54 protein-coding genes and 2 pseudogenes are annotated in these 54,481 nt (G+C 40.7%); 34 read left to right on the top strand and 22 right to left on the bottom strand.

The features are described 5' to 3' along the window. The 3 genes and pseudogenes from MF4640_RS18995 to MF4640_RS09985 all read right to left on the bottom strand — a co-directional run. A pseudogene (locus MF4640_RS18995) lies at positions 1 to 133 on the bottom strand (IS5/IS1182 family transposase); the annotation flags it as partial. A 65-nt stretch (positions 134 to 198) separates the two neighbouring features. Then, complete coding sequence (locus MF4640_RS09980) at positions 199 to 429, bottom strand: DUF2171 domain-containing protein (RefSeq protein WP_078389470.1); 231 nt, start codon at positions 427 to 429, stop codon at positions 199 to 201. 189 nt (positions 430 to 618) lie between these two features. Then, positions 619 to 1,131 (bottom strand): annotated as a pseudogene (locus MF4640_RS09985) (serine O-acetyltransferase). 524 nt (positions 1,132 to 1,655) lie between these two features. Between MF4640_RS09985 and MF4640_RS09990 the strand changes: the two are divergent. Continuing rightward, positions 1,656 to 1,874 (top strand): hypothetical protein, encoded by a 219-nt coding sequence (locus MF4640_RS09990; protein WP_078389471.1) that lies wholly within the window; start codon positions 1,656 to 1,658, stop codon positions 1,872 to 1,874. A gap of 340 nt (positions 1,875 to 2,214) precedes the next feature. Here the strand turns inward: MF4640_RS09990 and MF4640_RS09995 are convergent, their stop codons facing one another. Both MF4640_RS09995 and MF4640_RS10000 read right to left on the bottom strand, forming a co-directional pair. Beyond that, entirely contained in the window at positions 2,215 to 2,811 is a 597-nt protein-coding gene (locus MF4640_RS09995; RefSeq protein ID WP_078389472.1) for a hypothetical protein, read from the bottom strand. Positions 2,812 to 2,900: 89 nt separating this feature from the next. Then, a complete protein-coding gene (locus MF4640_RS10000) occupies positions 2,901 to 3,599 on the bottom strand; it encodes an exonuclease domain-containing protein (RefSeq protein ID WP_078389473.1) in 699 nt (232 codons plus the stop codon). Positions 3,600 to 4,100: 501 nt separating this feature from the next. Between MF4640_RS10000 and MF4640_RS10005 the strand changes: the two genes are divergently transcribed. The 7 genes from MF4640_RS10005 (at position 4,101) to ahpF (ending at position 12,297) form a co-directional block, all read left to right on the top strand. Beyond that, on the top strand, positions 4,101 to 5,360 hold the full coding sequence (locus MF4640_RS10005) for an alpha/beta hydrolase (protein ID WP_078389474.1): 1,260 nt from the start codon (positions 4,101 to 4,103) through the stop codon (positions 5,358 to 5,360). 156 nt (positions 5,361 to 5,516) lie between these two features. After that, a complete protein-coding gene (glyA, locus tag MF4640_RS10015; protein WP_005400534.1) occupies positions 5,517 to 6,770 on the top strand; it encodes a serine hydroxymethyltransferase in 1,254 nt (417 codons plus the stop codon). Positions 6,771 to 6,940: 170 nt separating this feature from the next. Beyond that, a complete protein-coding gene (gene rnk / locus MF4640_RS10020; protein WP_078389476.1) occupies positions 6,941 to 7,345 on the top strand; it encodes a nucleoside diphosphate kinase regulator in 405 nt (134 codons plus the stop codon). Positions 7,346 to 7,657: 312 nt separating this feature from the next. Then, a complete protein-coding gene (locus MF4640_RS10025; RefSeq protein WP_005400536.1) occupies positions 7,658 to 8,446 on the top strand; it encodes a hypothetical protein in 789 nt (262 codons plus the stop codon). Positions 8,447 to 8,465: 19 nt separating this feature from the next. Next, positions 8,466 to 9,602: a toxic anion resistance protein gene (locus MF4640_RS10030; RefSeq protein ID WP_039890055.1), complete on the top strand. Its 1,137-nt coding sequence runs from the start codon at positions 8,466 to 8,468 to the stop codon at positions 9,600 to 9,602. 33 nt (positions 9,603 to 9,635) lie between these two features. Continuing rightward, positions 9,636 to 10,562, top strand: a complete 927-nt coding sequence (locus MF4640_RS10035) for a hypothetical protein (RefSeq protein WP_078389477.1) — start codon at positions 9,636 to 9,638, stop codon at positions 10,560 to 10,562. A 169-nt stretch (positions 10,563 to 10,731) separates the two neighbouring features. Then, complete coding sequence (gene ahpF, locus MF4640_RS10040; RefSeq protein WP_078389478.1) at positions 10,732 to 12,297, top strand: alkyl hydroperoxide reductase subunit F; 1,566 nt, start codon at positions 10,732 to 10,734, stop codon at positions 12,295 to 12,297. A 284-nt stretch (positions 12,298 to 12,581) separates the two neighbouring features. Here ahpF and MF4640_RS10045 read toward each other — a convergent pair whose 3' ends face one another. The 3 genes from MF4640_RS10045 to MF4640_RS10055 form a co-directional block, all read right to left on the bottom strand. Then, positions 12,582 to 12,836 (bottom strand): YfhL family 4Fe-4S dicluster ferredoxin, encoded by a 255-nt coding sequence (locus MF4640_RS10045; RefSeq protein ID WP_078389479.1) that lies wholly within the window; start codon positions 12,834 to 12,836, stop codon positions 12,582 to 12,584. 14 nt (positions 12,837 to 12,850) lie between these two features. Next, complete coding sequence (gene yegQ / locus MF4640_RS10050; RefSeq protein WP_078389480.1) at positions 12,851 to 14,251, bottom strand: tRNA 5-hydroxyuridine modification protein YegQ; 1,401 nt, start codon at positions 14,249 to 14,251, stop codon at positions 12,851 to 12,853. A gap of 462 nt (positions 14,252 to 14,713) precedes the next feature. Next, complete coding sequence (locus tag MF4640_RS10055) at positions 14,714 to 15,142, bottom strand: Cd(II)/Pb(II)-responsive transcriptional regulator (protein WP_005400541.1); 429 nt, start codon at positions 15,140 to 15,142, stop codon at positions 14,714 to 14,716. A 76-nt stretch (positions 15,143 to 15,218) separates the two neighbouring features. Between MF4640_RS10055 and MF4640_RS10060 the strand changes: the two genes are divergently transcribed. Beyond that, positions 15,219 to 15,857, top strand: coding sequence for a cation transporter (locus MF4640_RS10060; protein ID WP_039890057.1), 639 nt, complete (start codon positions 15,219 to 15,221; stop codon positions 15,855 to 15,857). 142 nt (positions 15,858 to 15,999) lie between these two features. On the opposite strand, the gene MF4640_RS10065 is transcribed toward MF4640_RS10060, so the two are convergent. Beyond that, positions 16,000 to 16,842, bottom strand: coding sequence for a hypothetical protein (locus MF4640_RS10065; RefSeq protein ID WP_005400543.1), 843 nt, complete (start codon positions 16,840 to 16,842; stop codon positions 16,000 to 16,002). 251 nt (positions 16,843 to 17,093) lie between these two features. Between MF4640_RS10065 and MF4640_RS10070 the strand changes: the two genes are divergently transcribed. After that, positions 17,094 to 17,660 (top strand): TetR/AcrR family transcriptional regulator, encoded by a 567-nt coding sequence (locus MF4640_RS10070; RefSeq protein ID WP_005400544.1) that lies wholly within the window; start codon positions 17,094 to 17,096, stop codon positions 17,658 to 17,660. Between the two features lie 386 nt (positions 17,661 to 18,046). Here the strand turns inward: MF4640_RS10070 and MF4640_RS10075 are convergent, their stop codons facing one another. Both MF4640_RS10075 and MF4640_RS10080 read right to left on the bottom strand, forming a co-directional pair. Beyond that, positions 18,047 to 18,847: a DUF2071 domain-containing protein gene (locus MF4640_RS10075; RefSeq protein ID WP_078389481.1), complete on the bottom strand. Its 801-nt coding sequence runs from the start codon at positions 18,845 to 18,847 to the stop codon at positions 18,047 to 18,049. Positions 18,848 to 18,956: 109 nt separating this feature from the next. Next, on the bottom strand, positions 18,957 to 19,736 hold the full coding sequence (locus tag MF4640_RS10080) for a ferredoxin--NADP reductase (protein ID WP_004982408.1): 780 nt from the start codon (positions 19,734 to 19,736) through the stop codon (positions 18,957 to 18,959). 102 nt (positions 19,737 to 19,838) lie between these two features. On the opposite strand from MF4640_RS10080, the gene tsaA reads away from it, so the two are divergent. Continuing rightward, on the top strand, positions 19,839 to 20,546 hold the full coding sequence (tsaA, locus tag MF4640_RS10085; RefSeq protein WP_078389482.1) for a tRNA (N6-threonylcarbamoyladenosine(37)-N6)-methyltransferase TrmO: 708 nt from the start codon (positions 19,839 to 19,841) through the stop codon (positions 20,544 to 20,546). 49 nt (positions 20,547 to 20,595) lie between these two features. Here the strand turns inward: tsaA and MF4640_RS10095 are convergent, their stop codons facing one another. Further along, entirely contained in the window at positions 20,596 to 21,630 is a 1,035-nt protein-coding gene (locus MF4640_RS10095; RefSeq protein WP_227518545.1) for a hypothetical protein, read from the bottom strand. Between the two features lie 109 nt (positions 21,631 to 21,739). Beyond that, complete coding sequence (locus MF4640_RS10100; protein WP_078389483.1) at positions 21,740 to 22,993, bottom strand: MgtC/SapB family protein; 1,254 nt, start codon at positions 22,991 to 22,993, stop codon at positions 21,740 to 21,742. A 208-nt stretch (positions 22,994 to 23,201) separates the two neighbouring features. Here MF4640_RS10100 and MF4640_RS10105 point away from each other — a divergent pair, with 208 nt between their 5' ends. The 4 genes from MF4640_RS10105 to MF4640_RS10120 all read left to right on the top strand — a co-directional run bounded on the left by MF4640_RS10105 (position 23,202) and on the right by MF4640_RS10120 (position 27,565). Continuing rightward, positions 23,202 to 24,959, top strand: coding sequence for a GspE/PulE family protein (locus tag MF4640_RS10105; protein WP_078389484.1), 1,758 nt, complete (start codon positions 23,202 to 23,204; stop codon positions 24,957 to 24,959). A 101-nt stretch (positions 24,960 to 25,060) separates the two neighbouring features. Beyond that, a complete protein-coding gene (locus MF4640_RS10110; protein WP_004696098.1) occupies positions 25,061 to 25,423 on the top strand; it encodes a NirD/YgiW/YdeI family stress tolerance protein in 363 nt (120 codons plus the stop codon). A 145-nt stretch (positions 25,424 to 25,568) separates the two neighbouring features. Further along, positions 25,569 to 26,228: a response regulator transcription factor gene (locus MF4640_RS10115; protein WP_078389485.1), complete on the top strand. Its 660-nt coding sequence runs from the start codon at positions 25,569 to 25,571 to the stop codon at positions 26,226 to 26,228. After that, the gene (locus MF4640_RS10120) at positions 26,228 to 27,565 is read left to right on the top strand and encodes a sensor histidine kinase (protein WP_078389486.1); all 1,338 of its coding nucleotides are present in this window, start codon (positions 26,228 to 26,230) and stop codon (positions 27,563 to 27,565) included. The genes MF4640_RS10115 and MF4640_RS10120 overlap by 1 nt, the downstream gene beginning before the upstream one ends. Positions 27,566 to 27,687: 122 nt before the next feature. On the opposite strand, the gene hemP is transcribed toward MF4640_RS10120, so the two are convergent. Continuing rightward, positions 27,688 to 27,855 carry a hemin uptake protein HemP gene (gene hemP, locus MF4640_RS10125; RefSeq protein ID WP_004982394.1) on the bottom strand — a complete coding sequence of 56 codons (168 nt, stop codon included), beginning with the start codon at positions 27,853 to 27,855 and terminating at the stop codon, positions 27,688 to 27,690. 150 nt (positions 27,856 to 28,005) lie between these two features. On the opposite strand from hemP, the gene MF4640_RS10130 reads away from it, so the two are divergent. After that, positions 28,006 to 28,905, top strand: a complete 900-nt coding sequence (locus tag MF4640_RS10130; protein ID WP_078389487.1) for an NUDIX domain-containing protein — start codon at positions 28,006 to 28,008, stop codon at positions 28,903 to 28,905. Positions 28,906 to 28,917: 12 nt separating this feature from the next. Here MF4640_RS10130 and MF4640_RS10135 read toward each other — a convergent pair whose 3' ends face one another. Together MF4640_RS10135 and mrcB are read right to left on the bottom strand one after the other, a co-directional pair. Beyond that, positions 28,918 to 29,466 carry a tetratricopeptide repeat protein gene (locus MF4640_RS10135; protein ID WP_078389488.1) on the bottom strand — a complete coding sequence of 183 codons (549 nt, stop codon included), beginning with the start codon at positions 29,464 to 29,466 and terminating at the stop codon, positions 28,918 to 28,920. A 21-nt stretch (positions 29,467 to 29,487) separates the two neighbouring features. Beyond that, positions 29,488 to 31,884 (bottom strand): penicillin-binding protein 1B, encoded by a 2,397-nt coding sequence (mrcB, locus tag MF4640_RS10140; protein ID WP_078389489.1) that lies wholly within the window; start codon positions 31,882 to 31,884, stop codon positions 29,488 to 29,490. A 151-nt stretch (positions 31,885 to 32,035) separates the two neighbouring features. Here mrcB and MF4640_RS10145 point away from each other — a divergent pair, with 151 nt between their 5' ends. The 3 genes from MF4640_RS10145 (at position 32,036) to MF4640_RS10155 (ending at position 33,778) form a co-directional block, all read left to right on the top strand. Further along, positions 32,036 to 32,974, top strand: coding sequence for an NAD(+) kinase (locus MF4640_RS10145; RefSeq protein WP_004696112.1), 939 nt, complete (start codon positions 32,036 to 32,038; stop codon positions 32,972 to 32,974). A 3-nt stretch (positions 32,975 to 32,977) separates the two neighbouring features. After that, positions 32,978 to 33,244 (top strand): YeaC family protein, encoded by a 267-nt coding sequence (locus tag MF4640_RS10150; RefSeq protein ID WP_058869973.1) that lies wholly within the window; start codon positions 32,978 to 32,980, stop codon positions 33,242 to 33,244. A 93-nt stretch (positions 33,245 to 33,337) separates the two neighbouring features. Beyond that, positions 33,338 to 33,778 carry a hypothetical protein gene (locus tag MF4640_RS10155; protein ID WP_078389490.1) on the top strand — a complete coding sequence of 147 codons (441 nt, stop codon included), beginning with the start codon at positions 33,338 to 33,340 and terminating at the stop codon, positions 33,776 to 33,778. A 28-nt stretch (positions 33,779 to 33,806) separates the two neighbouring features. On the opposite strand, the gene MF4640_RS10160 is transcribed toward MF4640_RS10155, so the two are convergent. Further along, positions 33,807 to 34,802, bottom strand: coding sequence for a glycosyl transferase family protein (locus MF4640_RS10160; protein ID WP_078389491.1), 996 nt, complete (start codon positions 34,800 to 34,802; stop codon positions 33,807 to 33,809). A gap of 409 nt (positions 34,803 to 35,211) precedes the next feature. Here MF4640_RS10160 and MF4640_RS10165 point away from each other — a divergent pair, with 409 nt between their 5' ends. Both MF4640_RS10165 and MF4640_RS10170 read left to right on the top strand, forming a co-directional pair. Beyond that, complete coding sequence (locus MF4640_RS10165; RefSeq protein ID WP_004696118.1) at positions 35,212 to 36,555, top strand: dicarboxylate/amino acid:cation symporter; 1,344 nt, start codon at positions 35,212 to 35,214, stop codon at positions 36,553 to 36,555. Positions 36,556 to 36,697: 142 nt separating this feature from the next. Beyond that, the gene (locus tag MF4640_RS10170) at positions 36,698 to 37,840 is read left to right on the top strand and encodes an acyl-CoA dehydrogenase family protein (protein ID WP_005400559.1); all 1,143 of its coding nucleotides are present in this window, start codon (positions 36,698 to 36,700) and stop codon (positions 37,838 to 37,840) included. 51 nt (positions 37,841 to 37,891) lie between these two features. Here MF4640_RS10170 and MF4640_RS10175 read toward each other — a convergent pair whose 3' ends face one another. Continuing rightward, positions 37,892 to 38,410 carry a DJ-1/PfpI family protein gene (locus tag MF4640_RS10175; protein ID WP_078389492.1) on the bottom strand — a complete coding sequence of 173 codons (519 nt, stop codon included), beginning with the start codon at positions 38,408 to 38,410 and terminating at the stop codon, positions 37,892 to 37,894. Between the two features lie 456 nt (positions 38,411 to 38,866). On the opposite strand from MF4640_RS10175, the gene pheA reads away from it, so the two are divergent. The 4 genes from pheA to MF4640_RS10195 all read left to right on the top strand — a co-directional run bounded on the left by pheA (position 38,867) and on the right by MF4640_RS10195 (position 43,862). Further along, positions 38,867 to 39,976 (top strand): prephenate dehydratase, encoded by a 1,110-nt coding sequence (gene pheA / locus MF4640_RS10180; RefSeq protein WP_078389501.1) that lies wholly within the window; start codon positions 38,867 to 38,869, stop codon positions 39,974 to 39,976. A gap of 67 nt (positions 39,977 to 40,043) precedes the next feature. Beyond that, entirely contained in the window at positions 40,044 to 41,135 is a 1,092-nt protein-coding gene (hisC, locus tag MF4640_RS10185) for a histidinol-phosphate transaminase (protein ID WP_078389493.1), read from the top strand. A gap of 3 nt (positions 41,136 to 41,138) precedes the next feature. Continuing rightward, positions 41,139 to 43,388, top strand: a complete 2,250-nt coding sequence (locus MF4640_RS10190; protein WP_062033886.1) for a bifunctional prephenate dehydrogenase/3-phosphoshikimate 1-carboxyvinyltransferase — start codon at positions 41,139 to 41,141, stop codon at positions 43,386 to 43,388. A 108-nt stretch (positions 43,389 to 43,496) separates the two neighbouring features. Further along, positions 43,497 to 43,862 carry a hypothetical protein gene (locus tag MF4640_RS10195; protein WP_005400562.1) on the top strand — a complete coding sequence of 122 codons (366 nt, stop codon included), beginning with the start codon at positions 43,497 to 43,499 and terminating at the stop codon, positions 43,860 to 43,862. Between the two features lie 113 nt (positions 43,863 to 43,975). On the opposite strand, the gene MF4640_RS10200 is transcribed toward MF4640_RS10195, so the two are convergent. Both MF4640_RS10200 and MF4640_RS10205 read right to left on the bottom strand, forming a co-directional pair. Then, positions 43,976 to 44,416, bottom strand: coding sequence for a DUF2147 domain-containing protein (locus tag MF4640_RS10200; protein ID WP_010327146.1), 441 nt, complete (start codon positions 44,414 to 44,416; stop codon positions 43,976 to 43,978). Between the two features lie 371 nt (positions 44,417 to 44,787). Then, complete coding sequence (locus MF4640_RS10205; protein WP_010327145.1) at positions 44,788 to 45,417, bottom strand: alpha/beta hydrolase; 630 nt, start codon at positions 45,415 to 45,417, stop codon at positions 44,788 to 44,790. Between the two features lie 126 nt (positions 45,418 to 45,543). Here MF4640_RS10205 and yaaA point away from each other — a divergent pair, with 126 nt between their 5' ends. Further along, entirely contained in the window at positions 45,544 to 46,323 is a 780-nt protein-coding gene (gene yaaA, locus MF4640_RS10210) for a peroxide stress protein YaaA (protein WP_004696136.1), read from the top strand. A gap of 15 nt (positions 46,324 to 46,338) precedes the next feature. Further along, complete coding sequence (locus tag MF4640_RS10215; protein WP_004696137.1) at positions 46,339 to 46,965, top strand: hypothetical protein; 627 nt, start codon at positions 46,339 to 46,341, stop codon at positions 46,963 to 46,965. Here the strand turns inward: MF4640_RS10215 and MF4640_RS10220 are convergent. Beyond that, positions 46,962 to 48,389 (bottom strand): cryptochrome/photolyase family protein, encoded by a 1,428-nt coding sequence (locus tag MF4640_RS10220; protein ID WP_078389494.1) that lies wholly within the window; start codon positions 48,387 to 48,389, stop codon positions 46,962 to 46,964. The two genes, MF4640_RS10215 and MF4640_RS10220, sit on opposite strands and share 4 nt — an antisense overlap. A gap of 228 nt (positions 48,390 to 48,617) precedes the next feature. Between MF4640_RS10220 and MF4640_RS10225 the strand changes: the two genes are divergently transcribed. From MF4640_RS10225 to MF4640_RS10240, 4 genes are all read left to right on the top strand, one after another. Beyond that, positions 48,618 to 48,815 (top strand): hypothetical protein, encoded by a 198-nt coding sequence (locus tag MF4640_RS10225; protein ID WP_224216868.1) that lies wholly within the window; start codon positions 48,618 to 48,620, stop codon positions 48,813 to 48,815. A gap of 412 nt (positions 48,816 to 49,227) precedes the next feature. Next, complete coding sequence (locus tag MF4640_RS10230) at positions 49,228 to 50,550, top strand: NCS2 family permease (protein WP_004696144.1); 1,323 nt, start codon at positions 49,228 to 49,230, stop codon at positions 50,548 to 50,550. Positions 50,551 to 50,617: 67 nt separating this feature from the next. Continuing rightward, positions 50,618 to 51,619: an adenosine deaminase gene (locus MF4640_RS10235; protein ID WP_078389495.1), complete on the top strand. Its 1,002-nt coding sequence runs from the start codon at positions 50,618 to 50,620 to the stop codon at positions 51,617 to 51,619. 54 nt (positions 51,620 to 51,673) lie between these two features. Continuing rightward, on the top strand, positions 51,674 to 52,036 hold the full coding sequence (locus MF4640_RS10240) for a hypothetical protein (RefSeq protein WP_078389496.1): 363 nt from the start codon (positions 51,674 to 51,676) through the stop codon (positions 52,034 to 52,036). Positions 52,037 to 52,062: 26 nt separating this feature from the next. On the opposite strand, the gene MF4640_RS10245 is transcribed toward MF4640_RS10240, so the two are convergent. Then, positions 52,063 to 52,617 (bottom strand): cytochrome b, encoded by a 555-nt coding sequence (locus MF4640_RS10245; protein WP_078389497.1) that lies wholly within the window; start codon positions 52,615 to 52,617, stop codon positions 52,063 to 52,065. 236 nt (positions 52,618 to 52,853) lie between these two features. Between MF4640_RS10245 and MF4640_RS10250 the strand changes: the two genes are divergently transcribed. The 3 genes from MF4640_RS10250 (at position 52,854) to rnhB (ending at position 54,396) form a co-directional block, all read left to right on the top strand. After that, positions 52,854 to 53,231 (top strand): hypothetical protein, encoded by a 378-nt coding sequence (locus MF4640_RS10250; protein WP_078389498.1) that lies wholly within the window; start codon positions 52,854 to 52,856, stop codon positions 53,229 to 53,231. Between the two features lie 137 nt (positions 53,232 to 53,368). Next, entirely contained in the window at positions 53,369 to 53,731 is a 363-nt protein-coding gene (locus tag MF4640_RS10255) for a hypothetical protein (RefSeq protein WP_078389499.1), read from the top strand. Between the two features lie 62 nt (positions 53,732 to 53,793). Continuing rightward, positions 53,794 to 54,396, top strand: a complete 603-nt coding sequence (gene rnhB / locus MF4640_RS10260) for a ribonuclease HII (RefSeq protein WP_078389500.1) — start codon at positions 53,794 to 53,796, stop codon at positions 54,394 to 54,396. The last annotated feature ends 85 nt before the right edge of the window (positions 54,397 to 54,481 follow it).

The following is a 54,481-nucleotide window of genomic DNA, read 5'->3' on the forward strand; positions in this document are numbered from 1 at the left end:
GTTTGCCTTTTGATGGCGCATACCATTGCGTAGCAGGATCAAACCAAATGGCAATATTTCCGCGACTCATGAGTGCTCGGTTATATGCGGGCCAATTGGTTGTGCGGTAGATTTTGTGTGTAGGCTTATTCATTTGAAAATTATATCGCTAAAAAAGCCTTTACAGATAGGTTTGTGCAACAAAGCCGTTTTTTGAGTCTATGCTTCAATCCAATTATCTTTAATTTCTTGGGCATCTTTGCTTAACATGACCTGATCCTCTCGAATTTCTCTTACCCATGCACTTGAGATAATATGGTGTTTCCCATCGCCATGTTTGGTGAGTTTGATCTCGTTACCTTCTATGTGGTCAACATCTCCAATCTTCGTTCCACATACGGCAATTACACTAGAATGTTCTTTAATGTCTGAAATATTAATCGTGGTCATGATATACCTCTATCTTATTCATCGAACAAAAACGAAGATTTACCCTAACCTAATTTATCCTATTCATGAGCTTTTGAAATACAACACTAACATATTATGTCTTAAAATTTACGAAGTATAAAAATTGTCAGTCTGTGTTTTATTCATAGAGTGCTAAGTTGATTAAATTATGCTGGTGTTATTTTTTTTTCAATTCAGCCAGCATCTATTTACTGAATTTCCAGCATTATTATAGTGAATGACTTTTGCATAATTACCTACGGCTATTGCATTATCAGGAATATCTTTGGTGACCACACTACCTGCACCGATGGTGGCATTATTGCCAATTTTAACATGGTCGATAATACAGACATTTGGGCCAATATATACATTGTCGCCAATTACAGCAGTCTGACGACCGCCATTGGCATCAATCGTTGTAAATTGTTATAGGTTGACATTGTTTCCAATCACAGTCGTTGGGTTGACAATCAAAGGTCCCCCATGACCGATGAACAAGCCATAGTCAACTTTTGTGGTGCAGTGGATATCGATCCCGTATTTTTTCTTCTTATAATAAAAAATAGGGTAGGCCAGTTTGCCGATCCATGATTTTGAAGTCGAAAGACGTAACCAAACGCTAAAGTTAAAACCACGATTAAACAAATAAGTTTTGAGGAATGAACTTAGTTTTGTATTTATAAATGACTCAAAATCAATTGAACTAACATGGAAAAGAACTCATAGGTTGAATGCGCGATTTTACTTGATTTGACGCTGAGATGTTATCTCGATTTTGCCTTTCAGTAGGGTCTCTTATTTTTAAAAAATATCAATTGGCTTTTATTTGTACAGTTGTTTCGAAATGTCATAGACCCTTGTTGATAGTGAAAAATGCTTTTATATTGTACTTACAGTAGGTCGATAACTAAGACGCTACGATGTAGTTGGACGGATCAATGACAGCTCGTTGAGTTTGAAACGAAATGTTCAAACAATAAATCAGCACTAGCCTTCCAACATAGAAAAGCTCGCAGAAATGCGAGCTTTTTTATGTGAAAAAATATGACTATGTATCTCAGTTGTTAAGCATATTTGATTTAAGTTTATGATTTATAGTCATGATTTTGAAAATATTTATATAAATTAACATTGCGATAAATTCTAACAACTCTAAGGGCAGTGTTGGAAAAAACTTGTGCTATAAGATTAAGCAGAGCTAAAAAAAGAAAAGGAAAATGACCATGACTCAGCTTGTAGATGTAAAGGTAAAGGACCAGTACAGTCAAACGTATAATGTAAAGGCCCAGTTAAGACAAGTACCTGAAAACTCCGAAGCAGAACGTTTGGATTTGTTTAAACGAATTGAACATATCGTTGTTGATGGTGAAGTGATTCTGCCTAGTATTGAACTGTTATTTGAAAGTCGACAAACGGAAAATATATACCGAGTTATTGATTAACCCTATTGAAAAAAGCCCATGTTTACATGGGCTTTTTTATGGGCGATCTACGTCGAGTTGCGTTATCCCATTGCAGTATATAAGAGATAAATTTTTTTGAGCGATTATCTTGAAGGTCATAAAATAAAATCAGCATTTCACTTCACACATAGTTATTATTTATCAAGCTGTTTGATGAATGGTTCGAGTAACCATTGTGCCAAAGTATTATAAAGTCGATGAAAAACATTAAGATTTATTGCCTGAATGATAAAACAATAGATTGCTAATCAAACTCGTAGTCTTTAAATCTTAACTAAGGCCGAAAAAGACTCAATTATTATCCTTTGAATCTATTTATTTAGGCTGCCTGCAAACGCAACAGTGAGTGATTGATCTGTTGTAAGTGTTGGTTGAGTACTATGGGTTCTATTCGACTTTCCTGTAACGTCGTAATCCATTGCATTTGGCAGCGTTTGAGACTGTGTAAGTCTGTCGCCGATTGAATTTGAAGAATGAGTTGTTTTGCCATTAAGCCACAATAACGTTGTAATAAGCTCATCATCAAATCGCGTGTTTCTTCAAAGCTATAAGCTTTAAGCGGTGGGGCTGGGCTTTGTGTAGGGGTGGGTGGTGAAGGAGTCTGCGCTGTGCTGTCTAAATCTATTGGATTGACGTTATTCTGACTATTTTCGAGTACAGACGTCGATGATTGAGCCTCCGATGACGGCTGTATTGGGCTAGAGACGCGAGATGTTTGTATGGAATGAATTAAACCTAATTCAATTAATTGTCCGAGGATTTCAGGCGTTGCGATGCGTTGTTTGAACTGGTCAGCCAATTGTTCAAAATCTTCTGTACCAATTAAAACCAATAGTCGTCTTTGACGCGCATTGAGTGGGATATGACGTTGTTGTAAAGCATCTAAACCTAATGCTGTTTTTTGATAATGATTCATACCTTAATTTACTCCCCCGAAAAAATAAATTAAGGCTGAACATACAGGCTGAAAATTACAACAATATTAAGAATTTATGACAAGACATTTTAGAGCGTTTTAATGCTCGTATTTTCTAACGCTTTACGTAAGTACGGATCGAGCTCATCTTGGCGCATTAGCCACTGAATATAGTCAGCAGGAAGTTCGGCAATCGCTTTTCCGCGATGCTTGCCAAAATTAATGACACGCGGAATACGAGCATCCTCAGAGACAGCAAATAATTGCTCCATGCTGTTTATTTTTAATTGGTGAACCACATGCATTAAAATATTGGCCGTTAAAATAATATCCATATCGGCACGATGAGCCTTTTTAATCATTTCACGGGCTTTTTCACTGCCTTTTGAAATCATATAAATGAGTGCCGAAATATTGTGGGCTTCAGCATCAGGCCAGACCAAACGTGCAAGTGCGAGTGTACAAATCGCTTTAATACGAGAAGTATCGACACCACATTTTTCGATAGCACGAATATCATAATCAATATTATGACCAATGATGTACTGCGTTTCGGTAGGTAGTTTGAAGGTCGTATAGTGAGGCTTCCCAACGAGGTCTGACTCTAAAATATGATGCACAGCCATCGCTGCGAATGAGATTGGTTCATCGACGGTATAGAGCTGATCAAATACTTGGCTTTTATCTAGGCTTAATTTGCCATTTGCAATTTCAATCGGTGCATATGCAATCTCAATGGGCTGACCATTTAGGGTATGGGTTTCTGTGTCGAGAATAATGGCTTGCATGTGCATATCCGAAAATTAAAAGCTGAATAAATTTATCATTTCCAAGACTATCAAGACAGCCTATGACTGCTAGATTTGTGGTTTATTCGCTGATTTTGTGCGGTGATGTTGTTTAAATCATCTGGTGAACCTAGGTGATTAGAGATCAGAATTTATTAAGCAAGGGAAAAATTGGAAGCTACTTGACAATTTATTTAGGCAGATTACAAGGAAAATTTTTGCTTAAAATTAAAATAATTCTTTGGGATTCAGCTCAAACAACGACTAGGAGAGTGTTCCGCATCTGAATTCAGTTGAATTCAGTTGTAGGGGCAGGATTTATTTTGAACTCCAAATTACCAGTTTTTATAACAATGGTGAGTGTGCATTTGCAGACAATGTTCACTTTGTATCATTCTCGTAACTGGTCTTGCCATGTGTCATTTTGAGGCGTAAATCATTAATGTATTCAAGTGATTTGAATCGTTACAACAAGAAAAAATGTCATTAAGGAATTTTAAGATGAAAAAACATATATTGGCCGTGTTCGTCAGTAGTTCTGTGCTTGTTTTAACAGCCTGTGGAGGAGGGGATGGCGATTCAACTTCTGTTATCGTAGATGATGGGGTGCCTAAAAATAATATTGTTAATCCAGTGGTTAGAGTCGAGGCTTATACAGATGTAGATATTAATGCTAATGTTGTGTTGGATAGTGTTAGTAGTTCTAAAACATTGATGACCTATTTAATGCGTGGGGTCAATGGAAGTGAAACGCAAGCAACAGCTTTAGTCTTTAAACCAAAAGGGCCAATGCCAGCAGGCGGTTGGCCGATCGTTGCATGGGCACATGGAACTACAGGTGTTGCTGATCAATGTGCCCCGAGTCAGCAAGGTTTAGGTGGAAACGAATTCTTAATTGCAAAGTTACTTGTAGCAGGTTATGCCGTGGTTGCTCCAGATTATGAAGGCTTAGGTGAACCTGGAGGTCGTGAGTTACATCCATTTTTAAATCTGAAAAGTGAGGCTTATTCGATCACAGATGCAGTTGTTGCCGCGAGTAAAAATTTGGGGAATACAACGGAGAAGCGCTGGACTGTTATTGGCCATTCTCAAGGGGGACATGCCGCATTAGGTGCTGCTGAGAATGCATCAAGAGCACAGCTCGATTACAAAGGCGCTATTGCCATTGCACCAGCATCCAACCTGAGTTTAATCCTCGCAGGTGGTGAGCAGCAAGCTGCTACGGAAACGGATCTAACGAAAAAAATTAATATTCTTGCGCCATTAGATACTTTTACTGCTTTAATTACAGCAGGATTAAGAAATCCTTACCCAGCATTACGCTATAGTGAAGTCTTTGAAATTCCAACAGATGATATTGCGAGACAAGCTGAGTCTCTATGTTATACGCTATTAGGAGGTACTTTTCGTGCCCCAATGGTCGATTACGCAGACATTTTTGGAACAATAGAGGGATATCCACGTACCCAAACTGGGTTTATGACCAATATTCCGGAAGTGAAAGATTTTCTAGCAAATGGTTCTCAGCCTTTGAAAAAGAAGATAAGTACTCCAATCATTATTTATCAAGGATCATTTGATGAGACTGTGCCTAGAAAGGTTACGGATTTTTTAGTGAATACTGCACCAGCAGGGACAGTCATTACTTACAAAAATGATGGATTACTTGCTCCAGTTGATAAATGGAATCATACGACTGTTTATACTCGTAATTTGGATAATTTTGTGACCGATGTAAAAACTCTCATGCCAATTCAGTAATTTGCTTTGACTCAAATCGCTCAAGGAGTTCTGCTTCATGAGCGATTTTTTATTTAAAACTGCGTAAAGTTCGTTCTCGAAATTTATAAACTTCATGCTACAATACGCGCCAATCTTAGCACGGCTTAAAAGCCCTAATTTCATAGGACCTCGCTAATGTTTGCCAATATCTCAATTGCTGAATTTGATCCAGAAATCGCGCAAGCAATCACAAATGAAGATGCTCGCCAAGAAGCGCACATCGAACTGATTGCTTCTGAAAACTATTGCTCTCCAGCAGTAATGGAAGCACAAGGTTCAAAACTTACAAACAAATATGCTGAAGGCTACCCAGGCAAACGCTACTACGGCGGTTGTGAATATGTAGACGTGATTGAACAATTAGCGATTGACCGTGCTAAAGAACTTTTCGGTGCAGATTACGCAAACGTTCAACCACATGCAGGTTCACAAGCAAACTCTGCTGTTTACTTAGCGCTTCTTAACCCGGGCGACACTGTTTTGGGTATGAGTTTGGCTCACGGTGGTCACTTGACTCACGGTGCTAAAGTAAGTTTTTCTGGTAAAACATATAACGCAATTCAGTACGGTTTAAACCCTGAAACTGGCGAAATTGATTACGAAGAAGTTGAACGTTTAGCAATTGAGCACAAGCCACGTATGATCGTAGCTGGTTTCTCTGCTTATAGCCAAATTGTAGATTGGCAGCGTTTCCGTGACATCGCGGATAAAGTTGGCGCTTACCTATTTGTAGATATGGCTCACGTTGCTGGTCTAGTTGCTGCTGGTGTTTACCCAAGCCCAGTTCAGATTGCTGACGTAACAACAACCACTACACACAAAACACTTCGTGGCCCACGTTCAGGTTTAATCCTTGCAAAAGCAAACGAAGAAATTGAGAAAAAATTACAATCAGCTGTATTCCCTGGTAACCAAGGCGGTCCATTGGTTCATGCGGTAGCGGCTAAAGCAATTTGCTTTAAAGAAGCAATGGCTCCTGAATACAAAGTTTACCAACAACAAGTAGTGAAGAACGCTCAAGCAATGGCTGAAGTTCTCATTGCTCGTGGTTATGACATCGTTTCTGGCGGTACAGAAAACCACTTGTTCTTGTTATCTCTTATTAAGCAAGATGTAACAGGTAAAGAAGCAGATGCATGGTTAGGTGCAGCTCACATTACTGTGAACAAAAATGCAGTACCAAATGACCCACGCTCACCATTTGTGACTTCTGGTATCCGTATTGGTACACCAGCTGTGACGACTCGTGGTTTCGGCGAAGCTGAAGTGCGTGAACTTGCTGGCTGGATCGCTGATATCCTAGACAGCAAAGGTGACGAAGCTGTGATTAACGCTGTTAAAGCGAAAGTTGAAGCTGTTTGTGCGAAATTTCCTGTTTACGCAAACTAAGTTCTGACTTGAGAAAGCCCCCTCAAGGGGGCTTTTTTTATAGCATTAAAAAATCAAAATCAGTTGAAATATAATTTAGACTGCATTTCTGATATAACAGAAGTTATAGGCTAATAAATTATTTTTAATAAGAATTTTATTCATACCGTATTCAAATAGGAATGCAGCACATGGCAAACCCAGCAATTATCATTTCTGAGCAGGATCTTCATCGTTTAGAAACGATGTTAGAACATCAGCCTAAACTTACACCGACCATGCAGTTGCTTGAAGAAGAATTGGCACGCGCCGATGTTGTTGCTCCACAAGATATGCCTGCCAATGTGGTAACGATGAATGCAAAATTTTTACTGACTATTGCACCATCTACAGAAGCATCTGAAATTACCTTGGTTTATCCGCATGATTTTAAAGGCGAGAAGGGACAGGTCAATGTTGTAGCCCCTATTGGTGCAGCAATTCTTGGCTTAGCTGAAGGTCAAGAAATTGAATGGCCACAGCCAGACGGGCAAATGATGAAAGTCAAAATTGAAAAAGTGGTTTATCAACCTGAGCGTGAAGGCGATTATTTATAATATCGAAACACCCCATTTTAAAGCCATGTTGATCATGGCTTTTTTATGATTTCAAATATGCGTTTTGTTTCATAAAGGATTGTAACTCCATAGAAGATAAAAACAGAGTATGTATTGATTGGATCTTTTACTTCTACTCAATAGGTTTGGGTCTAGTATGAATAGAGTACTGAATAACTGATATAACCTTCATGATAATTTTTACGGCACAAAAGATGTCACAGCATTTTTGCAAAAATCTACATGTTATGTGACATAAAAGCTGTACTATAAAAATGATTTTATTCAATTTCTTTATTGGGTTAAAGCGCTATGGCACAAATTGACGTTCTTGTTCCTTTAAGGGATATACCTGTCAATTCAGATGAACTTTTAAGTATCCAGCGTAATGATTTGGTTCCATTGCTGAACGATCAATATCGTCTCAATCATTATGCAGATAGTGTCATTCAAGCGCAGTCTGTGCTGTTAAATGGAGTAGACCCGCAGCTCACTTTACAGTTGAGTCAAACCATTGAGCAACTGATCCAGTCACTGGCTGACTCAAAAAAATACCTGAAGAAGCGCAAATTTAATGGGCTGCAAAAGTGGCTCGGGATTGATATTGAATATGGTTCAACCCAAGTTGAATACTATAAGAAACTGGATCAACTGTTGGATCGGACCAATCATCTTAGTCAAAAATTACAAATTGAAATTCAAAAGTCGCAAGCACGTTATCAGCAGCTCACTGGTTTACGTGAGCAAATGGCCAAATATGTATCTGCGGCTGAAGCATTTTTAATGGAATATCCTAAATTTGTGAAGAATGCACATCCTTTAGATAATTTTGCAGAACGTTTATCGAAGAAAATAAACAGCTTGCAGACTTTGCAAAGCAGTAATGATATTGCGATCACTCAAATACAATTGTCTCAGCAGCTTTCATTGAGTTTGTTAGACCGATATAAAGAGGCACAGCAGGTTTTGATCCCAGCATGGCAATATCATGTCAAACAATCGCAGCAATCTAGCTCGACAATTGAACTGGAAAAGCTCGATAATAGCCGTGAAAAATTGATTCATACATTAAAAAAATCACTACAGAAACCAACACTTTAAGAAATAGATTAGGTGAATTATGACCAACTCAGAACAAAACAGTCTTGTGGTAGAGCCAACCACTGAAGTGATTGAACATAAGTTTCAACAGTTAAATTTGCAAGAAATTGGCTTGCAACAAGATGACTTCAATGCAGTCTTGGCAGCGCGGAAAGAGTTGGCAGAAATCAACCATAACGCCGTGGCGGAGTATGGTAAAAATATTGCGACACAAACTTCAGGATATACCGATGAATTGTTAAATTTAGTGCAAAACAAGGACCTTGATGAAACAGGGCAAAAGCTGAATCAGGTGGTACAAGTCGCACAACAACTGAATACCTCAAGTATCTTAAATAAAAAGAAAAATTCAGGTTTCTTCGGTGGCTTGATGGGCAAAATTAAAGGCGCAAAGAATAATATTGATATGCACTTTAATACCACCAAAGAACAGATAGATACTTTGGTGAAAGAAATTGAAAAATCGCAGTCTGGTTTAAAAGCACGTGTCGATACACTCGATCGGATGTTTAATGGTGTGCAAAGTGAATATAAACAGCTCGGTGTGTATATCGCAGCAGGTAAGTTGAAACAGGATGAAATTCAGCAGGAAATCTCAACACTGACTGCACAGGCACAAGATCAAACCACGACGCAGAGAGTTTACGACCTCAATCATTTAGCCAATAATTTGGAAAAACGCGTGAGTGATTTGCAGGTTTTACAACAATCAGCCATGCAAACATTACCGATGATTCGTATTATCCAGTCTAATAATTTGATGTTGGTCGATAAGTTTTATGCGATTAAAAACATCACATTGCCTGCATGGAAAAACCAAATTAGTTTGGCGATTTCTTTAAATGAGCAGAAGAATAGTGTGCAGTTGGCCAATACCATTGACGATGCGACCAATGACTTATTGAAGCGCAATGCTGATTTGTTACATCAAAACTCAGTAGATACGGCAAAAGCCAATCAACGTTCAGTGATTGATATTGAGACGCTTGAACATGTACAAAACACCCTCATTAAAACAGTAAATGATGTGATTCAAATACAAAAAGAAGGGATGCAGAAACGTGCGGAAGCAACCACTCGTTTGCGTAGTTTGCAGGACAATTTGAATCAATTGGTTTTAGAATCGAGTTCTACTAATCGTACGACACCATCTTAATGCCGAGTTGGGTGGTCGATAGAGGAGAAGCATTTGCCTTCCTTAGATGAGTATGTTGTTCAGCCTCAGCACATTGAACAAGGCGTGGTTGCACTTAAACAACGTCAACGTAAACTGAGTTTATGGTGTATGTTGAGTGCTGCCTTGTTTATTGCCTCCAGCATTAGCTATTTTCTACAACCAGATTTTGTCTATAGCTTTTTTGGACTGAGCACTGAAATACAGCAACTGCATATGCCCATGAGTGTCGATGAAAATCTCGCATCACTTGGACATCAGCCAGATTATTTTCTGAATTTGCTGTCATGGTTTGGTTGGCTTGTGCTCAAGATCATGGTGTCTTTTATTGGGGCATTTGTACTGGTGTACTATGCACGGAAAATTCATTTTTTCTATGTACGTTTTCAGTCTTTTATACTGAAGTTTGTGGCATGGCTGATTGCCTTTATTCTGCTTTGGTCTGGGCTGACTTATGTGCAATATGATTTAAAAGATGATGAAAGCGAGGCTTTTCAGCAAATCGTACACTACGATAAAAACATTCAGCAAAGTGAAATAGCACAGTATTTGCAGCAGTCACAAATACAAATGCCTGTAAAACATTATTTGCTTGCGCAAACGGCATTGTTACACCAACCTGTCGATAAAAATGCAGCAATTCCGCATGTGCTTGCTCTGGTCCAAGCAGAAAAAACCGATTCACATTTTATTGAATATGGGTTTAAGCCTGAACAGTTATGGACGATGCAGCATCAACTCTATGGCAAAACACTCATGCCGATGGCTGCAAGTGTAGAAAAACAAGTTCAGCAAGCAGCACAGTTCACTACGGTCATGCAATTCTTCTCGCTTATCTTGATGCTACTAATGGCAGTGCTGAGTCTTGTGTTGTTTGGTCTGACACGTCAGTTAAAAGCCAGAACTTTAAGAATTGAACAGCGGATGCAGAGTGAATCCTAAGCTTTGACTTCATTTAAAGTCCTGCGTTTAGTGGGACTTTTTATGATGAATATCTTTAAATCTACAAAACCGATTACAAGAATAAAAACAAACTGTTTTATCTATTTTCAGATTTACTCTATGATTCTTCTATCAAATAATTTTATAGACTGCTTTGGAGAGCTTAACCATGTTAGATCAAAATACTTCAGCTCAATTAAAAACACTTCTTGAACGCCTAGAAGGTCCGATTGAATTGGTTGCGACTTTGAACGGTTCTGAGAAATCAGACAAAATCAAAGAATTGGTTGAAGAAGTTGCAGCACTGTCTCCACTGGTGACTGCACGTTTTGATGGTCAAAACTCACGTGCACCCAGCTTCGGTGTGGCAAAAGCTGGTGAAGAGCCACGTGTCTTCTTTGCGGGTTTACCGATGGGGCATGAGTTTACCTCTTTGATCTTGGCATTGTTACAGACCTCAGGTTATGCACCCAAAGTATCGGATGAAGTTTTAGCTTCAATCAAAGGTTTAGGCATCCAGTCTGACTTTGACGTCTTTGTCTCTTTAAGCTGTCATAACTGTCCAGACGTGGTACAAGCGTTGAACCTGATTGCTATTTACAATCCAGGCACGACAGCCACCATGATTGATGGTGCATTCTTCCAAGACGAAGTTGAAGAACGCAAAATCATGGCTGTACCGATGGTGTTCCAAGACAACAACCATATCGGTCAAGGCCGTATGACCTTGGAAGAGATTGTTGCCAAACTGGATACCAATTCTGCGGCCAAAGAAGCTGAAAAACTCAATGCCAAAGAGGCTTTTGATGTTTTAGTGGTTGGTGGTGGTCCTGCGGGAAATACCTCTGCCATTTATGCCGCACGTAAAGGCATTAAAACCGGGATTGTGGCTGAACGTATGGGTGGTCAAGTCATGGATACCATGGACATTGAAAACTATACCTCGATTCAAAAGACCCAAGGGCCGAAGTTTGCTGCTGAAATGGAAGCACATGTACGTGAGTACGGTGTGGACATCATGAACTTACAACGTGTCTCTAACATCAAAGGTGCGGATGAGACAGCGAATGGCTTGGTTGAAGTCACTTTAGAAAATGGTGCAAAACTTGAATCTAAAACGGTGATTCTTTCAACAGGCGCACGTTGGAGAGAGATGAATGTGCCGGGTGAAGCAGAATATCGTACTCGTGGTGTTGCCTACTGCCCACACTGTGATGGTCCATTGTTTAAAGGCAAACGTGTTGCAGTGATTGGTGGAGGGAACTCAGGTGTCGAAGCTGCGATTGATCTTGCTGGGATTGTAGAACATGTGACTTTGGTTGAGTTTGATACCAAACTACGTGCCGATCAAGTGTTGCAAGATAAATTGCATAGCTTGCCTAATACCACAGTAATCCTGAATGCACTCTCAACTGAAGTAGTCGGTGATGGTAAGCAAGTGACAGCATTGAAATATAAAGATCGCGCAACTGATGTAGAACATTCGGTTGAGCTTGCAGGAATCTTTGTGCAAATTGGTTTATTGCCAAACACTGATTTCTTAAAAGAGACTGCTGTTGAGCTTTCAAACCGTGGTGAGATTGTGATTAATGATCGCAATGAAACCAATGTCAAAGGTGTATTTGCCGCAGGTGACTGTACGACTGTGCCATACAAGCAAATCATCATTGCCACAGGTGAAGGCGCGAAAGCAGCTCTGTCTGCTTTTGATTATATTATTCGTTCTGGGCTGTAAGTGTGAAATGAAAAAGCCAACGCTCTCCCAAAATATACGTTGGCTTTTTCCCTTTATGTTGCATCGTTGATCTTTGGTTTTACCCTTGATAGGAACTGGGTCGCTAACAGCTCAGTTCCTTTTTTTGTTTAAAGCAAATATCTTGTACAAAGAAAAAGCCAAAGTGCTCCCCAGTCACTTTGGCTTTTTCATTTAGTTTTTGTTTATTGTTATTCTTTGCCCAGTTTTTGTTTTGAAACTCTGAGTGTGGTCAGTACTCGGTTTCTTTTCTACTTTCCCCAAGGTTAGACGCTAAATAAGTTCAATCCTTTAAATTTTTCTAACAGTTGTTGTTGTGTTTCAACGTATTCTGGATGTGGCTCGATACAGGCAATTGGGCAAACATCGACACAGGTTTGGGTATCATAAAAACCAACACACTCGGTGCAGCGGTTGACGTCTATTTCATAAATTTTATCACCTTCAAAAATAGCGGTATTGGGACATTCAGGAAGACACATATCACAGTTAATACAAGCATCCGTTATTTGTAGTGCCATAGCATTATCCCCAGTCAGCTTGTAACATAAGCCAATGCAGGCGCTGAAATGTCAGTGCTTGAATGCGGTAAGTTACGAATGAGCAGGGCATAGCGCATGTCTACATCAGCAGGAACGGGTATTTCAACCACATGTCCTGAGCCTTTCGCTTCAAGTATTGGATTGCCTTTTTTATCGAGGATTTCTGTTAGTTTAAATATGATGTTGCCTGAAGTGGTCATGAGTTCGAGCACATCGCCCACTACAAAACGGTTTTTGACATCGACTTTCAAATAATCGCCATTGCGTTCCAAAATTTCACCGCAGTATTGTTGATGGTCAAAACTGGATGAACCATTTTCATAATTTTGATATTCGCTATGCACGTGGCGACGTAAAAAACCTTCGGTATAACCACGGTTGGCCAGACCTTCGAGTTGTGTCATGAGTGAGGAATCGAAAGGTTTACCTGCGAGCGCATCATCTATGGCTTTGCGATAAATTTGTGCTGTACGGGCACAGTAAAAATAAGACTTGGTGCGTCCTTCAATTTTTAAAGAATGAATCCCCATTTGGGTTAAGCGCTCAACATGTTGCACCGCGCGTAAGTCTTTTGAGTTCATAAAGTAAGTACCATGTTCGTCTTCTTCAGCAGCAAACATGTCTTCATCATGACGTTGTAGTAATACGGGTTCATCAAACTGATGCTGTGCTTGCATATGCAGTTCATCAGCATTAGAGCTTGAACAGCAGTTGGAGCCTGTATTCAGATTTTGGACTGGGATCACATCGCCATTTTCATCTTGCTGAGTCTCGTGTACTTTGTATTCCCAACGGCATGCATTGGTACATGCCCCCTGATTGGCATCACGTTTATTCATATAGCCGGAAAGCATACAACGTCCAGAGTACGCCATGCATAGCGCACCATGCACAAAAACTTCAATTTCCATGTCTGGTACTTGTTGCTTAATTTCTTCAATTTCATCAATAGATAATTCACGGGACAAAATGACCCGAGTCAGTCCCATGTTCTTCCAAAACTTCACAGTAGCCCAGTTAATGGCATTGGCTTGAACCGAAAGATGCACATCCATGTCTGGAAAATGTTCGCGTACCATCATAATCAGGCCTGGATCCGACATGATCAGGGCATCGGGTTGCATTGCAACCACAGGTGTGAGGTCACGAATAAAGTTTTTGAGTTTTGAGTTATGTGGTTGAATGTTGACGACCACATAAAACTTTTTACCTAAGTCATGCGCTTCTTGAATGCCGATAGCCAGATTGTCATGGTCAAATTCATTATTGCGCACACGTAAACTGTAACGAGGTTGTCCGGCATAGACTGCATCTGCACCATAGGCAAATGCATAACGCATATTTTTAAGCGAACCTGCAGGAGAAAGAAGTTCAGTAACGTGATGAATGCTCATGATTAAACTAAGGCATAGAAAAAATATGGGTTTATTGTAGGGCTTTAAAAAATAGATTCAACCTAGTAAACAACTCGGAATTTAAACGGTTATAGACGCGAAAATTACATGTTCAAATGCTGGATGTGAGTGCTCCATTATAAATGTTTGAATATATGGTTTTATGTGGCTAAGGATAAAAATGAATTTAAATCCCCTTGTTTTATAAAGTAAAAGATCTGTTATATAAAACTTATTCGAGGTTCTAATCATCAAAAAATTGGAGTTCTTTGCGGCCTTTTATCCGAAATAATTAGGGATCATTTTTATTAGATTTGAGGTTAGGCTAGATTTTTTATTTCTGAAATTATTAAAAAATTAAAGAAAATAAGGATAAAAATCCTGCATTGCCCACGAATGGTTTGAGTAAATAGGTAGCAAAACTGAGTAATACCCATATTCTAAATTCTGCGTTGATGTGTTTTATACATCTAGCCCTGCTTCAAGATGTCTTAAAATTTGACAATCATCAATGGTTGATTGAGTTGAGCAAGACTGCCGAAGCTGTTGTAGCTGTATCTGAAATTTTTGCAATTCAATGATTTTTTGTTCGACTTGTTTTAAATGCTCATCGATCAGTTGATTGACAGCACTACAGTCTTGTTGAGGTTTTTGTTCCAGTTCAATCAGGTATTCAATTTCTTTGAGTGAGATATCCAGCGCGCGGCAACGTTTAATAAAGATGAGTCGTTTAAGTGCATTATCTTGATAATAGCGATAATTATTGTCCCCGCGAAAAGAAGGTTCTAATAAATGCTTTTTTTCATAGAAACGAATGGTATCGGCACTTAATCCTGTTTTATGGACTAAGTCTTTCATCAAATAAATAGCAGATGAGTTTTGTTGATTCATTTTGCTTGACCTTAGAGCGACTCCATAGTTTTTAATCATAATAGAAAATGATTACGTCTGAATAGAGGTTGTGTATATGGCATGTTCTTCTTGCAGTTGTGCACCTGCACCGCAAAAGCCAAATAGTAAGTTTAGAACGGCATTGTGGATAGCCTTATTGATCAATTTAGCTATGTTCGTGGTGGAGCTCATTGGTGGGGCTTATGCGCATTCGTCATCTTTATGGGCCGATTCTTTAGATTTCTTTGGTGATGCAGTCAACTATGGTATTTCCCTAGCGGTGCTTGGTGCGAGCTTGTATTGGCGGGCGACAGTGGCATTGCTTAAAGGTATAACCATGGCGCTGTTTGGCTTAGTCGTGATAGGTAAAGTGATTTATGCCTATGTTTTGGGAATTCCGCCTGAAGCCATGACCATGGGGGTGATTGGTGTGATTGCTTTGCTTGCGAATGTGGTTTGTGCCGTCATTTTATATGCCTTTAGAGAAGGTGACTCTAATATGCAATCGGTCTGGCTTTGTAGCCGAAATGATGCGATTGGGAATGTGGCGGTTATTTTTGCTGCAATAGGTGTGTTTGGTACAGGCAGTTTGTGGCCAGACATAATCGTGGCAGGCATTATGGCGACTTTAGGTATGACGGCGGGTTATCAAGTGGTGAGCAAAGCGTTATCTGAGCGCAAAAAAAGTATATTAGAAAATTCGACTGCACAATAAAAGTGAGAGTGCTTCTACGGTTTAATTCTAGATTTAATACTACTGCTGGAAATTAATGCTTGGCATTCATAAGATGTGAATTCACTCCATATTCAAGAGTTGGATACGTGAGTGTACAAGGACGTTTAGCTACTGAGGTGAATTAATGAGTTCGTAAACTCATCTTGCTCCAAAAGTTATTCCATAGACTTAAATATTCAGTTTGAAGTTGCTGGAAATACAGAGCCTGTTCAGGTTTATAGCATTGTGTGAATAGCACCCAAACGTCGTCTTCATGATTGTCATCGTTAGCAAGGGTTGTATCACATGTTTCTGCAAGGCCATGACATGCATAGTATCCTTGGGTAAATAAAGGATCATAGGCTGCGAGATTAGTTCTGAGTGCTTCACTAAACTTAATCACTTGTAATTCAGTACAAGCCAAAATGAGCAGCAAGTCTGCATAAGAATGAATATGTTCTTGAATAAATTGTGCGATTGCAAATGCTTCAGGCTCGGTCTGTTTTTGATCGGTGACATTGAGTTCAAGTTGCTGCATCAGTTGAAGGAAATAGACCAAATGCGATTTAGAGGGTGAGCTTTTCTCAAGTTGATGGGTATTAAAACCCAATTCATCTAGAAGATTTAGTGACAACAAATAACGTGCATATATCTTGGCTGCAATGCGGTCTTGCTCCACGATATTACTGTCGTGCTCAAGTTGCAGTGCTTGATACATAGCCATACTCAAAGCATCAGTGAAAATTTTGACAATGGCGGTAAAATAATTCAGATGAATAAATTTCAGCTGTTCAAGGCTCAGTTGGCATTGATGCAGCCGTGTCAGTATCGGATGTTGAAATAAAATATGTTCGGCTGTCGTTTGTTTCAAGCGGATGATCGCTTGAGTATTGGTTGCCCATGACGCTGAGCTTAAGGATCGTTCAATAAAGCGCAAAACTTCTGCGCGGGTATGTTCAGACTGGGTGAAGGAGAGAGCATTCATATACGAAGTAAATTTTAATTGTCATCATTTTTATCATAGTGAAAAAGATCCGACTCTTCTAGTGTTTTATTTATTTTAAAAACTATATATTTCAAATGGTTATTTTAATATTGATATTGTTTCTTATAAAAAAACGGTGTTGATCTAAATTTGATATATAATATCGTCTTCAATCGATGTATTTCGTTTTCATGTGCTGTTCTTTTGGGTTAATGGCTTAATTTTAAAGTTTTGTGCATCAGGTAAAATAAATGTCAAAAAAAGAAGACATCATTAACACAGCGCTTAATCTCTTTAACTCACATAGTTATAATTCTATCGGTGTGGATCGGATTATTAGCGAGTCTGGCGTTGCTAAAATGACGTTTTACAAATACTTCCCATCTAAAGCTAAATTAATTGAAGAATGCTTAGTGACAAGAAACCAAAATTTACAGCAGTCGCTTGAAGCGACGATTGCTGCATGTGACCCAAGTGATTATCTCTCCCATATTCGTGCAATTTTTGAATGGTACCATGCTTGGTTTCATAGCGCGGATTTTAATGGTTGTATGTTCCAAAAGGCAGTTGAAGAAATTTCAAAAATTTATCCTTCTTCGCTACAGCCTGCAATTGATTATAAAGAATGGTTAAAAGGCAAGTTATGTCAGGCTTTGAATCGTCTAGGTGTGAAGCAGGATGAACAGTTGGCGGCTTTTTTATCGAGTATTTTGGATGGCATGACCATACAAGCGCAAATCGATCCGAAGCAAGTGCATTTGGAAGATTATTGGAAGCGTGTGAATACTTTAATTCAAATGGAACTTTCAGCTGCCTAATATATCAACTTTAATCTTAGAGTTAACCCAATACACATTATATTGCTGGCTTAAATGAGTTTAAAATAAATCACGTACAAATAAATAAGCGCGATAACGGTTAAGTTATCGCGCTTTGCTGATAATGATTATGTTCCATATCGCACATTATTTGACAATAATGCATGATATGGATATGAGCAACTTAAAGTGCCTTCTTATATTTTTTTACCCTCTGAATGTTTTCGGTCATTCAGTATTTCAGCAAAAATAGACAGACTTGTCTGTTTTGTTGAATTATAGAGACTTTGTGGAGAAAAACAACCAATCTATCTTTATTCTGGCTGAAATTTATTCATCATGCTTAATATCCCTTAAAACATGTAAGGTATTCATTATTTATTGAGTTATTTACCCGAATGATTAAGACAACTCGGCGGTAAATAAATGGTGAATTCATTGATTGGTTCAATCAATACACTATAAGGTTTAAGCTGATCTTCATAGCATACAAGATTGAGCCTTGCTAAAAGTTCAAAGCGAGCATAATGCAGCGTTGCAGGTTTTGGATGTAAGCGCCCATGCCACACACGATAGCTGCCGAGTTTTCCATCGCGGCGATGGTAAAATCCTGCCAAAGGATGAGTCAAGAAGACCTGATAACTTTCTAAATTGGGAAAGCCTTCAAAATGCCATGGGTCATGTTCGGACTGAGACAAATGCACATCTGAAGTGGCCCATGCCGATTGGGTACGCATTTTATATTGTGTATATCGACCCTCTGCATCTTGCTGGCAATCAAACTCAATCTGTGCAGAATGCCACGGTAGTTGCCAAACATAACGAGGAACGATCAGTGTCCAAGAGTCCAAAGTCGTTCCTAAAAACCAAACACAACGTTCTTGTGTCTCCTGATCAATCACGTAGACTCGATAATTGGTTTGCCCCATCGTGAATTTTGGAAAAGGGTAAACTGCGGAGCTGAAATCGACATCGATAAAGGGGACTACCGACATCAGTGCATGTTGTTTGCCTTGGTACTGGACCGTGTCTAACTTAAACCGTGCTGGAATGATCTCTTTAAACCGCGCTGGGTCGACGGTATAAGTAATGAGGGCAAAATGCTGGAGTTTGCACTGTACATCGAGGCCGCTGGGCTTGGGTTTTGGATGTAAATAGTCTTTAAATTTGAGTTCTGGAAAGGTCATGGGTTTAAATTCTAGATTTGTTATTTTTTTTAATATTAGATAAAACTATGCGTAGAGTAAATAAAAAACCGAAGCCTAAGCTTCGGTTTTTTAATATATTTATACGATCTTATTTTTCAACGAATGCACGTTCAATCACGTAGTCACCAAGTACACCCATACGTGGCGATTCTTTTAAACCATGTTGGTCTAGAAGTGCAGCAACGTCATCGAGGAATGCTGGGCTACCGCAAAGCATTGCACGATCCGTTTCTGGGTTAAAACGTGGTAAACCGATCTTCTCAAAAATCTCGCCAGTTTCAATCACAGTTGTGACACGACCTTGGTTTGGATAGTCTTCACGAGTAACCGTTGGGTAGTAAACCAATTTGTCTTTAATGCCTAGCTCTTCAAAGAACTCATTGTTCGGAAGTTCGTCTAAAATGAGGTCTTGGTAAGCCAACTCAGAAATGAAACGTGTACCATGAACCACAATCACTTTCTCAAAACGTTCGTACGTTTCAGGATCACGAATGGTTGCTAAGAACGGCGCAAGACCTGTACCAGAAGAAAGCAGGTATAAGTTTTTACCTGGGTTTAAGTCATCAAGCACTAAAGTTCCAGTTGGTTTTTTAGATACCAAAATTTCATCGCCCACTTTAACTTTTTGTAAAATAGAGGTTAACGGGCCATCTGGAACTTTAATTGAGAAAAACTCAAGTTCTTCTTCGTAGTTTGCACTAGCAATAGAATAAGCACGCATTAACGGTTTGCCATTTACTTCAAGGCCGATCATCACAAATTGACCGTTTTTAAAACGTAGAGCAGTGTCGCGCGTCGTTTTAAAAGAGAATAAAGTATCATTCCAATGGTGGACGTGAGTAATCTTTTCGACGTTGAAAGCAGCCATTAAAGGTCTCAATAAATTATCAAATTAGAACAGGTTGCTATTCTAATCTAAAATCATTCTCGATAAACTGAATATATTTAATTGAGCTTATTAGAAAAAGTGATGATGACTGAGTTAACCTTGCCAATTATTGGCTATATGCACTCTTCTTATAAGGAAAAGTTTGGTATTCCTCGTCAGCCTAATTTGGTTCAAGTGGAATCGTATATTGAAATGCTAGCACCCTATAATGATGTTCTAGCCTTTGAAGGAATTGTGGCATTTAGTCATTTATGGTTGGTGTGGCAGTTTCATGACAATAAAAATCCAGAAAAAACCCAGTTTCGTACACAAGTTCGTCCGCCACGCTTAGGGGGCAATAAAAAAATAGGGGTATTTGCTACGCGCAGCATGTATCGTCCTTCACCGATTGGTCTATCGGTGGTGAGGCTCAAGTGCGTCAAAAAAGAGGGGAAGTCAGTTCGAGTGTATGTCACAGGAAGTGATTTACTAGATGGCACCCCAATTGTTGATATTAAACCTTATATTCACTACTCAGATGCAGTTATAGATGCGGAAAGTGGCTATGCGCAAGATGAACCTAAACGTAAATCGGTGATATGGTCGGATCGGGCGATCGAACAGAAGCAGCAGCTTTTGATGAGTGAAAAACTTTCACTACAGACCGTACAAGAGCTTGAAGCCGTTTTATCTTTAGATCCCAGACCGGCGTATCAGGATGATGAAGCGCGAATTTATGGGATGAAATTTGCAAATTTAGATGTGAAATTTAAAGTGAATGAAACGTGTATAGAAATACAGGAGCTATAAGCTCCTGTATCGATTCAAACTTAAACCCACTGAGTTATTCGGAATAGATTTAAAACTTCAGGTTTTGTTTTAAATAATTTGCTGCAACTGAATTGTATAAATCACAACCTTTATTTAACCCATCTGCCTTAGTTAAACGAGCGGTTTTCTCGTCGACAGACACATTCATTTGATTTATTCGCTCTTTCTCTGATTGAATATCATTTGCAAGATTGGACTCTACGCCAGCAGTTTCTTTTGAACTTGTATAGTAGGCGCCTTTATATTGAGTGTATCCACTAAAAGCGTGTGCTTCGGTTTCATCGTGGCTGTAATGATAGGCAAGCGCATTATTAAATTTTGTGTATTTAAAATATTTCTGCCCAGTTTGGCTGGCAAAAGCCGTTGCGTATTCATTAAAGTCCTGTTGATATACATCTTCTGCTTCAGATAAGAGTAAATATTCCTGATTATTGGAGTATTCTGTTTCCTGTAAACAGGTTGAACCCGCTGGGAATTTTAATGCTTGGTATGCTTTTAATTTTGTATTGATTTCATCTGGATACTTCACGCTATATTGAGGATAGTCCAAGTTCCAATTCAGGTCAGGGTCTACAGTTGAAAGTACGCTTTCACCAGCAATATTACGCTGAGCCACAGTTGTGGTGAATTCTAAACCTGTAGATCCGATTGCGGAATAAGGCCGAAGTTTGATTTGATTATTGATGAAGGTCATTTGGCCAATTAAAGCGCCATAGCTATTGGTAGGGCCGAATGTTTGATACTCGCCTTGTTCAGTTAAGTAAATTTCATTTGTATCATCATCTGCATCGAAAGTAGCATAAGCTTTGCCATCAGCCAGCGTAATTTTTGTATTTAGCACGCCAAAATCAACAGCTTGAGTATGTGAGTCATACCAATAATCAATACGAACAGTTTCCCATTGTTGGGCTGTATTTGTATTATTAGAGTTATTATTTGAAGAATTACTGGATGTTGAGTTATTGCTAGTACTGGTATTGTTAGAACTCTCAGAACTTCCGCCACCACACGCGCTAAGCATTAATGCACTAAAAACTGCAAGCGATAATATTTTAAATTTCATAAAGATCCCGATTCAAAAATATATTATTAATAAAGTTATTGTTTAAAAATGAAGCGGGCTGATTATAGATTAATATGATGAAAATAAAAAATTAATTATTTAAATCGAATTAATAAATCGTCCACCAAAGTAGCCCAATCAAAACCACCATATGCAAAATCTGAATCGGGGCAAAAGCAATAAAGTATTGCTTGCCACCTGTTAAGGCGGCATTAACGGATTTGGCAACAGCGTGTACAGCCAAACCTAAGATAAATGCTGACATTGCTGCCGTGTCTGTCGGAGCCCCTTGCATCACGACTGTTGCCATCGCTGCATGAATTTCAAATAAAGAGGCCAACAAAGTCCCAGCGATTAAACCTGCATCTCCCAGCCAAAGGTTGAGTCCATACACAACCGCTTGGATGAGCGTCAAAGTCAGAGCAATAATGCCAGCCTCTTTTAGGCTAAACATGCGTGAATCAGTGGGTTGATGTTGTTCTTGCGCAGGTGCAGATCGTACCAACATGTAGGCACAGATCCCTAAAAGGACACTTGCCACAAGGGTCGGAAGCAGTATGGTTTTGAGCCAAAGTATACTCACACCTGCAACTATTATCAGCAATTGCAACAAAGTTGCAATACAGGACATGAGTGCTGCACCTGCATTGGGTTTGGCGAGTGCTCGACCTGCACGTACTTCCATCCCTAAGCTGGCAACTGTCGCTGTACTCGATACAAAACCTGAAGCGATTGCCGATAAAATCATGGCATTTTTAGTGCTCAGCAGTCGTTTGGCGATATGTGCAAGCGCTTGAACAGCAAGAATGAGCGTGACTAATTTTAAAATAATATAGGGATTCAACACAGCACCCCATAAAGGCGTATTCGGCGTTAAGGGCAGGGCAATTAAAATCAGCGCTAGGAGAAAGATACCGTCTTTAAACTCAGCCTCAGTAATCCATTTCCCCGCAATGCTGTGCATCGGATGTTTGGTCATTAAAATAATGGTCAGGAGCACGGCTAAACCTGCCGCTAGAGGTGTATTCCATAAGCACATCGCCCCGATAAAATAAGTCATGACAAAGGCAAGTTCAGTGGTTGAACCCAAATCTTCTGTTTGGTTTTTCATTGAGAATATAACTATGCCGCCGATGATCAGTGCACCGACAATGCCAATATTGACACCAAATAAAAAACAAATAGCGCCGAGGAGTGCACAAATTGCAAAGGAGCGTAGTCCTGCAAAGCTCTGTTGGTTTTCACGTTGTTTACTTCGTTCACGTTCTAAACCAATCAATAGGCCACAGCCTAATGCTGAAGCCAAGGTGATGAGGACCTCAGATAAAGCTAAGTTGTTAATGGAAACTATGCTGAAGTCCAAGCCTATCTCACAAAATCTAATGACCTGTCTAAAATATAGGCGAATGCTGAAGGTGGATTCAAGTTAAAAGAGCAAGATTTGTGAGTAAATTCGTGATTATATTGATGAGCTTGGCTGCTCCTCGATATTTGTAGGATTTGCTTATGCTTTGTGCGAATGAATACAGAAAATCTTGCTATAGTGGGGTTATGTTTGGGGACGTATAACAATGAATTTTAATTTTGAAATTGATACCACTTGGTGCTTAGATCAACTGTTTAAAGATGGGCGAATTACTGAAAAAGAAAAAAATCTAGTACAAACCTCGCACCGTCAACGCGATCAATTGAAGTGGCATCCTTTACAGTGGATTGCTCATTTTAATCTGGTGGATCAGTCGCATCCACAGTCGAGACTGACATTAAATCGGCTGTGTCAGTGGCTAGCCGAAAAGACCCAATTACCGTTTTATGTGATTGATCCACTCAAAGCCGATGTGCAAGCTTTGACTTCGGTGATGTCTCAAGAATTCGCCTTCCGCAATAAAATCTTGGCAGTAGAAGTTCAGGCTAATCAAGTTTTGATTGCAACAGATCAGCCGTATATGAAAGATTGGATTGCAAATTTGGAGCAGAATGTTGCACCGAAAAAAATCCAGCGTGTATTACTCAGCCCTGAACAATTACAGCGCTATATGGTCGAGTATTATCAGGTGAGTCGCGCCGTCAGTAACTCCCAGAAGTCTGGGAGTTATGACCGTGATAATAAAGGCGTTGAAGCACTTTTACAGTTGGGTGATAGTCAAAACCCTGATGCCAATGACCAACACATTGTTAAATTAGTCGACTGGGTTCTACAGTTTGCTTTTGAGCAAGGTGCCAGTGATATTCACTTAGAACCACGTAAAGACAACGGCAAAGTTCGTTTCCGTATTGATGGAGTGCTGCATACGATTTATAACATGCCTGCCAATACTTTAACCGCAGTGATTTCGCGGATTAAAATTTTAGGTCGAATGAATGTGGCGGAAAAACGTAAACCACAAGATGGACGGTTAAAAACACGGACACCGAAAGGGCAAGAAACAGAACTACGTCTTTCGACTTTACCGACTGCTTTTGGTGAAAAGTTGGTGATGCGTATTTTTGACCCTGAAGTTTTAGTGCGCAGTTTTCAGCAGTTGGGTTTTGAAGGGCATTTGCTCAGTGATTGGCAAGCGCTGACTTCGCATAGTCACGGCATTATTTTAGTGACAGGGCCAACGGGTTCAGGTAAAACCACCACGCTTTATTCTTCTTTGAAACAATTGGCTACCGAACAGGTGAACGTCTGTACCATTGAAGACCCAATTGAGATGTTAGAGCCGAGTTTTAACCAAATGCAGGTGAATACAGGCATTGATCTTGGGTTTGCTGATGGTGTTCGCGCGCTGATGCGTCAAGACCCTGACATTATTATGGTCGGTGAGATTCGTGACCATGATACGGCCAATATGGCGATTCAGGCCGCACTTACAGGGCATTTGGTGCTGTCCACTCTGCATACTAATGATGCACCTTCCAGTCTAACGCGTTTGCATGATTTAGGCGTACAACCGTTCTTAACCGCGGCAACCATTTTAGGGGTATTGGCACAGCGTCTCGTACGTCGTTTATGTCCACATTGTAAAGTTGAAAAGCAAATCAACAGCCAAGAATGGGAGCATCTGACTTTTGATTACATTATGGAGATGCCTGAAAAAGTCTTTACCGCAGTGGGATGTGAAGAGTGTCGTCAAACGGGCTACAAAGGACGAGTCGGCATCTATGAGTTTATGCCCGTGAGTTTAGAGGCAAAGCAACTGATTGGTGCCAATGGTGACTTGACTGCACTGCGTCAACAAGCCAAAAAAGAAGGCATTGAGCCTTTAAGAATTGCGGGTGCTCGTAAAGTTTTAGAAGGCGTCACGACACTAGAAGAAGTGTTACGTGTCGTCCCACTTAACTAAGCGTTTAATGCTTTAATTGAATCTTTCTTAAGATTCAGCTCATCTAGCTTTGGTTTAATGACTTCATCAAATAGATGAACAATTAAATAGAGGTACTGGATATGAATATGATGATGAAAGCGTTATTGGTTGCAGGTGTTATTGGCTCAACCACTGTCGCTGTAGCAAACACCGCAGTGAACCAAGCGGCAGTTGCTGCTTCAACACCAACTACAGTTAAGCATGCGTTAACATTAAAAGATGACAGTCACGTCCAGTTAAAAGGTTATGTGGTCAAAGCCATTGGGGATGAGAAGTATGAATTCCGTGACCAAACTGGTTCAATTACTGTCGACATTGATGATGAATTATGGGGTGGCAAAGCAATTTCGGCTAAAACACCTGTAACCATTATCGGTGAAGTAGATATTGACTACAAACCAGCAAAACGCGTTGAAATTGACGTAGATCAAGTGAAATTCTAAACACACTTGCCCAAGCTCAATTCAATTTTGATTGGGCTTTCTTAAAAAAACCACAGGGCTAAGATTTGATCTTAGCCCTGTGGTTTTTGTATTTTGAGTCATTTCACGGCATGATCTAAACAATAGTGATTAGGCAGGTTAAGCAGTGCGGATATTATTAGCAGAAGATGATGCCTCTCAAGCTGAGAGTATTAAAACTTGGCTTGAAATGGATGGCTACAGTGTCGACTGGGTGGAACGGGGCGACCATGCCATTTTAGCCATTGAACAGCATCAGTATGACTGTGTGCTTTTAGATCGTGGTTTGCCACATGCCACAGGTGATGACATTTTGCTGAAAGTCCGTGGCAAGAACCTATCGACTCCTGTGATTTTTCTCACAGCGCGTGACAGTATTCGAGATCGGGTCGAAGGGCTAGACTTGGGCGCCAATGATTATTTGGTCAAACCTTTTAGTCTAGAGGAATTGTCCGCTCGAATTCGCTTACAACTTCGACAGCAGCATAGCAGCTCGCAGGTATTGAGCTATGCCAATATTCAGCTCGATCCACAAGCCAAAAGTGTGACTCAAAATGGTCAAGCTGTTAATTTAACTGCCAAAGAGTTTCAAATTTTGCATAAATTGATGCTCAAGCCCGAATATGTTGTTACGCGGGAACAACTTGAGGAAAGTCTTTATGCATGGGGCGATGAAATCGAAAGTAATGCGATTGAGGTCTTTATTTATCAATTACGAAAAAAACTCGGTAGTCATTGTATTAAAACCATACGTGGTTTGGGCTACAGAATGAATCAGGACACATAATGGCTCAGCCAATTTCACTGCAGCGTCAGCTTGTTAAAAGTTCGCTCCTCAGTTCGATACTGGCGGGGCTTTTGGCATTGCTGATGTTTATTGGGGTGTCGGTTTATCAGACCATGACTATGCAAGATGAAATCATGGATGAAATGGCCGATATGTTGCTGGCAGATGATTTAACGGTCAGCAATGGTCAAGCCTTGGCAGAGCTTAGTGATGAGTTTGATATTCGCTATCGACTCGATAATGCACAGCAACTTTTGACTGCATCCGAAGATGTGCCTGAAAAAATTACCGTTGATCATTTGAGTTTGGTTTCAGATGCACCTTATGGCTTTTATTGGTCAGAGCATAAACTGTGGCGTATTTATACTGCACAGGATAATCACGGTTTACAGGTTCAAGTGACCCAGTCGATGTCCGAACGTTTCCATGCATTTTGGCAAAGCATCCTAGTTTTCAGCGGTGTGTTGTTTTTAGTCTGGTGTGTACAGTGGTTGTTGATGCATTTTGCCATTCGACGTAAATTTCGGGTGATACACCAAGTTTCAGAGCAAATTTCAAATAAATCGGTCAATGATTTAGCACCTATTTCTATGCCAGAACCTGAGCTGATTGAGTTGCAACCGATGCTATCTCAGCTGAATGCCTTGTTGGCGCGTTTAGACCAAGCTTTAGTGGCAGAGCAGCGCTTTACCGCGGATGCTTCACATGAGTTACGTTCTCCACTGTCTGCGATACAAATGCGACTTCAGGTGCTCAAGCGCAAGTTCCCTGAACTTGAAAGTGAGTTCAAACCGATCCAGCAAGATGTCAGTCGTGGGGTACAGGTGTTGGATAATTTGTTATTGCTGGCGCGTCTAGACCCTGAGCAAAAGGAGGGCTTGGCGAAGACTAAGTTTGACTTCAGTCTACTAATGCAGGACGTGATTAAAGCTTTACAGCCGTTTGCTGACTCAAAACAGATTAAAATTAACGTGGTGCTTGCAGAGCAAGCCTGTGTCTTGGCCAATGAGCAGCTCTTATTTAGCGCACTTCGCAATTTGCTCGACAATGCCATTCGCTATAGCCCCGAGCAGGCACAAGTTTTTGTCAATCTCACGATTGAAAAACAGCAGCTCAGACTGAGGATTGAAAATAGCGGAAATGGGGTCGATGCAGCAGTTATCCAGCGTTTAGGTGAACGCTTTTATCGGGCTTTAGGTACAAAAACACAAGGTTCAGGCTTAGGCTTATCGATTTGTCAGAAAATTGTCGATTTACATGCAGGGCAGCTGTTATTTAGTTCATCCGACTTAGGCGGTTTAAAAGTGGAACTGCTGTTAAATGCGCTTGAGGTTTAGATATGCAGATTGTGATCTGTGATAAAAACAGGATAAATGATCAAACTTAAAGACATTAAAAAGCAGTACGCGCTGACATACTGCTTGTTTCCACGATTATTATTATTGGGTTTTTATAGTTCTTATTTGGTAAGAATGAGTCGATTATTGCGAGTGAGTCGTAGACGATACTCTTCTCCAGCATGCATAATGCGAATTTCACGGCCTAGGGCAAATAAGTTGTTTGAGTGTAGCATTGGTAGTGAATGGGTTGTTTCGTTACGAGTAAATAAGCTAAATGGTGCGTTCATTCTGGCGACTCCGTGGTATATGTTGAACGATTTAAATGATAATCATTATCGAATAAGGCTGTCAACATTTTCTCGCTGAAAATATAAAAAACTTCAATATCGTTACATGCAATCACTCAATACACTACACATCTGAAATGGAATCTGATTATGTCAAAACCTTTGGTTCAAGTTGCTATAGCCATCCTTTTACATCAAGGCAAAGTGTTGGTGGGTTGGCGTCAGGCGGAACAGCATCAGGGCAATAAGCACGAATTTCCTGGAGGGAAGGTGGAAGTAGGTGAAACGCCTGAGCAAGCCTGTCGCCGTGAAGTGTTAGAAGAAGTAGGAATTGATATACAAGATTGGCATGCTTTTGACTGTATTCAGTTTGAATATGACGATGTGATTGTCAATTTGCATTTATTTCATGCTGTGGTATCAAATCATCTATTGGCAGATATTCACTCACCATGGGCGTGGTTCAAGCGTGCCGAATTACAAGATCTTAACTTTCCAAAAGCCAATCAGGCCATTTTGAAGCGACTCTATGCTGCACCCGTGATTAAAATTTCAGATCAAATCGATCTGTTGAAGGATTTGCCTGAACAACAAGTGCTGTATTGGCGAGTGCCTGCCAGCCCTGAACATATTTTAAAAATTGCAGAACTGAGTGTAGAACAATTGGCACGGGTGATTGTAAATATAGAATTATGGAAAGGTTTAAATTCACTACAACAGCAGGCAGTTGCGGCCATACACCTGAAACAATCTCAACTGATGCAATTGAGTAAAGGAGAGCTGAATGTTGGGCAGCGTTATATAGCGGCCTGTCATGACCGTCGCAGTGCCGAACATGCACAAGAAATTGGCTGTGATGCTCTTTTACTCAGCCCTGTACTTGAAACGCTCAGCCATCCAAATAGTGAAACTTTGGGTTGGGAACAGTTGAGCTTGATTGCAGAAGAGATTCATATCCCGATTTTTGCTCTGGGCGGCTTACAGTTAGCCGATTTAGCCAAAGCACAAAGTTATGGCGCTTATGGTATAGCAGGGCAGCGCTCCATCTAACGGAGCGTGCTTTTAAGACAGACTTTTGATTGCCGTTTGGGCTTGTTGAATGATTTTCTGATTCTTCTGCATTTGACCTGCTTTTAAGATAATGCTCCAAAGCTGCTTTTTCATGGCGTTGCTTTGGGCATAACTCAAGCCGCGACGTGCAAGCGATTCCGCATTTGCAGGTTGTTTTTGTTGATTGGCAATTAAAGCCAAATACAAAAAGGTCTCACTCGACTGTGGTGCTAAACGCTGTGCTTGCATGGCGTAGCTTTGTGCTTGACTCCACTGGCCTTGGCGATAGGCCGTTTGTGTTTTTTGCATCAGACTTTTAAAAGCAGGAAGCTGTCGCCCATCATCAAACTGTTGTTTGCTTTTCTGCTCAGGAATCACAATCTTCTGACGTTGAATTTCTTCGCGATCATAAGGATGAATTGTTACCCCTGAAGGTGTTTTCTGCTCTTTATCCGACTGTGTCGGCTTTTCAGGTATCTTTTTTTCAGCTGGCTGTGGGAGACTTTGACAGCCTGCCACAGTCACAATGGTTACTAAGATACTTAAACGTTTAAACCACATCAAAATTTAAATCCGTCCTATTTATTCAGGTTGATAGCTACCACTCGAAATGACTTGCGTCTCATCTTCTAAGTTTCGCTGCATGTTCGATTCACTTTCACGAATATAGTTGTCTATGCTGTCGCCTTGTTCAGGTGTAGCTTGGTAACCATCTGTTTCAGGACTGTAAGTGGGTTCAACTTGATAATGTGGTAAGCCACATGCAGTTGCTTTACGTGGTACGGTGTTTCGCAAGAGGGGAATATACATTGCGCCCTCACAACCTTGAGCAGCAAGATAACCCGTGCCACGATCAATCCAATGCCATTGCACATCATCAGGTTGGCGTAAGTTGACTGGTTTTTGACGCAGCTGGCTCATTACATTGGTCCACACTGGCAACGCGCCTGAAGAACCTGTTAAGCCAGTTTGTTTGTTGTCATCTAAACCTAGCCAAACCACAGAAACATAATTGCCCGAGTAACCGGCAAACCATGAGTCACGGGTGTCATTGGTGGTCCCAGATTTGCCTGCAAGCTGAAGTGAGTTCGGTAAAGTGTTATAAGCTGAACGACCTGTCCCTGAGGTCATCACTTGTTGTAGACCATAGTTCAGGACATAAGCCGAAGCAGGGTTAATGGTTTGTTGGACATTTAAGCCATAACGGGTTAGTAAGCGACCATTTTGATCGACAACAGTACGAATGGATTTAGTCGGATACTTAAAACCGCCTGTGGCAAAGTTGCCATAAATGCTGAGCATTTCCATCGGAGACATGTCTACCGCACCCAAGAAAATGGATGGATAGGTTGGAATATTACTGGTCACACCAAAACGTTTTAGGTGGTTACTAAACGTCGATAAACCAAACTCTTGACCAAGGCGAACTGCTGACAAGTTATATGAATTAGACAGTGCCTGTACCATCGGCACAACGCCATGTTCGCCACCGCTATAGTTCTTAGGTGTCCATGCTTTACCATTGGCTTGAATACTAATACTACTGTCTTCAATTGGGCTGGCCCAGTTGTAACGTCCCGACTGAATCGCACTGAGGTAAATCACAGGTTTAAGCAGTGAGCCGACCTGACGTTTGGCATCGAGTGCACGGTTAAAACCAGTAAAGTCTTGGGTTGAACCAACAGCTGCGACCAATTCACCATTTTCAGGATGTGCAACTAACACAGCACCTTGCAGCTCTTTTAGACGGCTTGAGCCACGGCTTAAGCGACCAACAGTCGATTTAAATGCATCTTGAATTTTGGTTTGGGCAATCGGATCGAGCGTTGTAAAGATGCGTAGACCTTGGTTGGTCAAATCACCTTCTTGGTATTCGGTACGTAACTGACGGCGTACAATGTCTAAGAAATCTGGGAAACGTGAAGGGCCGAGAGTCGGTTTGGCAATCACATTTAAAGGGCGAGCCGTTTCAGTTTCATATTGTTCTTGGGTCAGATAGCCCATGACCAACATGTTGTTTAAAACAATATTACGGCGTTTTTTCGCAGCTTCTGGGTTACGCCAAGGGTTATATAAGGTTGGACCTTGTACCAAACCCACCAAATAAGCTTGTTGCGCAATATTTAGCTCACGCAAAGGCATCCCGAAGTAAAACTGCGAAGCCAAACCATAACCATTAATAGAATAGTTGCCATTTTGACCGAGGTTCACTTCATTGAGATAGGCTTCTAAAATTTCATCTTTGTCATAGTGAAATTCGACCAATAAAGCCATAAATGCTTCATTGACTTTACGCTTAATGGTTTTTTCAGGGGTGAGATAGAAGTTTTTCACCAACTGTTGGGTCAGTGTTGAACCACCTTGACGTTTTCCACCCGTGACATTACTCACAATCGCACGTGCCGTACCACGAATCGAAACGCCGTGGTGACTATAGAAATTACGATCTTCTGTTGCAATTAAAGCCTCAATTAAAGGCTTAGGGACTTTGTCGAGTTTAATCAGGACACGGTCTTCATTATGCTGCGGATAAATCCCGCCAATCAGCATCGGCTCTAAACGTGCAATCCCTGTAGATGAGGGTTTAGTTGCACTGACTTCAGCCACTTGCTCATTGGCAAAGGTGACTTTAAGCACTTGTTCAGGCTCGATACTATCACCGAAGTCAAAGCCACGAGTGTGTACATATAGCTCATTGCCAGAACTGACAAAGTTCCCTGATTTGGTATAGTTTTCCGAGGACTTATAGCCCAAAAGTTTTAACTCTTGAGTGAAGTCAGCCTGACTGACAGGGGCATTGGTATACACTTCGAGTGGGCGTGCGAATACCTTCGCAGGAATGTCCCAGCGCTTGCCTTCAAACTTGTCACGTACAACGGAGTCGAGTCTTATTAAATAAATACTAAACACCAAGAATGCTGCAATGACTAAGATGCAGAAGATCAGTGCAATTAAACCTATGCCACGTTCTGACTTCATAAATACGAATAAGATCCTGAGAAATTGTGCTAATCATGCGAAGCTTTTCGCTAATTTGCAATAATTAAACTGTGAACAAACTGAAATATAGACAATTCCGCGTGTAGCAGCAGTCACTTTAGTTTTTGAATCAATTTAAATAAATAATGTTATGATAGGCGGGAATCGTAGCGGAGCGATGTTGCAGGTGCAAATTTCACATAAAACATTTCGAAACATAGGCTTAATTGGACGTCCAGATAAGTCTTCAGTTGTCGAAACCTTATGTCTTATTCATGATCATCTACTCAGCTTAGGGTTACATCCCGTTTTTGATGCGCAAACCGCTGAACTGGTTCCTTATAAAAACACACAAACGGTGAGTCGTGCACTTCTGGGTGAAGTGGTCGATTTGGTGATTGTGGTGGGCGGGGATGGCTCACTTCTGCATGCTGCACGTGCCTTGGTCAAATTTAATACCCCTGTAATGGGTGTAAACCGAGGGCGTTTGGGTTTTTTAACCGACATCAAGCCGACTGAAGTGATTTTTAAGCTCGATCAAGTCTTAAAAGGTGAGTTTCAGTTAGATCGTCGTTTCTTATTGGAAATGGAAATTCGCTCAAAGGGCGAGACGATTTATGATGCGATTGCCCTAAACGATGTGGTATTACACTCGGGTAAGTCGGTGCATATGATTGACTTCGAACTCAATATCGATGGTCAATATGTCTACCGTCAACACAGTGATGGTTTGATTGTATCGACGCCTACGGGTTCAACCGCTTATTCGTTGTCAGGTGGTGGCCCAATCGTGCATCCGGGGATGGATGCGATTGCTTTGGTACCGATGCATCCACATACTTTGTCTTCACGCCCGATTGTGGTGGGTGGTCATAGTGAAATTAAGCTTCTGATTCGTGAAAACCGTGTCTTGCCGATGGTCAGTGCCGATGGTCAACACAGTGTTTCACTCAATGTGGGTGATAGCTTACATATTCGTAAGCACCCCTTTAAACTGAATTTATTACATCCACCGGGTTATGATTTTTATATGTCATGCCGTACTAAACTCGGTTGGAACCAAGATTTTGACTCTTTTCAACAGGATTAAATCATGAATATTGAACAGATGCTTTCTATTTTAGATGCCGATATTGTTGAGCGTTTAAAAACAGCTGTAGAAATTGGTAAATGGCCGAATGGCGTTGCGTTGACTGCTGAACAACGTCAAACTTGTATGCAAGCCGTTATTGCTTGGGAGCATCAGAATACTCCTGAAAAAGAACGTACGGGTTATATTGATAAAGGGCATAAAGAAGAAGGTGAGGAGTGTGATTCTCATGTGCCTGAACCAGAATTTAAACCTATTCGCTTTATTTAATTGATTAAAAATACGTTGAATCGCTCAGCAACAGATGCTTGGTGATTCAACAACTCAATCTAACAAGAATACCTTCAAACTGTTTCAATCATTATGCTTATAAAAATAATAAAGCTCACTCGACTCAGTTTATTCTTCATTACTGTAATTTCGACCAATGTATTTGCTGAGCGAACAAGTGATGCAAGAAAAATTGAATGTTTATTAGATGTTTCTGTGTTACCGAGTCAAAATTTTCAAAATCCCGTCACACAATACACATCAATGAAAAATGATGGTTATCCGATGTTATTGATTGGAATAAAGATCCATAACGCCCATGCAGGTGAAGCATCGAAAAAGATAAAAAGCCATCAAATCTATTGTTCAAACCTCATTGGACAACAAAAAGATGTTTATTTATCTGGCCCTTATCAATCTCAAAAAATTGAGATCCATATTGGTGATCAGTTGATACTCAGAAATATTCATTCTTCAGGAAAGCATTATCCTTACTGGGCCGACTTTTACTGGGTCGAAAAGCGTGACGAATAACGTTCACGCTTTTGTTTGTCCCCTCAGCTTAGAAACGGGTGTGCCAAAGCTGCTTGGCCTGTTGCATGGCATCGCTATACGTATCGCAGACGCCCATGGTATATAGCGCAATACCAATGGTTTCAGTCACTGCCATTTCACCATATTCATGCTGTTTTTCACCCAGCCAAACTGCTTTAAACTCAGCCAAATCTAACTCTTCTTCAATTGGGCTTCGGTTGTCGGTGAGTTTAGGTAACTCATGTTCGTAGAGTTCACCATTTTTAATGCCGCAGATCAGTGTTTTGGCATCTGGGTTACGTTCAAATTCGCCGCCTTCACCTTTAATGACCGCACTATTTTGATAACCCAGTTTAAATGCTGCTTGCTGATGCGAACTACGATAAGCAGGGTGGAAAATAGCTTGCAAGGTCGCTTTGGCATTAAACGGATTGATCAAGCGTGCAAGCGTATGAATGGGTGAACGAAGACCCATAACATTTCGTAGGGAAATTAAGTCACTTAAAATCGGGGAGATGGCGTGCAGCGGTAGATACGCAAAATTATGCGTCGCTAATTCCTGTTCCACATCTGCTTGAGTTTGGCAAATATTAAAATCGAGATACTCTAATACCTGTTCAGTATAAATACGGTTAATGGTATGACCAGATGCGCCGTGCATTACGACCTTATAACCTGCTTTGGCTAAAGTCAGTGCCGCTAAGAGAAACCATGGATAGTGTTTACGCTTGCCTGCATAAGAAGACCAGTCTAAATCGACCTCTAAAGCCGTGAACGGCAGTTGATCTCGTGTGGCTTGAACAAAGCCTGCCAGTTCATCTACAGACTCTTCCTTAACTCGTAGTAGCATCAGAAATGCACCGAGCTGTACATCTAACACTTGATTTTTCAAGATCATATCAAAGGCTTGGTAAGCTTCTTCATAACTGAGTGAGCGTGCCCCATTTTTTCCTTTGCCAATAATGCGAACAAACTGAGCAAATGGGTGCTCAGCATCTTTATAAATATTTCTTTTGTTGTTCATGAAAAAACCAAAGTAAGTGAAGGCTGTGTTGAGTTATTTTAGTGGAACAATCAAAAAAACAGCACTTTTAATTTTAAATAAATTTTCAACCATTAGACTAAAGTATGAGCCATATTGTTTAGATTTTATACATTATGATTAAAATCAGTTTACTTTGATTAAAGAATGTTAGGTAAAATTTACCCAATTATTGTGACTCGCTAGTTTTTAGTCTCTCCCATTGCAGTAAATGTGAATGAACTGTGATTTTTGTCACAGTGCTGTTGTTTGTACACCATGATTTTTTTACCCGGTGTTTGGATGCGGTCCAAACTGTGGGCTTTTTTGTGTTTATCAGAAAGCCAACTACCTATGAGGAAGTATAGGTATACCGATTTTTTCAGTCTTTTGATTTACAGAAGTATTCGTTATGACTAAGAAACCAATCTATAAGTCACTATATTTTCAAGTTATTGTCGCGATTATTGCGGGTATCTTAGTAGGACATTTTTTCCCTAGTGGTACGCAAGTTATCAATGGCGTTGAAAAATATGTACCCGGCTGGGGCGAGCTTTTTTATCCTTTAGGTCAAGGCTTTATTAAGCTGATCAAGATGATTATTGCGCCAGTAATTTTCTGTACCGTCGTGAGTGGTATCGCGGGTATGGAAAGTATGAAGTCTGTGGGTAAAACAGGCGGTGTTGCGCTACTTTACTTTGAAATTGTATCGACTATTGCACTACTGATCGGTTTACTGGTCATTAACATCTGGAAGCCAGGTGTGGGCATGAATGTTGACCCTTCAACACTAGATACTTCTGGGATCTCAAAATTTGTTGAGTCGGGTCAGCAGCAATCGACTGTCGACTTCTTTATGCATATCATTCCAAACACGGTGGTTGGTGCATTTGCTGAAGGTGAAATCCTGCAGGTGCTACTCTTTGCCTTGATGTTTGGTTTTGCATTACATAAGTTGGGTGATGCAGGTAAACCTGTACTGAAGTTCATCGATCAAATTTCTCATGTGTTCTTTAACATTGTAAATATGATCATGAAACTTGCTCCAATTGGTGCTTTTGGTGCAATGGCATATACCATCGGTAAATATGGTATTGGTAGCTTGGCGCAACTTGCTCAGTTGATTATCTGTTTCTACATTACCTGTTTACTTTTCATTTTCTTGGTTTTAGGCACAATTTCACGTCTTTGTGGCTTCAGCATTTTGAAAATGATTCGTATGATTCGCGAAGAGTTGTTGATCGTACTGGGTACCTCATCTTCAGAGTCGGTTTTACCGCGTATGCTGAAAAAGCTTGAAATTGCAGGTTGTGAAAAGTCAGTGGTTGGTTTGGTTATTCCAACAGGTTATTCATTTAATTTAGACGGTACCTCAATCTACCTGACAATGGCAGCGATCTTCATTGCACAAGCGACCAATACTCAGCTCGATCTTATGCACCAAGTGACTTTATTGGGTGTGTTATTGATTTCATCGAAAGGTGCTGCGGGTGTAACAGGCTCGGGCTTTATTGTGATGGCAGCGACTTTGTCAGCCGTTGGTCATATTCCAGTGGCGGGTCTTGCGCTTATCTTAGGTATTGACCGTTTTATGTCTGAAGCACGTGCCTTAACCAACTTGGTGGGTAACTCATTGGCAACGATTGTTGTTGCGAAATGGGTGGGTCAGTTAGACCAAGAAAAATTAAACTTCGCACTTGCAAATCCAGAAGAAGTAGATCGTTTGATGGCTGTTGAAGAAAATGCTCACGCATAATTTCAGTTCATCTTAAAAAGGAAGCCCAAGGGCTTCCTTTTTTATTGGAATATAAAATGGCCTGATGCGTTCATGACAGTTGCCTTAAAAATGGCTAGCATGTGAGCTGAATAATAAAACAACGTCACTACAAGGAAGAAGCATGTTGAATTACGATGCAGACTTAGAACTATTTCGCGATAACTTTCGCCGTTTTATGAATGAACACATTGCACCACACTATGAACAGTGGGAACGAGAAGGCTTAATGCCGCGCTCAGTCTGGAATGCCTTGGGTGAAAATGGTTTCTTATGTGTCGATGTACCTGAGGAATATGGCGGTTATGGTGTTCCAACGCATTATTCACTCATGTTGGTGGAAGAGTCAGCACGTGCAGGTTTTAGTGCTTTATCGACAGGTATTTCTTGTCACTCTGAAATTGCTGCGCCTTATATTTTGCATATCGGAACTGAAGCACAGAAGCAGTACTGGTTACCGAAAATGGTGTCAGGTGAAGTGGTCGGTGCGATTGGGATGACTGAACCGGGTGCGGGTTCAGACTTACAAGCCATGCGAAGTAATGCCATTTTGCAAGGTGAGCATTATATTTTAAATGGCTCTAAAACCTTTATTTCCAATGGGCAACATGCCGACCTTGTGGTATTAGCGGTGAAAACTGATCCGCAAGCCCGAGCAAAGGGTGTTTCACTGATGTTAGTCGATACCCATTTGGATGGGTTTAAAAAAGGCACCAACCTCGACAAAATTGGGCTGCATTCACAAGACACTTCTGAGTTGTTTTATGACAATGTCAAAGTCCCGAAAGATCAATTGTTGGGACAAGCAGGCCAAGGTTTTGCTTATTTGATGCAAGAGCTACCACGAGAGCGTACAGCAATTGCAGCAACAGCTATAGGTGCAATTCGCGGTTCGATTGATGTCACCATCCAATACGTCAAAGAGCGCCAAGCTTTTGGTCAACATATTTCGCAGTTCCAAAATACACGTTTTGTTTTGGCTCAAGCCAAGATTGATGAACAAGCCACAGCAGCTTTTTACAATCAAAACGTTGAGCTTTATATGCAAGGCAAGCTGGATGTCGAAACCGCAGCAGCATTAAAAAGTTTTTCAACAGACATGCAAATGAAGGTGGCAGATAATTTATTGCAGCTCTTTGGTGGCTATGGCTATATGAGTGAATATCCAATTTCACGTTTCTTTGTCGATGCGCGTATTCAACGCATTTACGGCGGGACTAATGAAATTATGAAAGAAATTGTCGCGCGTAGTCTACTTGGGCGTTAAGCCTAGGTGCTGATATAAACATGCGTAAAAGAGCCTCAAGTAGGCTCTTTTTTATCGGTTCAGTACCAATAAACTTTCTTGAATAAAGGCGGGGAGGTCATATTGGGTTTGTGATGAAATGTATAAGTTATTGTCATTCACAACACCTGTGTCATACAGCACGGCACCTGCATCTTGTAAGTCTTGATGAAGGTGATGGATACACGTCATGCGCCTACCTTTCACAACTCCAGCATGCATTAAAATTTGCGGAACGTCTGCACTGCATAAAATAGGTTTTTGCATGTTTGCAAAGTGCCTGACAAATAAGACATAGCGTTCATCTTGGCACAGGTTGTCTGGCGAAAAACCGCCAGGAATGAGTAAGGCATCGAAGTCATGCACAGAGGCATCATCGATACTTTGGTCAATGGTGACAAAAGCTTTACGCTTTTTGCCATAAATGATTTTTCCAGCCTGACTTTCGAGGTTAATAATACTATGCCGAGCTGCTCGAAATGCTTCTACGGGTTCAGCATATTCGGCATCCTCAAAGTCATAGGTGACCAAGACTGCAATTTTTTTGTGCATGACAGTACCTACAGTTCATTATTGTTTTGTTTTATTGAGACTATAGAGCATTCGCTACTGCTGCATACTCTCTTTGTTATGAATACGTCAACTTTTAAGTAAAGCATATTTTAAAAGATATTCTAACGCACTGAAATACGGATGAATGGTGATTTTTGTGAAGTGTAGCAAAATTTTTCAAAAGCAAGACAGGGCTTTAAAAGGGAAGAGCTAAGACTCGAAAAACATCGTCGTGGTATTTTGCTTGAGCGATGTTTATGCATAACAGTAAGAAGAAAATAGGCAGGGCTCAGTGGTTTTATTGATGTCTATTATTGGGGCAGTTTATTGATAAACTTGATGATTAAATCAACTGTATGTTTTTAGCACTGAAACATACAAAGTCTTATTGCGCAAGATTTCAAAGCTAACTATTGTTATACTGTTTGCACAATGTTTATGAAGGGCGCCATAACAATGATCCAAGACGATCAAAACACAACGACTTCTCTTGACCTCAACCAAATCCGTCAGGATATCGACTCTGTTGATCAACAGATTCAACAACTTATTAATCGTCGAGCGAAACTGGCGGAAGCTGTTGCAAAAGCAAAATTTGCTTCTGAAGAGAATCCAATGTTTTACCGTCCAGAACGTGAAGCGCAAGTTTTACGGAATGTTATGGAGCGTAATGAAGGCCCTTTGTCTGATGTGACCATGGCACGTTTGTTCCGTGAAATCATGTCTGCATGTTTGGCTCTAGAAGCACCGCAAAGTATTGCATTTTTAGGCCCTGTCGGTACGTATACACATTCTGCGGTGTTGAAGCACTTTGGACATGATGCTGTGGTTCGTCCCTTACCGACGATTGATGAAGTGTTCCGTGAAGTGGAAGCAGGCAGTGCCCACTATGGTTTGGTGCCGGTAGAAAACTCATCAGAAGGTGTGGTCAACCATACTTTAGATTGCTTTAAAGCCTCAAACTTAAATGTGATTGGTGAAGTTGAATTGCGTATTCATCACCAGTTTCTTGTGTCTGAAAACACGCGTAAAGACAGTATTAAACTAATTTATGCGCATCAGCAAACTTTGGCGCAGTGCCGTGCATGGTTGGACGCGCACTATCCTGGTGTGGAACGTGTAGCTTTAAGCTCGAATGCTGAAGCGGCACGTCGTATTCGTACTGAATGGCATTCGGCTGCTATTGCATCTGATGTTGCAGCAAGTATTTATGACTTAGAAATTTTGCACAGTAATATTGAAGATAATCCTGAGAACACTACACGTTTCTTGGTGATTGGTCGTGAAAGAATCCCGCAAAGCGGTAATGATAAAACGTCATTGCTGATTTCTGCACATGATCGTGCAGGTGCATTATTGGAAATCCTTGCACCATTTGCAAAGCACAACATTAGTTTGACCAGTATCGAAACGCGTCCAGCACTGCCTGAAAAATGGGCTTATGTTTTCTTCATCGACCTAGAAGGGCATGTGGAACAAGACAATGTTAAAGCGGCGATTGAAGAGATTCGTCCACTCGTAAAAGAAGTTCGAGTATTGGGTTCATACCCGATTGCAGTACTGTAATCTCTAAGGTGGTTGGGTTTACTCTAAACTCAACCATGTACACCACTTGTAAGAATGGAAAGGTCACATGTCGTTTGCTCCAGCCAATGAAGGTATTGCGAAGTTAAAACCATATCAACCGGGTAAGCCAATCAGCGAATTAGAGCGTGAATTGGGCATGACCGATATTGTTAAACTTGCCTCAAATGAAAACCCTTTGGGTTGTTCGGACAAAGTAAAAGAAGCAGTTGCTGCTGAATTGGCGGAAATTGGACGATATCCAGATGGTGGTGGTTTTATCTTGAAGGATCAAGTGCATACGCAGTTTGGTGTAGCACATGATTGTATTACTTTAGGCAATGGTTCAAACGATTTACTTGAAATTTTTGCCCGTGCATTTGTTTCAGAAAAAGATTCGGTGGTGTATAGCCAACACGCATTTGCAGTCTATGCTTTGGTCACACAAGCGATTAATGCCGAAGCGATCGAAGTACCTGCTCAAGGTTTTTCGCATGACCTTGACGCGATGGCGGCAGCAATTAAAAACAATACCAAATTGGTGTTTATTGCAAATCCCAATAACCCGACAGGAACTTGGTTTGAAGAGGCTGAATTTGAGCGCTTCATGCAAAAAGTACCAAGTCATGTGATTGTGGTTTTAGATGAAGCTTATGTGGAATATTTCCCAGAAAACTTTAACAGCTTAAAGTTTTTAGCACAGTATTCAAACCTGATTGTTAGCCGTACCATGTCGAAGTGCTTTGGTTTAGCGGCATTACGTGTTGGCTTTGCTTTAGCATCGGCAGAAGTGACAGACTTCTTAAATCGTATTCGTCAGCCGTTTAACGTCAACCATTTAGCCATGGTGGCAGCGGTTGCTGCACTGAAAGATGAAGATTTCATTGAGAAATCACGTATGGTCAATAAAGCTGGCATGGTGCAACTTGAAACAGGTTTTAAAGCGCTAGGCCTAAACTATGAGCCTTCTCGTGCTAACTTCATTTTGGTCGATATACAAGCCGATCCTGCACAAACTTTTAATGCTTTATTAAAAGAAGGGGTGATTGTTCGTCCCGTGGGCATCGCCAATCATTTACGGGTATCGATTGGAACTGAAGCTGAAAATACGAAATTTTTAACGGCTTTGGCCAACGTACTAGGTTTAGAGGCGAACGCTTAAATTATGTCTGCGCCACTGTTTGAAAAAGTTGCATTTATTGGTCTTGGACTGATTGGTTCAAGTCTTGCACGGGTGATGATTGCTGAAGGTTTAACCCAAAATATTGTAGCCTCTACACGTTCGGAAAAAACCTTACAGGATGCCAAAGCTTTGGGCTTAATCCAACAGGGGTATAGCGATCCTGTACAGGCGGTTCAAGGTGCGGACTTGGTGGTTTTAGCTTTACCTGTTCGTGCAACGCAAAAAGTCTTGGAAACCATCAAACCATATTTGCAAGAACATACGATTATTACCGATGTGGGCAGTACCAAAGGTAATGTGGTCGATGCGGCCAAAGCTGTGTACGGTGAAGCATTGCCTGCTGGCTTTGTACCGGGGCATCCAATTGCGGGTGCAGAACATACAGGTGTGCATGCAGGTAAGGTCGATTTATTTGCAAATCATAAAGTGATTTTGACACCGTTACCAACCAGTGCTGATTGGGCCGTAGAGAAACTGATCCAACTGTGGCAAGCTGCGAAAGCAGAAGTGATTTGTATGGATGTGGCCAAGCATGATGAAGTCTTGGCGCATACCAGTCATCTTCCGCATTTGATGGCCTTTAACTTAGTTGAACAACTGGCAAACCGTGAAGATAATTTAGATATTTTTCGCTATGCTGCGGGGGGATTTCGCGATTTTTCTCGAATTGCGGCAAGTGACCCACAAATGTGGCACGACATCTTTTTTGCCAATAAAAAAGCCATTTTAAATGCCGTAGATGGTTTTGAAAACCAACTGGCAACGATTCGTAAACTCATTGAAGATGAAGATTCACATGCTTTAATGGGCTTGCTTGGACATGCGCAAGCAGCACGCCAGCATTTTAACCATATGCTGGCTCAAAAACCTTTCATGGAGAACAATAAAGTGACGACACAGCAATTCACCATATTACCGGGTAAAAAGAGTTTCCAAGGTAAGTTTAGCGTGCCAGGTGATAAATCTGTGTCACACCGTTCAATCATGTTTGGTGCAATTGCAGAAGGAACGACGCATGTGACAGGTTTCTTGGAAGGAGAAGATGCGCTAGCGACCTTACAAGCCTTCCGTGATATGGGCGTGAGCATTGAAGGTCCTAAAAATGGTGAAGTGACGATTCATGGTGTGGGCGTAAATGGCCTAAAAGCGCCAGCAAGTGCGCTTTACATGGGTAACTCAGGTACTTCGATGCGTCTGCTTTCAGGCATGCTTTCTGCGCAAAAATTTGACTCTGTAATGACGGGTGATGCATCACTGTCGAAGCGTCCAATGGAACGTATTGCTAAACCGTTACGCGAAATGGGCGCACAGATTCAAACAACAGGTGAGCGTGGTACACCTCCTGTTTCGATCACTGGAAACCAAGCTTTGCAAGGCATTCACTATGATTTGCCAATGGCATCTGCGCAGGTGAAATCTGGGATTTTATTGGCAGGTTTGTGGGCAGCAGGTGAAACATCGGTCACAGAACCTGAACCTACACGTGACCATACTGAACGTATGCTACGTGCATTTGGTTATGACGTGAAAACAGAAGGCAATCGTATTTCACTGCAAGGTGGCGGTAAGTTAGTTGGTACAGAGATTCAAGTGCCATCAGATATTTCGTCGGCTGCTTTCTTTATGGTGGGTGCTGCGATTACCGAAGGTTCAGACGTTACTTTAGAAGCCGTGGGCATTAACCCAACACGTACAGGTGTGATCGAGATTTTGAAGCAAATGGGTGCAGATATTACGGTTGAAAATGAACGTATTGCAGGCGGTGAGCCGATTGCAGATATTCGTATTCAAGGCACACGTACACTCAAAGGTATTCATATGCCTGAAGATCAAGTGCCATTGGCGATTGATGAATTTCCTGCATTGTTCATTGCGGCTGCCTGTGCAGAAGGGCAAACCGTACTAACGGGTGCTGCTGAACTGAGAGTAAAAGAGTCAGACCGTATTCAAGTGATGGCGGATGGTTTAAAAACCATGGGTATCGATTGTACGCCGACTGACGATGGCATCATCATCGAAGGTAAAGGTCATTCGGGCGAGTGGGGCGCGATTTTCACCGGTGGAGAAATTGAATCACATCACGATCACCGTATTGCAATGAGTTTCTCAATGGCAGGTTTACGCACCTCTGGTGAAATTAAAATCATTGGTACTGAAACGGTTGCTACGAGTTTCCCGACCTTTACGCAATTAAGCAATCAAGCCGGTTTAGCGATCCAAGTCACGGAATAAGACTAAAGCTTATATATTTTGTGTGAGAACAGCCAAGCTTTTGCTTGGCTGTTTTGTATTAAGCCATTATGCTAAACCCATATAACAAAAAAGCCTTTGGGATGATCAATGAGAAAATTACAATTTACGGCGCAGCATGGACAGCAGCAGGAAGTAAGTGAGAGTAGTGTAGTACAGAAGCAGGTACAAGACCTACTGGTTGAAAAGTTAGGTCAATTGGGTTTTGAAACTTTGCCACAAAGTGGTGATCAAGTGGCTGTGAGTGTCGATAATCATACTTTGCCACTGTCTATTACGTGCCAAGGTCATGACGGCGAAGGAAATCTGGTGTGCGAAATTGCCTCTTATCCAGATGAAGAGCAAGACTGGTTAGACCGAATTGCTGAACGAAGCTTATTAAATCAATTGGCACAAGCGGTTGAAACCACACTAAAAACAGATAAAAGTTTTACTGAGTTTGAGTGGAAAGGCTAATTGAATAGATAAAAAATGCTGAATTGGTTTTTCCTAATTCAGCATTTTTTAGAACAGAACACGTTTAATATTTTGATGGGTCAACGCGCTTATAACTGGATGTGCTATAAGACTTATTCCACACGTAACCACGTCTGACTACGTCCCACAGCCGAGACGCCTAAATAGCCTCTTAAGAATAGTTTTTTCCCATTTGGGCTAATTTTACCTTTTAGGCTATACAGCTTGCCTGAAACGGGGTCAATGATTTTGCCATGGGTATAATTAATATTATTTTCAGTTTTTAAACCTGTAATCACTTGCATACCAATAATAGGCTTATCGGTGTAGGGTGCAGGGCAGTTGGTGCAGAACTCTTTTGCTGTATAACCTGGGCGAGGAGTTGCTTTCAGTGCAGTTCCTGCATAAGTTCCATTGGCTTGCTTTTCAATTTTCACCAGACCTTTGGGTTCTCCAGTTTTATCATCGATATAACGCCAAGTTCCTATAATGTCCTGAGCACAGGCTGATGTGGTGGCTATAGTGACTAAAACTGCCCCGAGAATTGTTTTCATAAAATCCCTGAATATTTTAAAAATTATTTAAATGAATAGCTCTCTCGAGCTAAGATGTTGATTGTATAACTTATTATTTGAATAATGATGTGCAGAATATATCAAGTTCAAGCGTAGATTGTTGCATAAAGTACCATTAGCAGGGTTCAAGCCTCACTGATTTTTAAAACAGGTATTTGATGGAGGTAGTGCTGATTGAGTTTAGCGCTCAAAAGGGAGCTTAAAATTATTTTGGGAACAGAATAGATATAACGGACGGCTAATGAAGCGTTGGAATAGAAAAAGAGATACGTCTAGATTAAAAATAAAAAGTTCAAGAAAGAAAGGGGCTAATGTTAGACAGTCATTTCTTTCCTGAACTGAGTGATGCGTTAAATCCACAGGAAACGTGTAATCGCAATACGTAACTGTTTTAAGTAACCGGTAAAGAAATGGTTTGCACCAGGTAATACAGTCACTAAATGGCGCTGCGGTTTAGCCCATGTAATCATGTCAGACAGTAAGGTCACTTCATCGGCTTCGCCATGGATAAATAAGATGTCACCTTTAAGTTGAGGTGTTACATAGTGGCGCACACCTGCGACCGTTGCCGTTGGTAGACCACATAAAATGGTTTGTTTTGGTCGAATTTCTTCTTGTAAAGCATCATAGCATTTTGCCATGACATGCGCACCGAAACTAAAACCACCTGCATAGAAGGGTAAAGTTGTATGTGCTGCACGAGCATGCTTAATCACTTCAAGAACATCATCAGTTTCGCCATGACCTTCGTCGTGTAGACCAACACTTTGACCTGAGCCACGGAAACTTGGACGGTACACAATACAACCGCGTTCTAAGAACATTTGCGCAAGCAATGCTGGAACCTTGTGTTGAGGCGTACCACCTTGGAGTGGATGGGGGTGAGTAACTACCGCGAATCCTTTCACTTCACCCTGTGGATAATCTACAAAAACTTCAATTTGCCCAACTGGACCTTGAATGAACATCTGCTCAGACATAGAGAATCGATACATATAACAGGAGAATGGGCTAGTTTAACCGTTTATGCTTATTAAAAACACAGATTGGCAATAAAATAAGTCTACTGATATAGTCTGTTTAATTGTTTTTTAATCAGGTTATCTATGCTTGCCCTTGTTTCTCCTGCCAAAACTTTAGATTACCAAACTGCTTTACCAACCGATGCGTATACACAACCCAGATTGCTACAACATTCCCAAGAATTGATCGAAGTTAGTCGCAAACTGTCAGCAAGTGAAATTGCAAGCTTAATGAGTGTCAGTGAAAAAATTGCCACCTTAAATGTCGATCGTTTTCGCGATTGGCAGCCAGAATTCAACTTTGCAAATGCCCGACAAGCTATGTTTGCTTTTAAGGGCGATGTCTATACTGGTTTAGATGCTTATCATTTGTCAGAGTCGAGCATTGAATACGCACAGCAACATTTAAGAATGCTCTCTGGGTTATATGGTTTGCTACGTCCATTGGACTTGATGATGCCGTATCGTTTAGAGATGGGAACTAAGCTAGCTAACCCACGCGGACATAATCTGTATGAGTTTTGGGGCAATCACATTACCGATTTAATTAACCAAGATTTAGAACAGGCAGGTTCGAAAATTTTGCTGAATATTGCTTCGGATGAATACTATAAATCTGTGAAAGAAAGCAAAATTCAAGCAGAAATTATTAAACCTGTGTTTTTAGATCAGAAAAATGGCAAATATAAAGTCATTAGTTTCTATGCCAAAAAAGCGCGTGGTTTGATGGCGCGTTATATGATTGAAAACCAAATTGATCAAATTGAGGGGTTAAAATCATTCCAAACAGATGGTTATTATTTTGATGCAGATAGCTCATTAAAAAGTGAGTTGGTCTTTAAACGAGATGAACAGGCAGCATAACGAAAGGGCATTCCAATGGTGCAGTATACAAAACAGTTTCAGGACTATTGGGCGCTCACCGCAAAGCAATTGAGTTTGGATGACGATACCACTCAAAAGTTCCATGCCTCGCTGTATAACGCCTATAGTGAAGTACAGCGGCATTATCATAGCATTCAACATATTGTTGAATGTTTTGAGCATTTTCATCAGATCAAAACCTACCTAGACGATCCTTTGTCTGTTGAGTTGGCCATTTGGTTTCATGATGTCATTTACAACCCGCAAGCACATGATAATGAGCAGCAAAGCGCCGACTATATGCAACGGATGCTTAAAAATGTGCTTGGAGCTGAGCAAATTGCAAAGCTCTACGCATGGATTTTGGCAACAAAAGCACATGCACCGACAGTTGACACTGATTTGGCTTATTTATTGGATATTGATCTGGCTATTTTAGCCAGTGATCCTATGCGTTTTGCTGAATATGAACGCCAAATTCAGCAAGAATATGCTTGGGTTGAGCCCGCACTTTATGTGCAGAAGCGCCAGCAAGTGTTAAGGCACTTTTTAGAAACGCAACCACTGTACCAGACGCCATTTTTCCAAAAGTGCTATGAGCGTCTTGCTAAGCAGAACTTAGCCCAAACTTTAGGTGTTTAAAGCCCTTTAAATGCTTCGATGGCACGAACACGACTGGATTTTAAATCGACGATTGGTTTGGGGTAGTCCAAATCCATATTCTGCTGCTTCGCATAAGGCTCATGAATGTTTTTGGCATCTAAATGTGCAAGCTCTGGCAGCCACTGTCGAATATAATCACCATTGCTATCAAATTTCTGAGATTGGCTCACAGGGTTAAAGACTCGGAAGTAAGGCACAGCATCGGTGCCTGTGGAGGCACACCACTGCCATCCGCCATTATTGGCAGCTAAGTCACCATCAGCCAAATGTTGCATAAACCATTGCTCGCCAAGTCGCCAATCAATCAACAAGTTTTTAGTTAAGAACATTGCGACAATCATACGGACACGATTGTGCATCCAACCTGTCGCAAGTAGTTGTCGCATGCCTGCATCCACAATTGCAATACCAGTACGACCTTGTTGCCATGCGTTTAAATCTTCAGGCGAATCTCGCCAAACAATACGCTGTGTGTTGGTTTTAAATGGTAGATGTTTAGAGACATGTGGAAAATCAAATAAAATATGTTGATAAAACTCCCGCCAAAGTAATTCATCTAACCAAGTCTGCTGGCCTGTGTTATCAATCATAAATTGACCGTGTTGAGCACGAAACAGGGCATTGAGACACTGGCGAATCGACACGATCCCGAGATTTAAATAAGTTGAAAGTTGACTGGTGCTATTTAAAAATGGAAAGTCCCTCTCTTTTTGATAGCCACTAACTTTGTGATCAATAAAATCATCGAGCACTGAAAGCGCATATATTTCCGTTTCAGGCCAATAGGCTTTAATTTGATTTAGCTCATTCGTATTCACATCAATCAGCGATTCAATGTGTGGAATGGTTGCATTTAAATCGGTAGGAAGTTGTATGGGCTGCTGCGTAGAAGGGAGTGGATAGCACTGCGGTAAGCCAATATTTAAGCGCTCATAACAGGTTTTTTTAAAAGCGCCAAAGACTTGATAGGGCTTACCAGATTGGTTACGAATACTGTTTAAGGGAAAGAGGGTTCGATCTTGGAAGAGTGTAAATTCAATGTGTTGCTGATTTAAGCATTGTTGAACTTCGGCATCGCGCTTAAGCTCATTCACGCCCATTTCGATATTTGCAAAAATCTGTTGTACTTGCAGTGTATGACACAAAGATGAAAGCCGACGTGGAATATCTTGCCACAGCGGAATATTTAGAATGAGCAAAGGAATATTCAGCTGAGCAAGGCTCTGTTTTAAATCGTGCAATTGTCTGACATATAAATCAATTTTTACAGCTGCATCATGATGTAATAGCCACTGTTGTGGGGATAGGATCACTAAAGCCAGCATAGGTCCATGTTGGCTTGCATGCCAAAGTGCGGCATGGTCGTGTATGCGAAGATCTTGTCTAAACCAAATTATGTTCATAAAAGGTTAATCAACTGTAATTTTTTGAAATATAAAATATTACAAAATTGAGCACTTTGATCATATTTTTTTCTCACTCATTTAATTTAATCTTATGTTATTGAAATAATTAAATCAGAAAAAACTATAAAGTGTGAAGATACTTTTTATCTGATAAATGTGTGGCCCTTTGTATTATTTGTTATGATTTGTAATCATGCTAAAGCAGTTGTGGATATTGTGAATGTCATGAAAAAAATTCTAATCCCTATTTTTGTGGCTGCTGTTTGTTTGCTTGGGTTTGTTGTTTTTCAGGATACAGAAACGAAAAAACAGCAACAGTTGAATCAACTCATGAACAGTACTGAGCCTAAAGTGCAAAAGTTGAGTCCTCTCTCAAAGGCAAACGTCGTGCCTGAAAAAGTCAATAGCTCGTTTTCAAAGTGATGCTGAAGCAATAATCGATCAGGTCTCCATTAAAGTAATTTGAAGCTTAAGATAGAATAAAATCATGTATAAATGACTTATCGTGTTGAATTTTAATTAAAAATAAATTTAAAACAATTAAAAATCAGTGTGTTATAATTCGCGCCAAGATATATTGAATTTTAGACTTTGAGTCTAAAATGACGTTTTTGTTGAAAGCTGCATACGGTTTATGCGGCTTTTTTGTTTAGGTATATATGGTTCGACCATACGTTTGAATCATTCATGGCTAAATAAACTTTTCCTGAATTGAGGAAATTTGGCATATTCATTGCTTTAACTTCCAGAAATTTAATCAGATTTTCATCGTACTGAGTGTCGAAATTTTTTGGCAGTTATACAGTTTTAAAAGTTTATTTACAGGGGCTAGGTCATGACGACTCCTAATCCATCTTCAGAAAATATGCTCGAGCGTATGTTCAAACTGAGTGAAAATAAAACCAGTTTTCGTACAGAGCTTCTTGCAGGTGTAACCACATTCTTAACCATGTGTTACATCATTATTGTGAATCCAATGATTTTATCCGAAACGGGGATGGATCATGGTGCTGTCTTTGTAGCGACTTGTCTTGCAGCCGCAATTGGCTGTTTGGTTATGGGTATTGTTGCAAATTATCCAATTGCATTAGCACCAGGTATGGGCTTAAACGCTTACTTTACCTATTCGGTGTGTATGGGTATGGGTGTGCCTTGGCAGACTGCTTTAGCTGCAGTGTTTGTATCAGGTTTGGTGTTCATTGCGATCAGTATGTTTAAGATCCGTGAAGCCATTGTGAATGCAATCCCAATGTCGCTTAAGCTTGCGATTGGCGGTGGAATTGGTTTATTCCTTGCGTTGATTGCTTTAAAAAATGCAGGCGTTATTGTGGACAATCCAGCGACTTTGGTTGGATTGGGCGACTTAAAGCAACCGACGGTTCTTTTGGCTTTATTTGGCTTCTTGATGGTGGTTGTACTGCATCACTTTAAAGTGCGTGGTGCCATCATTATCAGCATCTTGGCTTTAACTGCAATTTCAACAGCAATGGGCTTAAGCGAGTTCAAAGGTGTTGTTGGTGAGATTCCATCAATTGCTCCAACATTCATGCAAATGGACTTTGAAGGTCTATTTACGGCAAGCTTAGTGGGTGTCATCTTTGTATTTTTCTTGGTCGATTTATTTGACTCAACAGGTACATTGGTTGGCGTGTCACACCGTGCAGGCTTACTGAAAGATGGCAAGCTTCCACGTTTGAAAAAAGCATTATTTGCAGACTCAACCGCAATTGTTGCAGGTGCAGCATTAGGTACATCTTCGACGACACCATATATTGAGTCGTCTGCGGGTGTTGCTGCTGGTGGCCGTACAGGTTTAACCGCAGTTGTGGTCGGTGTGTTATTTATCTTATGTTTGTTTTTAGCACCCTTAGCTCAATCTGTACCCGGTTTTGCAACAGCTCCAGCATTGTTATTTGTTGGCGTGTTAATGATTCAGGGGATTACCCATATTGATTGGGATGATATTACTGAAGCTGTACCTGCGTTCTTAACCATTGTATTTATGCCATTTACCTACTCAATTGCAGATGGCATTGCGATGGGCTTTATTAGCTATGCATTGGTTAAATTGTTCACCGGTAAAGCGGCGACTGTACCGTACATGGTGTGGATTGTAGCTGTGCTTTGGGCATTAAAATTCGCGTTATTTGGTGGCTAATTCATCAAATAGTGATAAGGGTGTAAACTCAGTTTACGCCCTTTTTTATTTTTAAAGAGGAAAAGATATGAGTCAATTGGAGCTCATTCGTGCTTTACCAAAAGCTGAATTGCATGTGCATATTGAAGGGACATTTGAGCCAGAACTCATGTTTGCAATCGCACAGCGTAATCAAATAGACATTCCTTATAAGTCGGTTGAAGAAGTAAAACAGGCTTATAATTTTCACAATTTGCAATCATTTTTAGACATCTATTATGCAGGTGCAAATGTACTGATTCATGAGCAAGATTTCTACGACTTGGCTTGGGCGTATTTTGAAAAATGTGCCGAAGACCGTGTAGTGCATACCGAAATGTTTTTTGATCCACAAACGCATACAGACCGCGGTATTGCTTTTGAAACAGTGATTAATGGTCTGCAACGCGCATGTGATGATGCCAAGGCAAAATTTGGCATTAGTTCGCATTTGATTATGTGTTTCTTGCGTCATTTAAGTGAAGAAGCAGCCCTTGAAACTTTAGCACAGGCATTGCCGTATAAAGATCAAATCATTGGTGTAGGCTTGGACTCAAGCGAAGTTGGACATCCTCCTTCAAAGTTTGAACGTGTCTTTGCTAAAGCACGTGAAGCAGGCTTTTTAGTGGTTGCGCATGCGGGTGAAGAAGGTCCAGCAGAATATGTGTGGGAAGCTTTAGATTTGCTTAAAGTGAATCGTATTGACCACGGTGTGCGTTCTGAAGAAGATCCTGTATTAATGCAGCGTTTGATCGCAGAGAAAATGCCACTAACAGTTTGTCCGCTAAGTAACTTAAAGTTATGTGTCGTTGAAGATATGGCACAGCACAATATCCGCCGTTTGTTGCAACAAGGTGTGCAAGTAACAGTAAATTCAGACGATCCATCGTACTTTGGTGGTTATATGAATGATAACTTTATTGCCATTACAGATGCGTTAGACTTAACAGCAGCTGAGCTAAAACAATTGGCGTTGAACTCTTTTGAAGCGTCGTTTATTTCGGCAGAAGAGAAGCAAAAATGGGCGGCTGAAATTGTAGCCATTGCTTAATCTAATGTCCTTTTAAAGACAGAGTTCGCTCTGTCTTTTTTATGTGAGGTCGATATGAAAAAAATCATTGCATTGCTTGTGGTTATTTTTGTGCTCTTTGCAGTTTATTTGCTCAAAACGGATATTGGGTTAACGCAAAAACTACTAAAGCCAGTGGTGGTGTATCAGTGCGGTGTCGAGCTTGAAGCGACAAGGCTGTGGAAAGTCAGTACAGCATTGCTTGGTGAAGAGAAAAAGAATCAGCTCCAAACGCAAATCTGTGGTTGCGTGGGTGAAAATGCGTTAAACGATATTCCAGCAATAACTTTGTTGCGCGCAGTGGTTGATGAACAAGTCAAAAAACAGGTGGTCCAACAGGGTGTGTTGAATACGCTGAAAGGATGTGTGGTGGATGAAGTCCTAAAAGCAACAGATTGATGCTTTTAGGCTAATTCAACTTGGTCTTACTTTGCTTGTTTGGTCATGCTATTTAACACATTATCTTTATCAATAAAGTGGTGTTTCAGTGCTGCTGCAATATGACCCACTAACAGCAATCCTGCAGCCCATGAAATCCAGATATGTAAAGGTTTTACGATTGCGAGTAATTCAGGGTTGTCTTGTACTAAACGGGGAATTTCAAAAAGGTACAATACAGGCGCAGGGTGCCCAGCACTCCAGCTAAATAAACAGCCAGTAATTGGCAAAGCCAACAAAATGAAATATAAAGCCAAATGACCGAGGTGTGCCATTTTTTGCATGAACGGTGACATACTGTCTGGAAGTTTGGGTGCAGGGTGGGTATAGCGCCAAAAGATACGAATCACCACCAGAAAAATAATCGTGGTTGCAATGTTCTTATGTAAGGTAATGATATCCCCTTTAAAGCTACCATCAGCATCATAGCTGAGGAAGTTTCCGCTATAAAAACCAATCAGCCAAGCAGCAATAAAGATAATTGCCATGAGCCAATGCAGAATTTGAGCGGTACGCGTGTAATGGGTATTTGCCGAGTTCATTAGGTTCACATCCATTTTTATGTTGCGCTATTTTATAGAACTATAGATAGGTCAAAAATGTAGTAGATGCAACATAGCGTTGATATTCTGCAACGCTGCATAGACCAGTGACGCATGACTGATCTAAAACTGTGCAATAAGCGAAAGATATTAAAATGGCATGGAAATAGTGTTTCCGTAACTAGCAAAGATTCGGCAAAATACGCGCACTTTAACTGTTATAAATGGATATATCCGTGAAAAAAATGATTGCAGTGCTTGCTCCTTTGGCTTTGATCCTTTCGGCTTGTACAACGACTGATATAGCAACGACCAATACGACGACCACCACACAACAACTGGGTACAGCAGCGCTTAAAATTGCCATTAATGCAAAATGTACGACTGAGTTGAATAATCTGCCAGCATGGAAAACAGCAACCAAATTTATGACGGCTGATCAAAAAACCGATATTCAAACCGAAATTTGTGGTTGTGTCAGTGAGAAAGCCCCACAAAATATTACCGCTGTCGATGTGGCAACAGCGGCCATTGACCCTGCGGCGCGTACAACCATTATTAGCAATGCTGTGACGAAAACCATCAATGCATGTGTGGCTGAAGTGGTGAATTAAGTTGTGATATATCAAAGAAGCGGGGGACATGCCTCGCTTCTTTGCGGTTTTTTGTACTTTTTGGCGTTTATCTTTTATATTGATGTGAATAATAACAATTGAAGCCTGATTTCTTTTACAACAAAGGGTGTATCTGTATGAAAAATGATAAGTTAATTCTCTGTTTGTTTGGCTCGCTTATGCTTTCCGCGTGTGTGTCGAATCCTTTATCTAGCTCAGATGATGATGGAATTTCGGCTATTAAAATGGCCTCACATGCAAAATGTATGGATGAAATCGAAACTAATCCGACATGGGTTGTGGGCAGTAAGCTGTTATCTGAAGACCAAAAACAGAAGAAAAAACGTGAAGTCTGCAACTGTGTGGGTGATAACTCGCCCAAAGTGTTGTCTAAAGAGCAGTTGGCTTTGGCGGCAATTGATCCCAAAGCAAAGGCAACCTATAGCGCTTTAGCAGCAACAAAAACAACAGCCACATGCGCCTCTGAAATGCTAAACTAAGCCAATAAATTGTTAAGTTTTTAAAATGGCTGTTGATCAGCCATTTTTTATGAGAGTAGAAAATGCAAATTGCAGGTGCAGATGAGGCAGGGCGCGGCCCTTTGGTGGGTTCAGTGGTCGCTGCTGCGGTAATATTAGACCCGAATAACCCGATACAAGGGTTAAATGATTCCAAAAAACTGACCGAAAAAAAACGTGAAAAACTTTTTGTCGAAATTAAGGAAAAAGCATTGGCATGGGCGATTGCTGAGGCGAGTGCTGCTGAAATTGATGAGATCAACATTTTACAAGCATCTTTGCTTGCGATGCGCCGCGCGGTTGAACAGCTTGCAATACAGCCTGAACATGTCTTGGTTGATGGTAATAAAATTCCACAAGGCTTGAGTATGAGCTGTGAGGCAATTGTGGGTGGGGATGCTTTACATGCTGAAATCTCAGCGGCGAGTATTTTGGCCAAAGTGACACGTGATCATCAAATGATTGAGATGGATCGAAAATATCCTCAGTTTGGATTTGCCAAACACAAAGGTTATCCAACCAAAGCGCACTTTGAAGCGATTGCTGAACATGGGGTTATCGACGAGCATCGTCGTAGTTTTGGGCCTGTAAAGAAAGTGATCGAGGGCAGAGTAAAACTTGAAGTGCGACATAAACCACCTAATTAATTTAAAGGGTTTATGGAGTATATAAAATTGTCATACCATCATCTTAACTTTGAAGATCGTACTGCATTAATGCTTGAGTCAAGAA

Origin of the sequence: Acinetobacter sp. MF4640 (assembly GCF_002018895.1) — a bacterium.
Classification (GTDB): domain Bacteria; phylum Pseudomonadota; class Gammaproteobacteria; order Pseudomonadales; family Moraxellaceae; genus Acinetobacter; species Acinetobacter johnsonii.

Bases quoted from the DNA above. Each gene is read 5' to 3' on its own strand.
- MF4640_RS10120 (WP_078389486.1), top strand. From the start codon at position 26,228: ATGGCTCAGCCAATTTCACTGCAGCGTCAGCTTGTTAAAAGTTCGCTC.
- MF4640_RS10155 (WP_078389490.1), top strand. From the start codon at position 33,338: ATGCTTATAAAAATAATAAAGCTCACTCGACTCAGTTTATTCTTCATT.
- MF4640_RS10105 (WP_078389484.1), top strand. From the start codon at position 23,202: ATGAATTTTAATTTTGAAATTGATACCACTTGGTGCTTAGATCAACTG.
- MF4640_RS09990 (WP_078389471.1), top strand. From the start codon at position 1,656: ATGACTCAGCTTGTAGATGTAAAGGTAAAGGACCAGTACAGTCAAACG.
- rnk (WP_078389476.1), top strand. From the start codon at position 6,941: ATGGCAAACCCAGCAATTATCATTTCTGAGCAGGATCTTCATCGTTTA.
- MF4640_RS10060 (WP_039890057.1), top strand. From the start codon at position 15,219: ATGGCATGTTCTTCTTGCAGTTGTGCACCTGCACCGCAAAAGCCAAAT.
- rnhB (WP_078389500.1), top strand. From the start codon at position 53,794: ATGCAAATTGCAGGTGCAGATGAGGCAGGGCGCGGCCCTTTGGTGGGT.
- mrcB (WP_078389489.1), bottom strand. From the start codon at position 31,884: ATGAAGTCAGAACGTGGCATAGGTTTAATTGCACTGATCTTCTGCATC.
- MF4640_RS10160 (WP_078389491.1), bottom strand. From the start codon at position 34,802: ATGAACAACAAAAGAAATATTTATAAAGATGCTGAGCACCCATTTGCT.
- MF4640_RS10030 (WP_039890055.1), top strand. From the start codon at position 8,466: ATGACCAACTCAGAACAAAACAGTCTTGTGGTAGAGCCAACCACTGAA.
- pheA (WP_078389501.1), top strand. From the start codon at position 38,867: ATGATCCAAGACGATCAAAACACAACGACTTCTCTTGACCTCAACCAA.
- MF4640_RS10195 (WP_005400562.1), top strand. From the start codon at position 43,497: ATGAGAAAATTACAATTTACGGCGCAGCATGGACAGCAGCAGGAAGTA.
- MF4640_RS10110 (WP_004696098.1), top strand. From the start codon at position 25,061: ATGAATATGATGATGAAAGCGTTATTGGTTGCAGGTGTTATTGGCTCA.
- yaaA (WP_004696136.1), top strand. From the start codon at position 45,544: ATGCTTGCCCTTGTTTCTCCTGCCAAAACTTTAGATTACCAAACTGCT.
- MF4640_RS10055 (WP_005400541.1), bottom strand. From the start codon at position 15,142: ATGAATCAACAAAACTCATCTGCTATTTATTTGATGAAAGACTTAGTC.
- MF4640_RS10165 (WP_004696118.1), top strand. From the start codon at position 35,212: ATGACTAAGAAACCAATCTATAAGTCACTATATTTTCAAGTTATTGTC.
- tsaA (WP_078389482.1), top strand. From the start codon at position 19,839: ATGATGACTGAGTTAACCTTGCCAATTATTGGCTATATGCACTCTTCT.
- yegQ (WP_078389480.1), bottom strand. From the start codon at position 14,251: ATGAGCATTCATCACGTTACTGAACTTCTTTCTCCTGCAGGTTCGCTT.
- MF4640_RS10190 (WP_062033886.1), top strand. From the start codon at position 41,139: ATGTCTGCGCCACTGTTTGAAAAAGTTGCATTTATTGGTCTTGGACTG.
- MF4640_RS10255 (WP_078389499.1), top strand. From the start codon at position 53,369: ATGAAAAATGATAAGTTAATTCTCTGTTTGTTTGGCTCGCTTATGCTT.
- MF4640_RS10130 (WP_078389487.1), top strand. From the start codon at position 28,006: ATGTCAAAACCTTTGGTTCAAGTTGCTATAGCCATCCTTTTACATCAA.
- MF4640_RS10145 (WP_004696112.1), top strand. From the start codon at position 32,036: ATGATAGGCGGGAATCGTAGCGGAGCGATGTTGCAGGTGCAAATTTCA.
- MF4640_RS10235 (WP_078389495.1), top strand. From the start codon at position 50,618: ATGAGTCAATTGGAGCTCATTCGTGCTTTACCAAAAGCTGAATTGCAT.
- MF4640_RS10005 (WP_078389474.1), top strand. From the start codon at position 4,101: ATGAAAAAACATATATTGGCCGTGTTCGTCAGTAGTTCTGTGCTTGTT.
- MF4640_RS10215 (WP_004696137.1), top strand. From the start codon at position 46,339: ATGGTGCAGTATACAAAACAGTTTCAGGACTATTGGGCGCTCACCGCA.
- MF4640_RS10025 (WP_005400536.1), top strand. From the start codon at position 7,658: ATGGCACAAATTGACGTTCTTGTTCCTTTAAGGGATATACCTGTCAAT.
- MF4640_RS10065 (WP_005400543.1), bottom strand. From the start codon at position 16,842: ATGAATGCTCTCTCCTTCACCCAGTCTGAACATACCCGCGCAGAAGTT.
- MF4640_RS10175 (WP_078389492.1), bottom strand. From the start codon at position 38,410: ATGCACAAAAAAATTGCAGTCTTGGTCACCTATGACTTTGAGGATGCC.
- glyA (WP_005400534.1), top strand. From the start codon at position 5,517: ATGTTTGCCAATATCTCAATTGCTGAATTTGATCCAGAAATCGCGCAA.
- MF4640_RS10245 (WP_078389497.1), bottom strand. From the start codon at position 52,617: ATGAACTCGGCAAATACCCATTACACGCGTACCGCTCAAATTCTGCAT.
- MF4640_RS09980 (WP_078389470.1), bottom strand. From the start codon at position 429: ATGACCACGATTAATATTTCAGACATTAAAGAACATTCTAGTGTAATT.
- MF4640_RS10225 (WP_224216868.1), top strand. From the start codon at position 48,618: ATGAAAAAAATTCTAATCCCTATTTTTGTGGCTGCTGTTTGTTTGCTT.
- MF4640_RS10135 (WP_078389488.1), bottom strand. From the start codon at position 29,466: ATGTGGTTTAAACGTTTAAGTATCTTAGTAACCATTGTGACTGTGGCA.
- MF4640_RS10075 (WP_078389481.1), bottom strand. From the start codon at position 18,847: ATGACCTTTCCAGAACTCAAATTTAAAGACTATTTACATCCAAAACCC.
- MF4640_RS10230 (WP_004696144.1), top strand. From the start codon at position 49,228: ATGACGACTCCTAATCCATCTTCAGAAAATATGCTCGAGCGTATGTTC.
- ahpF (WP_078389478.1), top strand. From the start codon at position 10,732: ATGTTAGATCAAAATACTTCAGCTCAATTAAAAACACTTCTTGAACGC.
- MF4640_RS10170 (WP_005400559.1), top strand. From the start codon at position 36,698: ATGTTGAATTACGATGCAGACTTAGAACTATTTCGCGATAACTTTCGC.
- MF4640_RS10220 (WP_078389494.1), bottom strand. From the start codon at position 48,389: ATGAACATAATTTGGTTTAGACAAGATCTTCGCATACACGACCATGCC.
- MF4640_RS10080 (WP_004982408.1), bottom strand. From the start codon at position 19,736: ATGGCTGCTTTCAACGTCGAAAAGATTACTCACGTCCACCATTGGAAT.
- MF4640_RS10070 (WP_005400544.1), top strand. From the start codon at position 17,094: ATGTCAAAAAAAGAAGACATCATTAACACAGCGCTTAATCTCTTTAAC.
- MF4640_RS10240 (WP_078389496.1), top strand. From the start codon at position 51,674: ATGAAAAAAATCATTGCATTGCTTGTGGTTATTTTTGTGCTCTTTGCA.
- MF4640_RS10200 (WP_010327146.1), bottom strand. From the start codon at position 44,416: ATGAAAACAATTCTCGGGGCAGTTTTAGTCACTATAGCCACCACATCA.
- MF4640_RS10205 (WP_010327145.1), bottom strand. From the start codon at position 45,417: ATGTCTGAGCAGATGTTCATTCAAGGTCCAGTTGGGCAAATTGAAGTT.
- MF4640_RS10095 (WP_227518545.1), bottom strand. From the start codon at position 21,630: ATGAAATTTAAAATATTATCGCTTGCAGTTTTTAGTGCATTAATGCTT.
- MF4640_RS10045 (WP_078389479.1), bottom strand. From the start codon at position 12,836: ATGGCACTACAAATAACGGATGCTTGTATTAACTGTGATATGTGTCTT.
- MF4640_RS10000 (WP_078389473.1), bottom strand. From the start codon at position 3,599: ATGCAAGCCATTATTCTCGACACAGAAACCCATACCCTAAATGGTCAG.
- MF4640_RS10150 (WP_058869973.1), top strand. From the start codon at position 32,978: ATGAATATTGAACAGATGCTTTCTATTTTAGATGCCGATATTGTTGAG.
- hisC (WP_078389493.1), top strand. From the start codon at position 40,044: ATGTCGTTTGCTCCAGCCAATGAAGGTATTGCGAAGTTAAAACCATAT.
- MF4640_RS09995 (WP_078389472.1), bottom strand. From the start codon at position 2,811: ATGAATCATTATCAAAAAACAGCATTAGGTTTAGATGCTTTACAACAA.
- hemP (WP_004982394.1), bottom strand. From the start codon at position 27,855: ATGAACGCACCATTTAGCTTATTTACTCGTAACGAAACAACCCATTCA.